A 57,671-nucleotide genomic window follows, 5' to 3' on the forward strand; every position below is an offset into this window, starting at 1 on the left:
ATTTTCGATACGACCAAATACAGAAAAGTTTTCTGTAACATCGTAGCGGGCACTTAAATCTACCAGCGAGTAATCGTCCAGTGGTGCACTGATACCCACTGCATCAGCCACCATGCGAACGGTAGCTTCTGCCGTAACTGCCTCGTAGCGGTAAAGTACTGACAGGTTGGCCAGGTCGCGAGGACGGCGAACGCGCTGTGCGCCATTTACGTCGTCTGCATCGTTATAAGTGTAGTTACCTTTAATGGTCCAGGCGTCGTTAATGGCCCATTGACCAATAAGCTCAATACCTTCAGAGGTGGCGGTACCTAATTCCTGCAGGTAGCCCGAATAAGTCGCCATATCAAACACGATGGCATCTTCAATTTTCTGATCGAAGTAGACAACTTCGACAAAAGTGCCTGCTGAAGGTGTGAACTGAAGACCAATTTCGTAGCCTTTAGATTCTTCTTCTTTCAGCGCTACGTCAGAAGCCGGCGCGTAGCCAAAATCACGGTTATATTGCACTTCGTACAAGCTTGGTGCACGGAAGCCGGTACCGTATGCACCACGAAGTTTCAGTTCGCCCGCTTGCAGTTCCCAGATATACGCCGAGCTCAGTCGGTAACTCAGGTGTTCACCAAAATCTTCATTGTCGTCGTAGCGAACCCCTGCTGTGGTAAACAGGTTTTCTACCCATTCACTTTGCAGCTCACCGTAGTAACCCGTTTGTGTGCGGCTTTCGTTTGAAGAGGTAATCGCTTCTTCTTCCCAATCGATGCCGTAAACCACGGTATGTTGGTCATTAATGGCCGTGTCGCCAATGTACTCAACGCGTTCAACAGTACCTTTGGTAAAGTAACTGGACGCACCTTCCGTATAGTTTTCACGTTCAATTAAGGTTTTGGCGTAGGCCAACTGCTGATTACCCGATTCAAGGGCATAATTGGCACTCACGCGGAAGTTGGTTTGTTCAAACGCGCTATCACAATCGTTACTGATGCTGAAAGCTGCCGTGTAGCAGTTATCAAATTCACCTTCGCCATCGTTATGACGGGCGACGAAACCGAGCGTCAGGGCATCAGTGGCTTTCACGCTTACTTTGGCATGCACCGTCGTGTTGTCGTAACCGTCGTCATCTGCCGGGTCGGTATCGTCAATGCGTGAGTTGAAACCGTCTGTGGAGTAGTCAGATACAGAGAGGTAAGCCTCGACCGTTTCGCTACCGCCACCGACTTCGGCGCTCAGGTTTTGCGTATTATATTCACCCGCTTCCGCACGCACACTGCCGTATACACCCTGTTCCAGTCGGCCGCTTTGAATATTGATAACACCACCGGCATCGGCACCGTATACCAGACCTTGCGGACCGCGCAGAATTTCTACCCGCGATACATTGCTGCTTTGCAGTTGGCCTACTTGGGGCATTATCTGCGTGCCGGTGGGGTCAGACACATCAACACCATCAATGCGGATTAGCGTGCGATAGCCTTCCTCACCACGAATGCGAAGGGCTGATGTTGAGCCGATACCACCGCTGTCGGTGACATGCACAGAAGGTTCGATTCGCAGTACTTCTGCCAGGTTGGCATATCCGCGTAATTCGATTTCTTCTTCAGTCATAACGGATACGGACGTGGCGAGTTCTCTTACCGGTGTAATCACGCGGCTTGAAACAACAACGTGTTCAATGTCTGAACCGGGCGTGGCTTCTTCTGCAATTACAGAAGTAACGGTGCAACCTAAAGCAATGGCAATGGCCAGTTTGCTGATGTGCATGTGTGTTCCTCAATCTAATGGGTGTGTGCTTGTGACTGAAGGAAGGGGAGTGGATCGGCGAATGCGTAATGGCTTTTGACAATTTCCGCACAGGCAATTGATTTACCCGACGCTGACATTGAAAAGGAGACACGAAATATGCAATCCAATGAAGCCCTCCGCTTCATTTGTAATCAACTGTTTTTCAGGCCGGTGTCGGGCTTAGCGCCATAATGCGCTTTTACCGTTGCGGGGGCAGCGGTGGATTAATAAACAATGTTCATTCACCACACTTCCCGTTTACCTTGCCCAGATGCGCCTTAAGTGACGCATCGACAAGCACCTGAAACAGCGGGCGCAACCTTACAAATTGTTCATACTAAAGTCAACGGAAAGGCGGTGTGTATGGCTTATTCTTTCTAGCTTTAAGGCTGTGTCAGGTCACTATCTTGTGCATAGAACTGCCGTGCTTTATCAAGCTGTACGCACATCGCTTCAATTTCATCCAGCATGCGGGTCGTCATGCGATGTACCTTGTCAGCATCAGGATGAAGAATAAACCCATGATTAACCGCAGGTATTTCTGGCCACTGCTGCCAATTAATGGTTTCCGGCTGATTATCACCGTGGGTGGTGGGCTGAATAATCACTTGAGGACGTAAATCGAGCACATTCTCCAGACTCACCTGAGGGTAGCCTTCCTCGATGTCGGCATAGATGTTATCGCCGCCACACAACGCGATTTGCTGCTGCAACCAGGAATTTCCTGCAACAGTGCGTAACGGCCTTGCCCACAGTTCATAAAAAACACTTACTCCCTCGGCTTTGCTGTAGCGCGCTTTCAGTGCGTGCAAGCGGTACAGGTAATCATTGGCGATGTTCTCAGCCTGCTTTTCACGCCCCGTCAATTTGCCCAGCATACGTAACTCCGACGCCACATCCTGAAGGTTATCGGCTTGGGTATACACGACATTTATCTTGTACTTTTCCAACCGCTGCAGATCGTCTGCCGGGTTACCACTACGCCACGCCACGACGGCATCTGGCCGAAGCGCGAGAATTTGCTCGATTTGAAGGCGCGCATAATTGCCCACTCGCGGAATGGAGGATGCCTGAGCGGGAAAATCGGAATGGTCGGTAGTCGCAATGATCTGATCGCCCGCACCAATGGCAAACAGGCTTTCAACCAGGTGCGGCGCCAACACCACCAGACGACGTTGTGTTCGCGGGTCCACATCCGTTTGCGCCGCAGCCGAAAGGCTGAGCAGTAGAGCAGATATAAAAACAGCCAGTTTCATTACCAGTCGATACCTTTACGTGCCATGATCCCTGCATCGAATGCGTGTTTTTGTGAGCGCACTTCACTTACCGTATCGGCTAGATCGGTAATGGCTCTGTGACAAGCGCGGCCCGTCACCACGACACTTTGTTCCTTCGGTCGATTTGCCAGAGCATCGAGCACGTCATCAAGATCGATATACTTATACGTTACCATGTAGGTAATTTCATCCAGCAATACCACGTCGATGGTGTCATCTTTCAACCAGACTTTGGCTTGCTCCCACGCTTTAGTCGCGGCTGCAATATCGGTGTCTTTGTCTTGTGTTTCCCAGGTAAAACCGGTGCCCATAACATGAAAAGGCACACCTACCTGTTGCAGTAAATCGCGTTCACCACAAGGCCATGTTCCTTTCACAAACTGCACCACCGCAGCCTTCTGGCCATGTCCTACCGCGCGGGTAACCGTGCCGAAGCCTGAGGTTGATTTTCCTTTTCCGTTACCGGTAATGACGATCAGAATGCCTCGTTCTTCTGTAGCCTGGGCAATGCGCTCGTCTACCTTGGCCTTTTGTGCTTCCATGCGCTTTTTATGTTTCTGCTTATCGTCTTGGTTACTCATGGTATTACCTGTAAGTCTGTTTACTGTTACTTAATTGCGATGGGGCACATTCTGCCACACCTCTGTTTATCTGAATAAAGGGTCTAACTTCTGCCAGTTGAGGTGATTGTTGCACATCACCGCAAGCCGCTCTATTTCACGCTCTTGTTGCGTTTCATAATTATCGACCAGGGTAGTTTCCAGCCCCGCCCAGCGAATGATTTGCTGCAGCGCCTCGGGAGAATCAAATACACCGTGCAGGTATGTGCCAGCCACTTGGTCATCCTCGCTAATACAGCCGTCAGTCGTGCCATCACTCAAGCGGGCGAACGCATGAACGCCAGGTTTTACTGTGCTTACACCGACATGGATCTGATAGCCACTTAACGGTGCAGGTTCATCGACGCGCAACGTGAGCGTACCTGTATCACGGGTTAACTGTTTTTCCTGCTCCAGTCGGGTGTTCACTGGCAATAATCCGAGACCTGAACTGCTGCCAGGGCTGTCTTCTACACCAAGTGGATCGTCAACCTGTTCACCCAGCATCTGATAGCCACCGCAAATACCCAGCACTTTTCCGCCGTACCGGCAATGGCGCAGAATGTCGTTTTCCCAGCCGCATCGGCGAAGTAAAGCCAGATCGCTACGCACGTTTTTACTGCCGGGCAAAATGATAAGGTCGGCTGCCGGTAAAGCCTGGTTTTGAGCTACAAACTGCAAATTGACCTGAGGATGGGTGCGCAACATATCAAAATCGGTGTGATTACTGATACGACTAAAAACGGGCACCACCACATTTAGAATACGTTCTGCCGAGGCGAGATTTTGTTCGGCTTGAATGGCGTCTTCGGCGGCCAGTTGAAGGTTATGCAAATAGGGAAGCACGCCAAGCACCGGTTTGCCGGTTTCCTTCTCCAACCAATCAAGGCCAGATTGCAATAAACTGATATCGCCGCGAAAGCGGTTTATAACAAACCCTTTGATACGATTGCGTTCCGACTCCGACAGTAACGCCAGGGTGCCAACAAACTGGGCAAAAACACCGCCCTTGTCGATATCGGCGATAAGGATAACCGGGCAATCCACCGCCTCGGCAAAGCCCATGTTGGCAATATCACGGTCGCGTAAGTTAATTTCGGCCGGACTGCCTGCGCCTTCCACCACAACAGCATCGAACTGCTCGCATAATCGCTGGTGAGAACTTAAAACGGCATTCATCGCCACCGTCTTATAATCGTGATAAGGCGCTGCCTGCATATCACCAATCGCTTTACCGTGAACAATCACCTGTGCGCCGGTATCGGAACTGGGTTTCAGTAAAATGGGGTTCAGATCCACATGGGGCGCAATGCCTGCCGCCTGAGCTTGCACAGCCTGTGCCCGGCCTATTTCGCCACCTTGGGCCGTGACGGCACTATTGAGCGCCATATTTTGTGGTTTGAACGGGGCGACGCGAATATGTCTTTGTTTCAAGCAGCGGCACAGAGCAGCAACCAGCATACTTTTACCCGCATCAGAGCTGGTACCCTGAACCATGAGTGTTTTACAGCGAGTCATCTAAGCGGCCCTTGTTCTGGCGGCAAACCAATAAACTGTATAATCGGTATGGCGCTGGGGTAATCTGCAAGCGTGATTCGGGTAAGGCTTGCATGACTAACAGAAAGTTGCTGATACAGCGCCGGTGAAGTCCAGTCGAGACCAAGCACTCTGGCTATAATTTGTCGTATCACGCCACCGTGGGTAACCAAAACCGTGTGATTGCCACCGGGGCGGGCAATAATACGCTCCCAAAAGCCTACGACCCGATTGTGAAAATCGCGCAACGATTCAGCCCCCGGCAAGGTGTGGCTGGAAGGACTTTGCCAGAACGCGTCAAGCAAGGGCCATTGTTCAGTTATGTCATCAAACGGGATACCGTCGAGTTCGCCAAAGTGACACTCTGCCAGTGTTGGCGCGGTACTGAGTTTGAGATCCAGTTCGCTGGCGAGTACTTTGGCACTGTACAAGCAGCGCTGAAGGGGCGAAGAAATAATGCGTGATGCGCCGGCAAGTTGGAGGTGTTGCGACATCAATTGGTCATGACCCGCTTCACTGACTTTAATATCCGTTGAGCCATAGAGCGCAGGCTGGCCATTTACTTTTCCGTGTCGAAGTAAATCAAATACATATGCCATCATTCATTTCCTTTTAAATGCATCGGCAGGCCTGCGGCCATAAAAGTTACCTTGTCGGCGTATTGGGCGGTTTTCTGGTTCAGCCAGCCGGCCAGATCGACAAAGCGGCGGCTGACATCGCCCACAGGGATAACCCCTAATCCCACTTCGTTGGCAACCACGTACGTCACTCCCCGGCGCTGTTGCATGCAGCGTATAAGCGCATCGAATAAGGCTGAAAAGTCTTGCGCTGGCGCTTCGTATAAATGGTTATTCAGCCATAATGTCAGGCAGTCAATCAGCACAATGTCATTGTCTGGAAGGTCGCAGAGTTGCTCAGCCAGTAAAAGTGGCGCTTCCCAGGTAAGCCAGTGCGCCGGGCGGTCATGTTGATGCTTCGCGATGCGTTCTCGCATTTCGTGGTCGAAGGGGGTGGCCGTAGCGATGTAGTGTACGGGGTTGGCCGTTACTGACTCTGCCTGCATAGCCTGTTGCTGGGCATAACGGGATTTTCCTGAGCGGGCGCCGCCGATAATCAGATGCATTACGACACACCGCCTATCAACAGCATCAGGTAAATGGTCAGCTCCTGAATTTGTTGCGCTGCGCCAAGGGTATCGCCGGTAAAGCCTTGAACATGTTTTAGCATCTTGTATTTAAGGAAATGGCGCAAGAGTATGCAGGTCACCAGAATAAGCACTGCTGTGCCAAGTGGAAGTAAAAGCAACGCGAGGCCGCCAGTGATGAACAGAAATGCCATTGCGGAAACGGAATAGGGGGTGGCAAAGGGCATACTCTTGGCAATTTTACCGCTGCTGCTTTCAGTGGCGTAAGGTAAATCCTGCACGTGACTCAGTGCAAAGGCGCGGGAAAGGGGGTAAGCCACGAATAATGACAACACAAGAGATTGCTGCTCAACCAGCGATGTTAGCAACACCCACTTACCAAACAAAGCCCCCACAAGTGCACATACTCCGTAGGTGCCCAGTCGACTGTCTTTCATGATGATCAGTTTGTGATCTTTATCCTGACCGCCACCAAATGCATCAGCCGTGTCTGCCAGACCATCTTCGTGAAAGGCGCCGGTCAGCAATACGCTGGCCAACACAACCAGGAAAATTAGCACGCTAGCCGGTAACAGGGATGAAAGCAGCCAAATCCAAACACTGAGAATGCCAGCCAAGACCCAGCCCACCAACGCAAAGTATTTCCCCGCATGGTGCATGGCATCGTTACTGTAAGTTACACGATGACCCACCGGTATACGGGTAAAAAAGCTTAACGCTAACAATAGGGCATGGGCATGCTGGCGAACACCAGAGAGGACGTTTGTCATTACAAGGTCACACCAGCGCTGTCGAACGTGGCCATGTCATTGTAAAAGGCGGCTGCGGCTTTAAGTAAAGGCATGGCAAGTGCGGCACCGGTGCCTTCCCCTAAGCGAAGTCCCATATCCAGCAATGGCGTTGCTTCGAGGTGTTCCAGTACCCGGCGATGTCCTTTTTCGCCCGAACAGTGACTAAAGACCATGTAATCTCTAATTTCAGGTGCAATTTGCAAGGCCAGAAGGGCGGCACTGGTCACGATAAAGCCATCGACCAGAATCACTTTTCTGGCTTGCGCGGTGGCCAGCATGGCGCCAGCGATTTGGGCAATTTCAAAACCACCTGCTTCTTGCACGGCGAGCTCGGCGTTTATCGGGCTCTCACCAACGCTTTGCGTTACGCGGTTAATGGTTTGCTGCAGTAAAGCGTGTTTTCTGATGTATTGATGTTCTGATATTCCGGTACCCGCACCAACCAGTTCATCTAACGGTATTCCGGTAAGTAAACAGGACAACGCGGCAGCAGCGCTGGTGTTGCCAATGCCCATCTCGCCGAAACCTAAAATGTTCGCGCCTGCTTCAATGGCGGCTTTCGCCACTTCCGCACCCTGTAACAGAGAAAGTTCAGCTTCCGTTGCCGTCATTGCTGCTTGTTTGGACATGTCTTGCGTGCCAGCGGCAATGCGGCTGTTGATGAAATTATCATGACTGCCAGAAATAGGTTCGAGTACGCCGCAGTCGATAACCTGTAACGTGAGTCCAGCAGATGCACAGAAGCTATTTATCGCTGCGCCACCATTGATAAAGCTTAACACCATTTGGTGAGTCACCGCCTGGGGCGCAATGCTAATGTTGTGGGTGGCAATACCGTGATCAGCTGCGAATACCAGCATGGTGGGTTTGGTGAGGTACACCGGTCGTATATCACCTTGCCACTGACAGAGCGCCAATTGTCTGGCCAGCGGTTCTAGCAAACCCAGTGAACCAGGTGGCTTGGTTTTGTTGTCGATTTCTGCCTGAATCAAAGGCAACGCTGTTTTATCTACAGCCTCAATCGACCAGAACTGATTGTTATAGATGGACATGTTTACTTACCTCACGCCTGGCGCTGGCGCATTACAAGTAGGAAGAAAAGACTGCCGATAGCAGATGTAATAATACCGACCGGGATTTCCCGGCCAGTCAGTGCGGTGCGTGCAAACACGTCCACCCACACCATGAAAAAACCACCGAGAAGAGCACAACCGATGAATAAGGTACGGCTGGTGACACCGAGCCAACGGCGAACAATATGAGGAATCATCAGGCCAACAAATCCAATACCGCCACAGTAAGAGACGATAGCGGCGGTGAGGCCGGCGCAAATAAGCAAAGATAGCATGCGCATGTGGGCAACATTGACGCCAAGGGTGCGGGCACTGTCGTCGCCGAGAAGCAGTGCGTCAATACGCGGCCCGAAAAGATAAAGGACGGCTGTACACCCAGCAACTACGGCGAAGAGAACCCAGGCATACTGGCTTTCAACCCGGGCAAGACTGCCCATTAGCCAGAACACCACCTGGTTTGCCGCGAATGGGTCGCCGACAAACAATAAAAACTGACTCAGCGCACTTAGCATAAACGATACCGCCACGCCGGCCAGTAACATGTGCTCGATACGGCCACCAAAAGTAGAGCGCGCAAGTAACTGTACCAAGATGACCGCGAATATCGCCCCAATCAATGCCGATACGGGCAAGGCGATGTCAAAAGCCGCAGTGGGCAAGCCCCATTTGGCAGCTAAAGGACTATTTAACAACAGCGCTGCAACACTGGCGCCGAGTCCTGCACCGGCAACAACACCAAATAAGTAGGGGTCTGCCAGGCCATTGCGAGTGACATTCTGTAATGTGGCGCCGGCCACCGATAAACCCGCGCCAACCAGAAAGCCCACCATGACCCGGGGAAAGCGGATATCCCAGAAAATAGTATTGTCGATGGGGTCGGCGCAACTGCCTGATACACATTGAAAAATGGTATCGGCCGACAACGAGGCCGCGCCAAAGAATAACGACAATAAGGGCGCACTGATCGCTAATAGAAGCAACACAATCCATTTCGCTTTCATGTTAGCTATCATGTTTTACCTGCGTCGACGCTTTTTGAAATTCAGCAAAAGGCGGGTTAAATTCAATCCGCGCTGTTTGTGTTGCCGAGTGATGCACCGTGCAAGGGACTCTGAAAATGTCGCTGAGTAAGGTGGATTCCAGCACTCCAGATGAGGCCCCCGATGCGGCCACCAAGCCATCTTTCATCAGCACCAAATTATCGCAGTAGGCAGCTGCCAGATTAAGGTCGTGCAAACTCACCACCACGGTTTTGCCTTGTTGCTGGCAAAGTGAATGCAGCAAGTGCAGAATTTGATGCTGATAGTACACATCCAGATGGTTCACCGGTTCATCGAGAACCAGTAGCGGCGCACCCTGAACCAATGCCCGGGCGATCAAACAGCGCTGTTGTTCGCCACCAGACAGGGCACTGAAGTGTTGTTCGGCTTTATCTGCCAAACCGACATCATCCAGCGCTTTCAGCACTTGTGTCCGGTCGTCACGGGTGTAACGTGACAACAAATTTTTATGCGGCAACAACCCCATGGTCACAACTTGTTTCGCCGTCAGACTGAACACGGAATCGTTTATTTGGTTCACAACCGCAACATGGCGGGCAAGTTCCTGGGGGGCATAATCTGACAACGGGCGGCCTTGCCAACAGACTTCTCCGGCAGCCTGAAGTTGCCCGGTGATGATTTTCAATAAGGTGGTTTTACCCGCACCGTTCGGCCCAAGCACGCCGTGGAAAAGACCTGCACCGAAGCCCAGCGAAATATCCGTAAGGATTCGCTTTTTGTTGATTGAATAGGTGACATCTTGAAGATGCAGTGCCGCTTGGGTAGACATGATGCCCGTCATACTAAAATTATACTTAGCGGGATAACCGGCAGCCATAGCCGTATGAAAGCAGTTACTCGTTCAGCAATGCCTGAAGTGTGGAGTAAAACTGTATTCGTGTTTTCCCGCACGAAATTAAGTCACTGCATTATGGCTGGTATCTGACTTCGACCTGCTGGGTCATTACAGTTGCGGGTACAGTTTTGGAGTTACACCAAATTCCCATTTAATTTGCGCGACACTAGAGAAAACGCGCAACACCACGTATGCAAACGCGGAGTGTATCAGGGATTTCTCATATTGACGAGGGCAACGGAAGAAGAACGCACGGCAGGATGATCCAAAACAGAAATCCTGTGCTTTATGCTTAAAAACTCGCATCTGGCAATACACCTTAGACTATGATTGGTATTAGCAAAAACACCGCAGTATGCGCACATGGCAAGAAAATGCGCGATTGCGGGATGCAGAATCAGCATTCTGCTGATATATTTTTAATTATCTAGTAAAGAGTTGCCGTCTCGTTTGCTTGCAACGGATAGCCAATCATACTCATACCTCTCTGCCTGCACGCCCCACAGCGTCTGGCGCACGGAAACCAATATAAGGTAGGTATATGTCAACACAAAACGCGCTTCTGACTATTCTGGTCGAAAAGATCAACAACGATACGCTGGTTCTGCCTACGCTGCCTGCCATCGCACTTAAAGTGCGTAAAGCCGCAGATGATCCGAATGTGAACTTGAACGCCATGGGTGATGTTATTGGCAAAGACCCTTCGCTGAGCATGCGAATGATAAAAATTGCCAATAGTGCCTACCTGGGGCGCACGGTAAAAGTGACGTCTATTGGCCAAGCCGTCACCCGCATTGGTTTGCGTCAAATAAAGAATATCTCTACGGCGTTGGCAATGGAGCAGTTATTTGTTTCTAAAAACGACGTGGTAGCCAAGCATCTGAAAAATGAATGGGCTGCAACCGTTAAAGTTGTCGCTTATTCAATGGCGGCATTACAAACCTATATCAACCGTACCCGCAACCGTGAGCTGAGTTTAGATACCATGACGCTCGCAGCGCTGGTTCACGATATCGGCGTGTTGCCAATTCTTACTGAAGCCGAGCGCCATGAAGAAGTTTTCGCCAACCCAACATTTCTGAATGTGGCGATTGATAAGCTGTCTTGCCGTATTGGCGGCAGCATCATGCGAGCGTGGGAGTTTGACGACGATTTTGTGATGGTTGCAGAGCAGTGGAAAGACTTATCTGTGCTACCTGAAAAACTATCTTATGTGGATTTCGTTCGTGTAGGCGCGGCGCTGGCCGGTAAAATGGACGACCAGAAAGACGCAGTGCTTAATCTGGCAATTCAGCGTGGTGTGATTGAAGACATCAAAGAATTCACCACCGATGAGTTTAAAGAAATGGCGGTCAACGCTAAACAGATCTTCTCTTCATAACGACTCCGGGCAGGTATCTGTGCAACGCTGGCAGGTACCTGTTTTCCCGTCAACCCCGATGCTCCCGCGCAGGGGTTATGGGTAAAAAATCATGTCGATAAAGCGCGTTTTTCCGCTTAAATCACGATAACCATGTTCGCCATCGGCTGCTAATAAATACTGTTCACCGGTGGTTACAGGGTGCCACACATCTTGCTGTAAAATTTCAAGTTTCCCTTCTATTACATGAATATGTTCAAGCACGCCGGCTTGGTGTGGTGTTGATAATTGCTGGTGGTGATTTGTCAGGGTAATTTCAAACATTTCTGAACGGGTGATAGGCGAATAGGGGAAGAGCGTTTTCACCTTCATATTGCTGTCACCGGCAAACCCATCGTTTTCAGAAGGCATGCTCGTGGCGGGATCGGCTGCACCGGGTATGAGGAAGGAGGAAAATGAGCATTGCAGACCGGTGGCAATTTTCCACAGTGTGGCAATGGTAGGGCTAGACTCCTGACGCTCTATTTGTCCTAGCATGGCCTTGGAGACCCCAGTTTGCTGTGCTGTTTTGTCTAAAGACCATCCGCGCTCTTTACGACGGGCTTTGAGTGTCCGGGATATTTGTGCGTTAATTGCCTCGTTAGGATTCATCTGTGTTTTGCATCCTGATAAATATTGCATGCCACCATGCTAAGTGCATTGTGCGTTATAGCGCACGATGTTACACTCGCTCGCAATTGTGCGTTATAGCGCACAGGTCTATTGGCAAATGCTAACACCGGAGGCCCGCCTTGTCATCGAAATCTCTTCCTCAACTCAGTCATATTGCTGCGGGTTTTACCGCCGTGGTGGTGGGCTACAGTAGTGCGGTTGTATTGGTTATTGAAGCTGCCAAGGCGTCGGGTGCCACACCTTCGATGATTGTCAGCTGGTTGCTTGTACTGGGGCTAGGCATGGGCATTACCTGTATCGGCTTTTCCTGGTTGTATAAAGTACCTGTGGTGACCGCATGGTCTACACCTGGCGCGGCATTTCTGATTGGTGCGGTTGGCGGCTTTTCGCTGGCAGAAATTATTGGTGCGTTTGTCACTGCAGCCTTACTGGCATTCATTGCGGCGCGGAGTAAAGCACTCACTAGCCAGATAGAGCGCATTCCGCCTGCTGTTTCGTCCGCGATGTTGGCCGGAATTCTGTTGCCCATTTGTTTAGGCGTTTTTACCGATGCCGCCGCACACCCAATCATAGTAGTCAGTTTCATTGCACTGTATTTATTAGGTTCACTCTTTTTCCCTCGTTATCTTATGCTGGTACTGCTTGTTGTGGCTATGGCGGTGGGGTTAGGTAGCACCGGCACGAATCTGGATTTCGCATGGAATTGGCCAGAACTTGAGTGGGTAACACCGACGTTCTCGGTTTCTGCCACCATTAGCCTGGCGATACCCTTGTTTATAATTACGCTGCTATCGCAGAACCTGCCTGGCATTGCCATATTAAAAAGCTATGACTACCACCCCGACGTTAGGCAAATCCTTACAGGTGTCAGTATCGTGAATTTGATTGCGGCTCCTTTCGGTGGCTTTGCTTTTAACTTGGCGGCAATTACCGCGGCTATCTGCATGGGCGAGAACGCGGGAGACGACAGAAACAAGCGCTACAAAGCGGCGATCATGGCCGGCGTCGGGTATTTAATTTTCGGAATCATTGCGTCGCTGGTGGTGTATCTGTTCAGCCAAATGCCACCAGTGGTAGTGCACCTTCTGGCAGGGTTAGCTCTGCTTGCAACGCTGCAGGCATCATTACTTCGCAGCATGGAAAATCATGATCATCGCAAAGCGGCACTACTGACGTTGTTGTGTTCTGCCTCGGGCATCGCCGTGGCGCAGCTTGGTGCACCGGTATGGGGGCTATTCGCGGGGTTATGTGTACTTGGGTTAGATAAGCTTTACCAGAAAATGCATGGGAAAGCGTCAGCATAAACTACCTTCCAGATGCCAAAAGAAACGGGCCTGTTAGTCGTAACAGGCCCGTTTAATTTTGTCTTCCGTGCTAACGATTAACGTTAGTCGTCGTTCAGTTTCAGGGTGGTGCGCATGAAATCAAGGAACTGGCAAAGTTCAGCCGACATCAGTGCAAACTCGGCGTCTAATCGTGCTTCAACTTGATCTTTCGGTACGTCTTCGGTTTCTTCTTTCAGGCGATCAGTAAATTTCACCCGTTTGAAAGAACCGTCTTCTGAAATAGTTGCGGTTAAGACTTCCTGCCAGGCAAAGCCGACCTTTTGCACCAGCTTCCCGTTATCCAGGTGCATGGTGATTTCTTCGCTGTCCAGCGGCTGGTTTTTACAACGAATGACACTTTCTAAATCGTCGGTAGATTTCAGTTCTGCTTCTTCCAGCAGTTCAATACCGTCTGGCGCGCCGTCAGTGAGCCAGTGTGTCAACTCAGATTGTAGGCTGTGGCGGGCCAGAGGTACTACCGGCAGCGAGCCAATTGCCTTACGAACACAAGCCAACCAAGCTTCCGCTTTGCCATCGGCAGAGGCGTCGATAACGACCATTTTTTCCGGAATGGAAATAAAACCATGGGTAAAGGTGTTTCTTACAAATGCCTGTGGCAGCAGTTGAAAGATAATTTCTTGTTTCAGATCCTGTTGCTGCTTTTTGCCTACCGGTGAACCGGTTTCGGCTTCGATATGCGCAACCTTGTCTGCCAGCTCGGCATTGACCACTGAAGATGGCAGAATTTTTTCCTGTTTCTTCAGCGTTATCCAGTAACGTTCCTGTACTTTGTGGAACATCACGCCTTCTTTACCGGCTTGTGCGAACGGCGACGCAAAACCCATGGTGGCCGTGTCTTGTTTGCCACAGGGACGGAAAGCGTTATCCATCAGCATACGGCTGAGATCATCGTCGTCCAGAGAAAGCGGCTGGGTAAGCTGGTAAGCCTTAAGATTTTTGAACCACATAGAAAATATGTCCTGATCCAGATTATTGTTATAAAGGGCGGCAAGCGTACCAATGCGGGGCATCGGCTGCAACGATCATCTAAGTTAATAAAACGGATCAGTCCTGACGATCAGGGATGCGAATAACGTAGCGCAGGCCTTTGTCGGGTTCACTAAATGCCTGAATTGTGCCGTCCAGGGTTTGAGTCACAAGGTTATAAACGATGTGCGTGCCTAAACCGCTGCCGCCCTGATTGCGCCGGGTAGTGAAAAAGGCGTCGAACAGATGTTCTAACGATGCTTTATCCATGCCTTTACCGTCGTCCTGATATTCCATCACGATATCGGTATCGTCGCGGCTGATGGTCAGGGAAATGTGTCCGGCGGGTTTATTTTCAAAGCCGTGCATTAATGAATTAATCATCATGTTGGTGGTGATTTGTGCAATGACACCCGGCGCGCAGGTGATATACAAATCACCAGGACACTGAATTCTCACTTCATGCTGGGTATTTTTAAATGTGGGTTTCAGCGACTGCAGGATTTCGTGTAAATAACTGTTTAAGTTGAATGTGCGCTGCGCTTCACTGGTTTGGTCTACCGCTACCTGTTTAAAGCTTGCCACTAACTCAGACGCCCGATTCAGGTTACCCATTAGCAAACTGGCTGATTGTTCTGCTTCATCCAGAAAGGTTGCCATGGTTTTGTTCGACAAGGTTTTGTCATTGTAGGCAAGGCGCAAGGCATCGATGCGTTCACTGAGGTAACTGGCGGCAGTAACGCCAACGCCCAGCGGCGTATTTACATCGTGGGCGATACCGGCAACCAGGCCACCTAACGAAGCCATACGCTCCGATTCAACCAATTGATCCTTAATGAGGTTCAGCATTTCGTTATTTTTGGCTAATTCCGCATTACGCTTGCGCAACTCATCTTCAATGTACTGTCGGTTTTCGTTTTCTTGTCTTAATTCCCGCTGATTGGCGATGAGTTCGTCTTTCTGCTGCTCGAGGTCGAGCATGATTTGAGACAGTGACGCAGTCTTCTTCGCCACCTCCTGTTCAAGAATGAGATTTTGGTCGTCGAGTTTGCGGTTGGCCTGGGTCAGTGCTTCACGGGCGCTCGTGAGCTTGGCCTGCGACACAATGAAATCATCAATGACCTGATTAAACGAGTGCTGCAACATACGTAACTCGTTGTCATCATTATCAATAACCGTAATTTTGGCTTCTTCAGGGTGCTCAGGGTCGAAAGACGTCATCTGTCTGCTAAGTTCAGACAATGGCTCCGAAAGCATGTGTTTGAAGGCGGTCATGAACAGAAACACCAGGAACGCGGTTTTGATGATGGCATTTCCAAGAAGGAAGAAAATCCCCACTTCGATACGACTGAGAATAATGTCGAAACTGGAGTAAAGGGTGACATCGCCAACATAAGACTGACGGCCAGAAAATTCAAAGATAAGAGGGAAACTGTAACTGAAAACACCACCCGGATGGTCGCGCATTATCCCTGCCTGAACCGTTTGCCCGTCACTGGGGATGGTGCGGCCTTCGTCGGCAATGAGATCGCCATTTTCATCGCGAACCTGTACGCCCTCAACGATGGGTAGCTTAGTTAGCCCTTCAGAAATAATCCGCGCCTGTACTTTGTTCAGTTCCCAGTTGGCCCGGGTAAGGCTTTCGGCAAAGGTGTTCTTCAGCGTGCGAAGCTCGCTTTCGATGTGGTCCTTGGTGCTCAGGTACTCGGTAAAGATCTGGCCTATTGTGACGATAATCGTCAGGATGAAATAAACCGACAATACACGTGTGAGCAGCTTACGTGACAATCCTGTCTTAACCTTGGACATCCAACTCCAACCTTAATGTTTATTCCCGGTACACAGAATAGGCGGAAAAGCCTGAATTAACAAGCGACCCGGCATTACACTTAAGCATAATTCGTCGTAATATCCTTGACACATAAATGTAATCGTTTTAATAAAACTGTCACAGACCACATCAATAATAGCGGCGTTTTGTAATGAGCAGGAAAATATCAATGTCTCGAACTGTTTTGATAGTAGAAGACGAAGCGCCGATCCGCGAAATGCTTAAGTTTGTGCTTGAGCAATCTGGCTATGAAACGATTGAAGCCGAAGATTTCGACGTCGCACAGCAAAAAATCTGTGAGCCGTATCCGGATTTGATATTGCTTGACTGGATGTTGCCGGGTGGTTCTGGCGTTCAGTTAGCGAAAGGATTAAAGCAACACGAATTTACCCGTGACATTCCGGTGATCATGCTAACCGCCCGTGGAGAGGAAGAAGATAAAATCCGTGGGTTGGACGCCGGGGCCGATGACTATGTCACTAAGCCGTTTTCACCGAAAGAGCTGATAGCCCGTATTAAAGCAGTGATGCGTCGGGTAACGCCTACCTCTAACGAAGAGCCTATCGAGTTCAATGGTCTTAAGCTGGAACCGATTTCACATCGGGTAATGGCCAACAACGACCCGCTGGATATGGGACCGACCGAGTTTAAGCTTCTGCATTTCTTTATGACCCACCCCGAACGTGTCTACAGCCGTGAACTGTTGCTGGATAACGTGTGGGGCACGAACGTTTATGTTGAAGACCGTACGGTTGATGTTCACATTCGTCGTTTGCGAAAAGCGATTTCTCGTCATGGCCACGATGCGATGATTCAAACTGTTCGTGGCGCAGGCTATCGTTTCTCCACCAAACTATAATGTTTGTCGACGCGCATTGCGCGCGTCGTCTATCATTGTCACAATAGCCTTTTCCACTCAAATCAAGGCCTTCTGATTCATGTACTATCCCTTTTCATGGCTACGAAGTGCAATTCGCCTGATTGCGTATTTGCTCGTCTTCGCGCTGGTGGGGTTGTATGTCGACGACATGCTATTTGCTATTGCATTAGGGGCGGTGGGCCTGTTGATTGTCAATTACTGGCAGCTGTTCAAGCTGAATCGCTGGCTCTGGCACAGTCGTAAAATGTCGCCACCTACCGTAAGTGGCGTGTGGGAACATATTTACGAAGGCATTTATTACCTGCAGCGGCGAAACCGCAACAAACGCAAAGAATTAGGTGAGTTGGTAAAACGTTTCCGGGAAGGCTCAGAAGCGCTCCCCGATGCCGCCGTTGTGGTGGACTCCAAAGCCAGTATAATTTGGTGTAACCGGCTGGCCCGACTGGAGCTGGGTTTAAAATGGCCCGGTGATGCAGGCACCCGTATCGACAATCTTATCCGTCATCCAGATTTCATCAGCTACTTTCATGAAGGCGATTTTAGTCATCCCATTGAAGTACCTGCGCCTACCAACCCCAACAAAACCTTTGAATACCGGATCATGCCCTATGGCGAAGAGCACTTGCTGCTTATTGCCCGAGACGTAACCCGGGTATCTCAGTTGGAAGAAATGCGGAAAGACTTCGTGGCGAATGTGTCTCACGAGCTACGTACGCCGCTTACCGTGTTATCGGGCTATCTGGAAATCCTGCCAGAAGATGAAGATAACCCGATGGTGCAGAAGGCGATGAAAGAGATGTCTGCGCAGGCCCAGCGAATGCAGAGTTTGATTGAAGATCTGTTGGTGTTATCGCGCATTGAGGCCAGCTCAGAGCGGATTTACGAAAATAAAGTAAATATGCCCGCCATGTTAGCGCAGCTCGAAAAAGAAGCTGCCACACTGAATGTCGACAAAGGGCATAAGATTACTTTCCATATTGATCCCGCGCTCTGGGTATTTGGGGTGGAAACAGAACTGCGCAGTGCCTGTTCGAATCTGGTATTCAACGCTGTGCACTATACGCCACCTGGCGGCGAAATAAACGTTCATTGGCGGCGTGAAGGCCACGATGCCTTATTTGCCGTTATTGATAACGGTGACGGCATTGAACAGAACCATCTGGCGCGGCTCACTGAACGCTTTTACCGGGTGGACAAAGCCCGTTCAAGAAAAACCGGCGGTTCCGGTCTGGGCTTGTCTATTGTGAAACACGTGCTCAGCCATCATAATTCTCAGCTGGATATTACCAGTACCGTAGGAGAGGGCAGTCAGTTTTCGTTCCTGCTGGATGAAGAGTTGATTACGGAGAAGTCATGAGCCGTTGGTGTCAGGTGTTAGTCAGTGCTTTGCTGTGTATGAGTACTTTTCAGGTTTGTGCAGAGGAATCTGTGCCTGAATACACCCGAAGCCCCGGCGTTGCCGGTAAAATAACCTCAGTTGGCTCAGATACCCTGGCAAACCTGATGGCCATGTGGTCGCAGGAATTCATGGAGATGTATCCTCAGGTCAAATTTCAGATCCAGGCTTCAGGCTCCTCTACGGCACCACCCGCACTTACCGAAGGCACTGCAACCATCGGCCCCATGAGTCGTGAATTGAAACCCTCTGAAATCCGCGATTTTGTTCGCGAGCATGGTTATCCGCCCACGGTGGTCAGGGTTGCCATGGATGCCATCGCGATTTTCGTCGAACGGAAGAATCCCATTGAAGGGCTTACGCTGGAGCAAGTCGACGGTATTTTCTCAACCACCCGATTCTGCGGTGCACGGGAAGCCATTACCGACTGGTCACAGCTTTTATCAAATCAGAACGCCACCGTGTCGCCAATACGTATTTTTGGTCGGAACTCGGTTTCCGGTACCTATGGGTTGTTTAAAGTGATGGCGCTTTGCGACGGAGATTTTCGCGCCACGGTGAACGAGCAGCCCGGCTCTGCTTCGGTGGTGTTGTCTGTTGCGTCGAGCAACGATGGTATCGGATACGCCGCCTACGGTTACAAAACCGCTGGCGTTAAAGCCCTGGCTATCGGAGACTCTGCGCAGTCACTGGTACCGTTAACCACGCAAACTGTGCGCAATGAAACCTATCCCTATGCCCGTTTTCTGTATCTGGTCGTGAATAAAGCACCGGGTAAACCATTGCCTACCCTGGAAAGAGAGTTTTTACGCTATGTCCTTTCCCAGCAGGGGCAAGATCAAGTGAGCAAGGACGGCTATTTTCCGGTTCGCGAAGATTTATTGCTTCGCCAACGCCGATATTTAGAAGATACCGCCGTTAAACTGTAGTCTCAGACTGTCATTAAAGCTTCATACTTTAGTTTAATTCGGTGCCTGCCAAACAGGGCTATTTCCCAGTATTCACGGGTTGTCCAGCCGCGTTTTGCATCTCCATAATTAGAGTATATTCAGAAATCTTGTTATTTTTCATGCACTAATTATTTAAACGTGCTGATCCACGCCATTTAGATACTAAAAGTTCATTTTTTCCTGTGAAAGTTTTGTTACAACGCCAGAGTGTAACAAATGTGTCATTTACCTTCGGTAAAGTTCCTGCGTTTTCTAAATCCATAATCATATTCGCACTTGGAGATACGAATGGAACTTAAGCACTTATTTCAAGCTTCCGCGATTGCAACGGCACTCGTGTTAGCTGGCTGTGGCGGCGATATCAACATTTCAGAAGGGAACATCGATAACAGCGTAGAAAATAACTACGGTAACGGTGGTAGTGATTCAGGTTCTGGCGATTCTGGTGATACAGATACCGCGCCTGGTGAAGTAAGTTCAGGCCTGAGCTCTCAGGTTTCTACCGCGTTCGGTAGCGATGTAACGGTTCGTGTTCTATCTGGTCGCTTAACTGCGGATATGGCTGACGACAGCGGTAACATCACGCTGACTAACGACACCGTATGGGCACTGGACGGTGCAGTATTCTTTGGTAACGACAACGCAGACAGCGTGAACCTGGTTATCGAAGAAGGTACAACAATTTTCGGTCGCAGCGGTAACGACTACATGGTAGTAAGCCGTGGTTCAACTATCGAAGCAAACGGTACTGCAGCAGCACCTATCATTCTGACTTCTATCGAAGACGTGGTTGGCGGTGACGCACAGCCTGGTCAGTGGGGTGGTCTGGTAATGCTGGGTAACGCTTCTTCTAACCAGTGTCCTGATACCGGCGCATGTTCTCTGCAAATCGAAGGCGCTGAAGAAGGTGCGGTATTCGGTGGTACAGACGACACTGAAAGCTCTGGTTCTATCAGCTACATGGTAATCAAATACTCAGGTTTCGAAATTGCACCAGATAACGAGCTGCAAGGTCTGACTATGGGTGGCGTAGGTTCTGGTACCTCTATCGACCACATTCAGGTACACGCGTCTTCTGACGACGGTATCGAATTCTTCGGCGGTAGCCCGCAACTGAAATATGTACTGGTTACTGGTGCACAAGATGACTCTTTAGACTGGGATAACGGTTTTACTGGTAAAATCCAGTACGCTTTCCTTGAGCATGCGACAGACGACACTGATGCAAACCGTGGTATCGAAGCTGATAACGACGGTTCAGATCCGGCAAATGAGCCACAGTCTAACCCAATGATTTCTAACCTGACCATCATCGGTAACAACTTCGACGGCGACGACGATTCTGAAGGTGTTTACCTGCGTGAAGGTACCGGTGCACAGATTTACAACATGGTTGTGACGGGTCCTGCAGGCATGGGCGAGTGTTTTGAAGTTGAAAACGTGACTGAGTCTCAGGCTAACCTGGCCGACGGCACTATCACTATTCAAAACTCTGTTATGGCTTGCCGTAACGGTGAAAACTTTAAGAACGATGACGGCGCCGTTGATCTGGAAGACTGGTTCTTAAACACCATGACTGGCAACACCGTTTCTGAAGCGATTGCACTGAATGCAGACGGTTCACCAACGTCTGGTAGCCCACTGTTAGGTGCAGGTGCTGACGCATCGCAAATCGACGGTTTCTTTGATGCGACTGACTACATCGGTGCACTGGATGGCGTAACTGACTGGCGTGATGGCTGGGCATTCGGTTTCGGCGGCGGTGAAGTTACTGGCGTTGTTGAATCGGTTGACGGTTGTCCTGCAAGCACTACTGAAATTGATTCTGTAGACGGCACCACCACTACCTGTCAGTTAACTGGCCGCATCACTTCTGATGTAACCCTGACTGAAGGCAACATGTATGCCCTGTCTGGCGCAGTATTCATCGGTGGCGACAACACTGACAGCGCAACACTGACTATTGAAGAAGGTGTCACTCTGTACGGTGCAAGCGGTAACGATTACCTGGTAATCAGCCGTGGTTCACAAATTGATGCGCAAGGTACTGCTGCTAACCCAATCACCTTTACTTCACAAGCTGACGTAGCGTCTGATGCCGGTGAGCCGGGTCAATGGGGTGGTCTGGTAATGCTGGGTAACGCGCCATCTAACCAGTGTCCTGAAACCGGTGCATGTTCACTGCAAATCGAAGGTGCAGAAGAAGGTGCGGTATTCGGCGGAACCGATACTGCTGATAACTCAGGTACTATCCGCTACGTTCGCATCATGCACTCAGGTTTCGAGATTGCACCTGATAACGAACTGCAAGGTCTGACTATGGGTGGCGTAGGTTCTGGTACTGATATCAGCTACGTACAAATCCACAAGTCTTCAGACGATGGTGTTGAATTCTTTGGCGGTAACGTTGACATGAAGTACGTAGTACTGACTGACAACCAAGATGACAGCATCGATTGGGATAACGGCTTCCAGGGTCGTATGCAGTATGTACTGGTTCGCCAGGCAACTGACGATTCAGATGCGAACCGCGGTATCGAAGCCGACAACGACGGTTCTGACCCGGCTAACCAGCCACAGTCTAACCCGACTCTGTCTAACGTAACCATCATTGGTAACAACTTCGACGGCGACGACGATTCAGAAGGTGTTTACCTGCGCGAAGGTACCGGCGCTCAGCTGTCTAACTTCATCGTAACTGGCCCTGCTGGCATGGGTGAGTGTTTCGAAATCGAAAACGTTGTTGAGTCTCAGGCTAACCTGACTGACGGCACCACCACTTTCACAAACTCTGTGATTGCTTGTGAAAACGACGAGAACTTCAAGTTCGACGCGGGTGCGACTGACCTGGAAAACTGGTTCCTGAACACCATGACTGGCAACGCAGTAGTCGCTACTCAAGCAGAAGTCGTTAGCGGCATCTACAGCATCACTGATGCGGTAACGCCTAAAGACTGGACGGGTGATACTTTCTTCGACAACGTGGACTTTGTTGGTGCCGTGTCTGAAGACGACGACTGGACTGCTGGCTGGACCGTTGGTCTGGAGTAATCACTCCTAATCCCTCCATCAAGGCAGGCACGTTGCAGCAAAAGTAGCGTGCTTGCTTTTTAAGTATTAAAAGCAACGTTTTTAAACGTTGATGTGTAAGAACGCTTTTCCACGAGGTTTACAATGAAAAAGCCTGCAATCAGATTTCCTGTCAAGCCATTGAGTCTGGCGATACTGGCAACATTCGCAGCGGCTACCGTGCCTGCAGTTGCTCAGGAAGCTGACGATGAGGAAGTCATCGAAGAAGTGGTTGCCACTGGTACCCGTCTGAAAGGTACGGCAACAGCAGTAATGGAAGAACGGAAAAACCAGGCATTCGTTGCTGACATCATGGGTGCGGAACAAATCTCTCGTACCGGTGACTCCGATGCGGCTTCTGCCCTGCGTCGTGTAACGGGTTTGACACTGGTTGACGGTAAATTCATTTATGTACGTGGCTTGGGTGAACGTTATTCATCTACCCAGCTGAACGGCCTGGCTGTGCCTAGTCCAGACCCAACCCGTAACGTTATTCCGCTGGATTTATTCCCATCTACGATTATCGAAAGCTTGTCGGTACAAAAAGCCTACTCGCCTTCTATGCCTGCGTCTTTCGGTGGTGGTAACGTTGATATTCGTCTGAAAACCATTCCTTCAGATTACGTATTCAGTGTTCAGGGCCAGTTAGGTTCAAACACCAATAACTTTGACGACGCTTACCAGTACAATGGTGGCGGTGATGACTGGTTTGGTGAAGATGACGGCACCCGTGCGGCGCCAGCAGCCATTGTTGATCAGTGGGAGAGCAAACAGTTCCTCGATGGCATTAGCCAGGAAGAGTCTGTTGCCTTGTTCAAAGGTTTGAACCGTGACTACGATCCACGTTTGGAAAGCGTAGACCCGGATTACAAAGCCAACCTGTCGATTGGTAACAGCTTTGATTATGACGACGACTGGCGTTTTGGTTTCCTGCTTGCCAGTGGTTACGACCGTTCTACCGATGTAAGCGAAGAGTATGTGGGCGAACAGCCACTGCGTAACGGTGAAGAAATCCGTATGATTCGCTTTTATGACGAAGTAAACACCACTGAGAAATCGGTGAAGTGGTCGACCCTGTTTAACGTAGGTGTCGATTACAATCGTCAGCATCGTGTGGACTATAGCTTTATCGTGTTGAGCGATACCCGCGACCAGATCCGCGACATGATTGGTAACACTGCCAACATCACGTTATCTGATAACCAGCGTGTTCGTAAGTACGAAGTGCAATACGAAGAACGGAAAATGTTCACCAACCAGTTACGTGGTACACACACGTTCCCTGAGTTAGGTTTCCTTGGTTTTGACTGGAAATATTCTGAAGGCCGTTCTTCCCGTGATGCCCCAGGTAACATGGAAGCCCGCTTCCTGCTGGAAGACGATAATTTAGATGGCATTTACGATCGCGAAACAGAAAGCAGCCTGAGTAACTCTACAACGGCTGGCCGCTATTCATTCCAAACGTTGCATGACCGCGTAGAAAACTTCGCCTACAACGTAAACTACCCGTTGATGATTGATAACTGGGAAATGGAATTTAAAGCAGGTGGTAACTTCCTGAGCAAGACACGTGTTGCAGACAACCGTCGTCTGGACATCAGTACCCGTGCGTTTACCGATACGTCTATTCTGGAAGGCTACAACTTTAACGACATCCTTACCGATGAAGTTCTGGATAGCGCTAGCTACAGCACACAAAACCTGCTGCGTGATACCACAGTTGCTGGTGACGACTATGCTGCTGGTCAGAAAGTGGATGCTTACTACTTTGAAGCCGACCTGTTCTGGAACAACCTGTGGCGTTTCAGTGGTGGTGTGCGTTACGAAGACTTCCGCCAGGCGGTTGTCCCGTTCGATCCACGTACCAACCAGTTCGACTTAACTGACGAAGCAGACCGTTCACAGCTGGCTTTCCAGGAAGACGCGTTCTATCCGTCGCTGGCGGTAACATACTTCCTGCAGGAAGACATGCAGCTGCGTTTCAGCTACGGTAAAACGGTAGTGCGTCCAGACCTGCGTGAAGTCTCGTCTTCAACGTATATCGACCCGCTCACCGAAAACCCGGTAGGCGGTACACCAGGACTGCGTACCACGTCTATCAATAACTTTGATATTCGCTGGGAATGGTACCGTGAAGCCGGTAACAACCTGTCACTGGGCCTGTTCTACAAAGACATGGATTCACCCATTGAATCGGTTCAGTCGCCTGCACAGGATGGTCCGCCGCTTATTCGTATCGCTAATGCCGAAACCGGTAAGATGTACGGTATGGAAGTGGAGTTCCTGCAAGGTCTTGAAGTGATTGGCGACGGTATCTGGGACAACCTGTTTGTGTCCGGTAACCTCACCTTAAGTGACTCAGAGATTGAGCTGGACCCGGCTAACATTGAAGAGCAAACCGGTGTTTCGACCTCGATCACTAACCCGACACGGGCGATGACCGGTCACTCGAAATGGGTAGTGAATACGCAATTCGGTTATGACTCAGATAACGGTGAACACTCTGCATCTTTAGTCTATAACGTGTTTGGTCCGCGTATCCTGATCCCGGGCATCGATGGCTTCGATGACAGCTTCGAACAACCGTTCCATTCTCTCGATGTGGTGTACAAGTGGTACCCGGATTTTAATACCACTGTCACATTGAAAGTTCAGAATATGCTTGATCAGGAAAAGAAAATTGAGTTTGAAGACACCTTACTGCGGTCTGAAACCCGCGGCACGTCATTTAGTTTAGCGTATCGCTACGACTTCTAATCAACTCATCAAGAGCCGCATCAGCGGCTCTTTTTTTATCACGTCATTGTTCAATTGTGACAATAGAAATATGACAGTCATGTAATAAAACTGTCATAGAAAGTTCCTATCCTACGCCCAGAAATTTAAGCTCGGCGAAAGCCGTATCCTTTAACTGTAAGGTTTGAATGTATGAAGCTTTTCAACTCTTTGCTACTGGCGAGCGCCATGACGGCCACCTTCGCCATGGCACAAGACGATAGCGTCTTGAAACCCGCTGTAGATGAAGCCGCTAAGATCAACGAAAGTGCCGCTAAGTCTCAGGACAAAATCAACAACATCGCTGATCAAATCGATAGCAAACTTCAAGCGTTCAAAACGCTGAACAAAGAAATTGAAGGGCTGAACGTTTATAACAATCAGCTGAGCAAGCAGATCGCCAACCAGGAACAGGAAATGGCGGATCTGAACGCATCTATCGACGAAGTTTCGGTTATCGAGCGTCAAATCACGCCACTGATGATTCGCATGATTGACGGTCTTGAGCAGTTCGTTGCTCTGGACGTGCCTTTCCTGGAAGAAGAGCGTGCTAAGCGTATTGCTGACTTAAAAGACATGATGGACCGCGCAGACGTTTCTGCTTCTGAGAAATTCCGTCGTGTAATGGAAGCCTATCAGGTAGAGATGGATTACGGCCGTACTATGGAAGCGTACAGCGGTATTCATTCAATCGACGGCACTGAGCGCGATGTAGAGTTCCTTCGCCTTGGCCGTACCGCACTGATTTATCAAACCCGTGACGCCAGCAAGCAAGGCGTATGGAATAAACAAACCCGTCAGTGGGAAGAACTGGACAGCAGCTACCGCACACAGATCACCAAAGGTCTGCGTATGGCGAAGAAACAGCTGGCACCAGATTTGTTAATGCTGCCTGTTGCAATCACGGACTAAGAGGTACTGACCATGTTAAAGCAGATTAAATTCGTCGCAGCTGGTCTTGCCGCTGCCACATTAAGCTTCGGTGCAATGGCGGAAAACGAACGCGCACTGGACTTAGACGCACTGTTAAAGCAACTGGAAGAAGGCCAGTTTGCACAGTCTCAACAAAACAAACAGCGCGAGCAGGATTTCGTTGCACAGCGTGCACAGCAGGATCAAATCCTGGCTGATACCCGCAAGCAACGCGATAACGCGCTGAAAACGTCTGAAAACCTGGAAACCCAGTTCGAAGAAAACGAATTCAAACTGGCTGACCTGAATCAGGCGCTGGATACCCGTTTAGGTTCATTAAAAGAACTGTTCGGTGTGCTGCAACAAGTTGCTGGCGACACTAAGAGCAAGTTCCAGAACTCTGTGGTTTCTGCACAAATCCCTGGCCGTGCCGAGTTCCTCGACAATATGGCGCAGGCAATGGGCAAGAGCTCTAAGCTGGCTTCTATCGAAGAAATCGAGCGCGTATGGTTCGAAATGCAGCGTGAGATGACTGAATCTGGCAAAGTCACCAAGTTCGAAACCTCTGTGGTTGAAGCGGGTGGCGAGAAAGTCAATAAAGAAATCGTTCGCGTAGGTCCGTTCGCTCTGGTTGCTGACGGTAAATACCTCGACTTCAACGGTATTACTGGCACCGTAGCTGAACTGGTTCGTCAACCTGCTGACCGTTACGGCGACTCTGCACAGGCACTGCAAAACTCAAACGGTGAACTGGTTGAGTTTGGTATCGACCCAACTGGCGGTTCTATTCTTGGCCTGCTGGTTCAGGCACCTGACCTGAAAGAACGTGTAGAGCAGGGCGGTGAAGTTGGTTACATTATCCTTATCGTAGGTGCGATTGGTCTGCTGCTGGCGCTTGAGCGTCTGATTAGCCTGACACTCATCAACGGTAAAGTGCAGAAGCAGCTGAAACGCAAAGAAATCAAAACAGATAACCCGCTGGGCCGCGTACTGAAAGTACGTGAAGACCACCCTGATGCAGACGTTGAGGCGCTGGAACTGCACCTGACAGAAGCGATTCTGGGCGAAGTACCGAAGCTGGGCCGTAACCTGACAATCATCAAGATTATCTCTGTTGTTGCACCGCTGATGGGTCTTCTGGGTACAGTAACCGGTATGATCAACACCTTCCAGGCAATTACCCTGTTTGGTACTGGCGACCCGAAACTGATGGCCGGTGGTATTTCTACCGCGTTGGTAACCACGGTACTGGGTCTGGTAGTGGCCATACCTATGACACTGCTGTACGCCATGCTGAATACCCGTAGCAAGAACATCGTTTACGTACTGCAGGAACAGGCGTCAGGTGTAATCGCTGAGCGCGCAGAGCGAGGCTAAGCCGATGATCGCATTCCTCGAAGCAATACGCGATTTTACAGAGACTGGGGGCCAGGTTCTGCTGGTCATCGGTCTGCTGATATTCATCATGTGGTTGCTGATCCTCGAGCGTGCGATGTACCTGCTGATTTGGCACAAAAACTACAAGAATCAAGCGGTAGCTGACTGGAAAGCCCGTCAGGACCGCTCCTCCTGGTTCGCTGAGCAAGTCCGTGCAAAAACGGTTTCAGCGTTAACCATTCAGTTACGGGGCAGTATCCCGATTATTCAGTCGCTGGTAGCACTTTGTCCGCTACTGGGTCTGATGGGAACCGTAACCGGTATGATTGAAGTTTTTGACGTAATGGCCATTTCCGGCTCGGGTAACGCCCGCTCTATGGCATCAGGTGTCTCCAAAGCTACTATCCCCACAATGGCGGGCATGGTAGGCGCACTGTCAGGCGTATTCGCCTCGACCTGGTTGAACCGTATGGTGAAAACCGAGCGCATGAAACTGGAAGATGCACTAATTATTGACCGCAAAGGCTAAGGCCTTAGGCCAGGAACAAAATTATGAAGCAGCATTTTCAAAATCTGATTGACGAAGAAGAAGCCACCATTGATATGACGCCCATGCTGGACGTTGTTTTCATCATGCTTATCTTCTTCATTGTAACCGCGTCTTTCGTAAAAGAAGCCGGTATCGATGTTAACCGTCCTGAAGCGGCGACTGCGGTAAAACAGGATCGCGCCAATATTCTTATCGCGATTTCTGATACCGGTGAAATCTGGATCAACAAGCGTCGTGTTGATGTGCGTGCCGTACAGGCCAACATCGAGCGTCTGCATGCCGAGAACCCGCAGGGTACGGTAGTGATCCAGGCAGATCAGAAAGCCACTACGGATACCCTGATCAAGGTGATGGATGCCTCCCGTGCGGCAGGCGTTTACGAAGTTTCAATCGCAGCACAAGAGCCTTAAGCCATGCCACGATTTATCATCGCATTTGTCATTTCGCTGGCGATCACGCTCGGCCTGTTCTTCCTGATGCAATCACTCATCAAGATGGGCGGCAGTGCGCTGACAGAGCCACCAAAAGGCAGTGTGCTTGACTTTGTGCGGGTGAAGAAAGAGGAAACGGTTGAACAAAAAGACCGTAAACCTCGGAAGCCACCACCGCCAAAAGAGCCACCGCCGCAAATGAGTTCACCACAAATGGACTCACCGTCTCCAGACGCCAATGGTACTTCAATGGACTTTGGCGGTGATATGGCGGCTGACGTTGCCCTTGATGGCGGTCTGGCGCTGGAATCCGGTGACGGTGAATACCTGCCAATCGTTAAGGTTGCGCCTGTGTATCCACGCCGGGCACTGCAACGTGGTATCGAAGGTTTTGTTATCGTGGAATTTATGGTAACCAAACAAGGTACAGTGCGCGATCCGATTGTGGTTGAAGCCAATCCATCCGGCATTTTTGAACAGGCTGCTATGGACGCCGCTATGAAGTTCAAATATAAGCCGCGGGTAGTTAACGGTGAAGCCACGGAAGTATCTGGCGTGCAAAACCGTATTACCTTCCAGATTGACGGGTAAGTATTATGAGTAAGCATTTATCCAAACGATTTGCGTGTGTACTGTCGCTGGCCATGATGGCGGTGACAGTGGTACCGGCTGCATTGATAAGCGGCGAGGCACAAGCACAGGAAACCAAAGCCAGCGACAAGAAAACCCGTCGGGTACCTACGTTGCGTGGCAAGGTGTACGAGCAGCTTGCGCGTGCACAGGCAGCAGGTGACGCCGGTAATATCGACGAAGCTATTGCTATCCTTGATGAAGTTAAGGATAAAGATAGTTCAATGAACAGCTACGAACAGGCCATGATGTATAACTTCTATGGCTTTATTTACTACAACAACGAAGATTACGACAAAGCGTTGGAAAACTTCGCCCAGGTAGTAGAGCAACAACCCATCCCGGAGAAATTCGAGATGACCACGCTGTTCAGTTTGTCACAGCTGAATCTGATGCAGGGTAATTACCAGGCCAGTATCGATTATCTTGAGCGCTGGGAAGCGCTGAACGATGGTCCGGTGCCGGTAAAAAATCTGGTACTGAAAGCCCAGGCTTATTATCAGGCTAAGGAATACGCCAAAGCGGAACCGTTTATCGTGCAAGCGATAAAAGACCACGAAGCGGAAGGCATGATCCCTGATGAGAACTGGTTAATCCTGCAGCGCGCGATTTATTACGAGCTCAAGCAACCTGAGAAAGTAAAGAACGTGCTAATCAAACTGGTAAAACTGTTTGATGAGCCAAAATACTGGATTCAGCTTGCCGGTATGTACGGTGAACTGGGCGAAGAGCGCAAGCAACTCGCGATCATGGAATCTGCCTACCAAATGGGTTACGTGGAATCGGCTGCCGATGTCTTTAACCTGGCGCAACTGTATTACTATCACAAGGTACCTTACAAAGGCGCACTGCTGATGGAACAGGCCATGAAAGACGGCACGCTGGAGAGAAACCTGCGTAATATGCGTTTCCTGGGCCAAAGCTGGACGTTAGCAAAAGAACAGGGTAAAGCCATTCCAGTAATGCAGTCGGCGGCAGAAATGTCGGAAGACGGTGAGCTGGATGCGCAGCTAGCGCAAATTCTGCTTAACGCAGAGCGCTGGGACGACGCCATTGTTTCTGCTGACCACGCCATCGAAAAGGGTCAACTGCGTAATCCGGGTCTGGTTTATCTGATTAAAGGCATGGCGCTGTACAACAAAAAGCAGTATGCCGCAGCCTTAAATCAACTGGCTGAAGCCGAGAAGCATCAGCGCAGCAAAGCCATGGCGCAACAGTGGAAACGCTTTGTTGAGTCTGAAAAGACCCAACAGGAAGCCATCTCCGCTGAGCTTTCTATCTAGATTCAAAAATACGTTACGAGGCCGGTTTTACACCGGCCTTTTTTATTACTTTCATTTACAGTGTCATATTCACCGTCTATCCTCACTAGCCTAACGACAACGCTTTACTGTTAACGCATGAGCTAACGTTTCTTGAAATTCATTCCTATGTATAGCTTTGGTAGCCATAGTTTTTCTCAAAGTCATGTATAGTTTTGTAAAGCGTATTATTTATGCCTGATACAATAATAAAACCAGGCCCGCTGAAAGTGGCGTATAAAGCTTTCAGCGACATAAAAAGGGGCATGCCTATGTCTGACAACAGTATCATTAACGAGAACAGTTATAATCTGACACCGATGCTATATGACATCCGTGGCTTTTTTATTCTCACCTTTGCCTATCGCAACACGCTATCCTCACAGGTTAAATTTTTCGCCGAAAATCTCAAAGGCAAGCATTTGGAATGTGCCATTGGCACCGGTACCTTCACGCAAATTTGCATGAAGCACGCCCGCAAAAAATTAAAAGGTCAGGAATTCTCGCTGGTCGGGGTGGATTACTCCAAAGCACTCATGGGTGGAGCGAAGAAAAAGCTCAAGGGGGCGGAACTGGCCATTGAAGATCTTCGCAATATGACCTACGAAGATGAAACCTTCGATACCGCTAACCTGCCTAATGGCTATCACACCATTGGTGGCATAGATGAAGCCATGCACGAAATCGTGCGGGTACTTAAAACTGGCGGAACCCTGTACATGAATGTGCTGTTGTATCCCGGCGAGGGCTTCATGAACAGCCTAAGCGCAAAAGTGAATGATTACGGGCAAAGCATCGGTATTTTGAATCGCCCGTATACTCGGGAAGAAGTGCTGGAAAGCCTGCCGAAATTTGGCTTGCGTCTCGATGATGAAAAGACCATTCAGAACTGCATTTTTCTGAAGACCACTAAAATATAAAATCAGTCATCCACAAACCGCATTGTTAGGGCAGACGAGTCGTGTTGTTCAGATACCTCGTCCGCTTTATGCTTTATCGCCAGTATTTGGCTACGAATATTTAAAAACGTGCTCACCATGTCAGGGTCGAAGTGCGAACCGGCCTGAGACTGAATATAATCAAACGCATCCTCTTCGCTCCAGGCTTTCTTATAAGGCCGCACCATGGTGAGTGCATCGAAAACATCGGCAATGGCCACAATTCTGCCAGACTCTGGAATGGCGTCGCCTTTCAAACCTGAAGGGTAGCCCGAGCCATCCCACTTCTCATGATGTGTCAGCGCCACTTCGGCGGCGAGTTTGAATAATACCGCATCACTGTTATTGAGGATCTCATAGCCAATGCGGGCGTGGGTTCGCATTACCACCATCTCTTCTTCGGTAAGACGGCGAGGTGCTTTTAAAATAGCATCGGGAATACCTATTTTACCGGTATCGTGCATAGGGGCTGCAAACTCCAGCAGCTTGGCCCGTTCGGCAGACCAGCCAATGGCTTGCGCCAGTTCACGTGCATACGCTGCCATTCGCCAGATATGCAGGCCGGTATCATTGTCGTTGTAGTGGCCTGCTGCTGCTAACATGCTAATGGCACTTAGTTGGCTTTGTGCCAGCTCCCGGGTACGCATTTCCACTTCCCGTTCGGTCTGTCGCTGCTGGTGTGCCAGGGCGATATGGGTTTTAACCCGGGCCAGTACCAAGGCGGGTACGATGGGTTTGGCAATATAATCCACGGCGCCCACTTCAAAACCCCGCTCTTCGTCTTCACCTTGTCCGAGTGCGGTGACGAAAATTACCGGAATCCCCGCCGTTTTAGGATTGGCTTTGAGCTGCCTGCACACTTCCAGACCATCGAGATCTGGCATCATGATATCTAGCAGGATGAGATCCGGTGTGGCTTTGGCCACAATTTTCAGTGCAATTTCACCGGACGGTGCCACTTTCACCTGATAGTGCTGGATCAGAATGTCTTTGAGGATATCAATGTTTGCTGGTTCATCATCCACTACCAGCACGCTAAATTCTTTCACTGTAAGCTCGTCATTTCTGGTTGCGTCATCAGCGGCCGTAGAAGGTCGCCCGCTGCTTCAAAATCATACTGAGATACTTTCTGTATGGCCTGCTTGAGTACCCAGCGATGCGCTGACTGTTGATAATTATTGTACAATTGCTGCAACGCGTCACCTGCATTAGCGTCGTAATCTTCCAGCAGATGAATAATTTTGCCTAGCTCTGCTGAAATAGGTTGCTCGGGGGCCGTGGTCGTTGTCTCCGGCGACATGACGGTTAAGCTGGCCACCGCTTTTTTCACGGTTGTGTCTAACTCCCGGGCGAGCTCTGCTGCCCCGGTGAGTTTGTCCTGACTGTCTGTGAGCTCACTGAATTTTCTAAACTGTGTCAGTAGTCGGCTGGCACCAATATTACTGGCATGCTGCTTAAGCGTATCGAGTTCTGCATGGGGTAAATCATCATGAAAGGCGCTGACGAGTGCAGACACGTGACTGCCGTAGTGCTGATAAGTTTGGCAGAACGCCAGCAGTGCCAAATCAAAATCATCATGTTTCGATGGTAAGGTGAAATCTTCCGGGAGTACCGACGGGTAACTAACGAAATCATCAAGCGCAGTCAGTAGCTCATCATAGTTAATGGGTTTCGATAACAGGGCGCACATACCGGAATCATGCACTAAGTCTGTGATCAGGGCGGGATCTTCGGTAGACATACAGATAATGGGCACAGTAAGCCCGCTCCCCAGGATCAGGCTGTCTGCGACTTCCCAACCGGGTAAATCAGGCAGTTTATTGCTGATAATAAGGGCGTCGAAATGTTCCTGCTTACACAACGAAATACAGTCTGCTCCTTGTTTTACTGAGTGGGGCTTGATGCCGGAGGCAGAAAGCTGTTGAGTGAGTACGGTTTGGCTAATATCGTCATCATCAACAATAAGGATGCGCTTGCCAGACAACCGGTGCTCAATCATGGCGGTTTCTTCCAATGAACGGTATCCCGCCTGATTCATCCCTGAACCCGTGTGTTCGCTGAGAAAATTGTGCAGCGAACTCTGGGTGAAGGGTAACTGCATCACCACAGCCTGATGCAGTCCGTGGGCCGCAAGCAGTTGTCGCATGTCTTGCTGATTACCCGATGTCAGAATACGCAATCGGGAATAATCGAGGCTACGTTGTTTAAACGCCTCAGATAACGCTGCCATGCTTTGCGCAGAAATGTTGTCTGCAAGAATTAACAAATGGGTGGTTTGTTCCGGCAGCGAGTCGGCCTGATGGGTATGACAAAAGGCATGAGGTACTGCCAGGGTTGCCAAAGTGCCGTTCAGATAATCCACTGCGGCAACGAGTTTGTCATCTAAACAACAGATGGTAAGAAACTGGTGGGCGCCCAGCGATGGTAATGGGGCAATATTCGCATTACCTGCGCGTAGCAGCTCCAGCTTGATCACAAATGTGCTGCCTTTATCGGTTTCGCTGTCTACCGCGATACTGCCGTGCATCAGTTCAACCAGGTGACGGGTTATACTCATACCAAGACCCGTACCGCCGTATTTACGGGATATCGACGCGTCGGCCTGGGTAAATGGGTCGAACAGATGTTGTAACTGTTCTTCGCTTAAACCAATGCCCGTATCACTGACGCGCAGTTCAGTGAAGATACGGTTGCCGGGCAAGGTTTCCAGTTTTACCGACACCACAATTTCACCATGGTGGGTAAATTTCACCGCATTGCTTACCAGGTTGTTGAAGATTTGCATGAGTCGACTTTCGTCGCCAAGCAGCGGTACAGACATATCACCATGCATATCGAACAGTAAGAGTAATCCTTTACTGTGGGCTCTGTCCTGAAACATGACCGCCACTTTTTCTAACAGGTCATTAAAACAAAATGGCTGTATGTCTAAATCCGTTTTACCCGCTTCAATTTTGGAATAATCGAGTATGTCAGAAATGATACTGAGCAGGGTGTTGGCGCTGTGCGTGGCTTTTTCAAGATAGTCTCGCTGCAGCACCGTTAACGGCGTTTTCAGCACCAGGTGGGTAAGGCCAATAATGGCATTCAAGGGCGTTCTTATCTCGTGACTCATGTTCGCCAGAAACTCACCTTTGGCGTTGTTCGCCCGTTCAGCCTGGGCATAGGCATCCCGCATGGCTTCTTCAATATTTTTACGTTCACTGATATTGCGAAACACGCCCACGTAACCCCTTGGCGTATCGTATTCGTCAACCAAAGGCACCGCGGTAACCGATACCGGGAATATGCGTCCATCTTTATGGGTAAAATAGGTTTCTTCAGAGAAGTAAATCTCGCCGTTTTTGATGGTTTTAAGTAAAGGACTTTGCTGCACAGGAATAAACGCCCGCTGTGGAGACTGAAACTGAATGGTGTCGTGAAAACGACGGGTTTGTAGCTCTTCCAGAGTCCAGCCTAGTAACCTCGATGCTTCTGGATTCAGAAAGCGCGTATGACCGATGAGATCTACCGAGAAAATACCCTCACCAATAGAATCCGTTATGCTCTGATAAAACCGCTGACTGTCTGACAGGCGCGTTTCCAGCAGTTTCTGGTGGGTAATGTCGGTCATGATCACCACATATCGAACTGGCTTATCTGTGGTATCGCACACTGGCACTACCGTGGATGACACCCAAAATACGTCACCGTTTTTAGTATGGTTATGTATTTCGCCGTGCCACACTTTGCCACTTCCGGCGGTGTCCCAAATGGACTTGTAGGTTTCTTCGCGGTGATAGCCACTGCGAAGCAGGTCAAGCCGGTTGCCGATCAGCTCTCCTTCACTGAACCCTGATATTTCACACAACTTGCTGTTGGCGTAAAGAATTTCCCGGTTGCTATCGACCACGGCAATGATGGCATGTTGATCGATGGCTTGCCGTTGGATCTCAACTTCACGTAAGGCTTCGTGACGCTCACGGCTCAATTGCGTCATAAGCTCTGCAAGACCACTAAGGTCGCCGCTGTCTTCGCTAAGGGGCGGCTTATCGAGATCCCGGAGCAAGGTGTTGGCCGTATGTTGTAAGGCGCTCAACGCTTGTTGTTGGGTGACGGCGTCCTGCCGCGCTTGTTCTAATGCTTCGGTAAGTTCTTGCGAGCTCAGGCGGATACTGCGGTCGCGGATTTCCACATCCCGTTGCTGTTGTTGATAACTTCCATCAACCCGTTTTACAAAGGGGATCATGCCGTTAAGCAAGGTGAGAATAGCGGGAGGTAAGGTGTTGTCTTTTGCGTAACCGGCTAGCTCATCCAGCCAGAGTTGCGCTTCCTCAACGGTACCAAAGCCCATGGTTTTCTTTAGTTGCCTGAACAGTAACCTATGCATCGGCAGTCACTCCAAATAACGTGACTATCATGGTTTGATTGTGCAGTTTGCACGAGGTGTTAGGACTGAGCGGCGCAAATTCGCCGTTCGAGTAAAATCCGCATAGCGGCAACTGGTTTGCGAATGCACTGCTGAAGGCTTCCACTTCCTCTTCTACCTGATCGCCCATGACAACCTTTCTGGCCACACAGCTAACAATCAGCGCAAAGCCGGGTATCACCTCATCACCCAATTGCTTTTTAAACAGTGCAGCGGCATCTTCGGCGTCGCTGATTAAATCGTTCGCTGAGGCGTGGCTCAAGCGTAAGTATGCGTCTTGCATTATTTTACCGCCCAGTACCAGGCTTCCTTCTGTCTCGTCGATACTGTATAGCGCTCGCAGCAATCCAGAGGTTTCGTCGTAGGAGTTCATCATCTCCAGCGGAAACAGCAGACCGGACACGGGTAACTGGCTCGCGTAATCGCCAAGGTATGTCTTGTAGATATCCAAGGCCGGTTTGCCGTCAAGTTCATAAAGAATATTGTTATCGCTGCGGGTAACCTGGCGAATAGGGCCGAAAGGTTGCCATCCCCGGATAATGGCTTGCTGAACGCGCAGCGTCGGCCCGTAAAAGCCCACAGCCACCACTTTGTCATCACTAATGCCGTGAGGCGTGAGCACGAAAGTTCGGGTGTAGCGGGCGTAATCGCCGGCCATTCCTCCGCACACCAATACTTCATCACCCAGCACTTCATGGATGCCGTTAAACAGTCCGGTAGGCAGGAATTCTGTTCCCCGTGTGAGCAACATGACGGCGCGAAGGTTATCGCCATTTAACGCGGACCCTACTCGTTGCCCGCAGTCGTGGTAATGATTGTTGTCTACGCTATCTATAAAAACCCGTGTTATTCCGGCCCCCTGAAGATCTATGACGGTAATGACAGCGGTACCCTCAAGGGCATCGGCACCGGCAATCTCACCACTGGCGCTACAGCCCACCACGGGAACGTGATGCTGTGAAAGTGCATTTAAGAAAGTCGAGTGTGAGAAAAAGGTCGGGCTGGCAAAAACAAGAATGATGTCGGCAGGCTGCGCGAGCAAGCTTTCGATGACATCGATATCGGTATCGACACTATGAATAATCCGTTGAGTCACTTCCATGAAATAGCACCAGACTAAATGCGTTCGGGGTTACGCTTAAATTTAGTGTCAGAATCCGCTTTATGCCATTAATTTTATTAAATATACGGCTATATTCTATCAGTTTGCGAACAGGTTAGCGGTGAACGCTGGGACGGAAGATCCGCAAAAAGAGGGCACCGCCGCAGGCGCCGGCAATGATCTGCAAAGCCAGGCCTAAAACAGAGCGGGTTCCAGCAATAAGATGAAACTGCAGAAGATGCTCCATGAGCAGTAACATAACTAACATGGCAACACCGGTTGCCACAGGAACGAGGACTCGGCGAGCAGAAAACCTGGCGGTCATAAAGCCCGTTACCGAAAGAGAAACAAACAAAGCCGCAGCAATCAAGCTTCCGTAAATGGGCAGCAAGCCGACAATATCATGCAGCGTTGACGATGCTAACGTTGATAAATCGATGCTCACGCCCAGCTCTGCCAACGACAGCAGTACCATCTGAGTGTGAGATACACTGGCGAGAATGTAGGTTACCAGCCAGGCAGGAATGAATGCCCGGGTAAATGAGGTTGCGGTAGCTAAAGGCATGCGTTGATTCGTTGTGTGTTTCACGTCATAGTGCTGCTTTTCTGGTCGGCATCTTTTCACGACAGCGCGTAGATCTCAAGAAGGAGTTGAATACACATCATGACATTCCGGGCATTTCACCGTTTATTATTGCTTTTGGGGGTACTGGTTTCGTTTGCATCGACGGCACAATCTAACACCTATCAAGCAAAGAAAATGTCAGTGTGGTCACTTAATCAGCCGTGGGCGCTAACGCAACTACCCGACAACAATTGGTTAGTGACAGAACGTGATGGCCAGGTAGTGATAACGGGGGGCGTAGAAAGCCTTGTTCGCATACCGTTGGCGCTGCCAGACCTGTATGTTGCCGGGCAGGGCGGATTACTGGATTTGGCGCTGTTTGCTGATTTTGCCGTATCCGGAAAAGTAATGCTGACTTTCTCCCAAGGCACCGAAGAGGCTAATCATCTGGCGGTGGCTACCGCCGTGTTTAACGGCGAAAGCTTTTCCGACATTTCCGTTATTCTTACCGTTTCACCAGACAAAGACACGCCGGTTCACTATGGCGGTAGATTGGCATTATTGCCAGATGGCACCTGGCTGGTAACAACGGGTGACGGTTTTGATTACCGTGAAGAGGCGCAGCGGCTGAACAGTATGCTGGGTAAAACCCTGCGTTTTAACGCCGACGGTTCAGCACCTGAAGACAACCCGTTTGCTGAGCAGGCACCTTATGTCTTTACCTACGGGCACCGGAACCCGCAAGGTCTGGTTGTAGATGCCGCAAGTGGCGCTATTTATGAACACGAGCATGGCCCTGACGGTGGTGACGAAATCAATCTTCTGACACCGGGCAATAACTATGGGTGGCCGGTGGCGACTTTCGGCACGGATTACTCCGGAGCACAAATATCGCCATTCACCCGTTATGCAAATATGCAGTCGCCCCAAGTAAACTGGACGCCGTCTGTTGCCCCTTCTGCAATGGCGATTTATCGTGGCCAAATGTTCCCGGAACTTAACGGACAATTGCTGGTAACAACCTTAAAAGCACAACAATTGTTGGCGGTAGATCTTTCAGCTACGCCTGTTCAGCAAACCGCCCCGTTTGCTACCATAAATCAACGTTTGCGCGATGTGGCGATAGGTCAAGACGGGGCAATTTATGTGCTCACAGATGGCAAGGAAGCGAATATTTTGCGTATTGCGCCGCGTTAGCAAAATACACCTTGATTGCCCAACCCGAGATCGTCCGCGGTTGCCTTTCCGGCACTGGCGAAGTGGAAGTTTACCCTATTGATCATTCCAACATTGAATGTTGCCTGACATGCCGTATAAACTAGCAGGCCGGACACCTCAGGGGCCCGGTTTTTTATGCGTATTTTTCTACCCCACGTTTTCACAAGGAAGACAGAATGAAACCATTAATGGTTCTGCGAAATCTGATGCTGGTGTCTTGTCTGGCGCTGGCTGCTTGTCAGAGTGCTGCCGACGAGCCCGTTACCTTCGAACAGGCAACCATTGTTGCTGGTGGTAAAAGCCTAAGCGTTGAATATGCCAAAACGTTTGAGCAACGGGCGCAGGGATTAATGTTCCGCAAATCACTGTGTGATGATTGTGGTATGTTGTTCCGCTTTAACCCGGCACGTATGGCCAGCATGTGGATGAAAAATACGTTTGTACCTCTGGATGTAGCATTTATCGACGGGAACGGCGTAATTACCGATATAAAACCGCTGGAGCCACATGACTTAACGTCTGTGGGATCGTCAAAAGCGGTAGAATTTGCGCTGGAAATGAATCAAGGGTGGTTTGCTGCGAATAACATCAGCGTAGGCGACCAAATCAAAATCAATTACTAAACCAACCAGTCGTTGGTTAAAGCTCGGAGAAAATCGTGTCGAATTCTCTTAATATCGCCAAGTTTGGCGGTACCAGTGTAGCCACTTATCTGGCTATGAAAAATTGTGCTCGCATTGTGGCGGGTAATCAGGCAACCCGTATTGTTGTTGTAAGTGCGCAGGCCGGTGTGACTAATCACCTGGTAAGTATTGCGCATACGCCGCTAACCAGCGAGCAAATTAAGGACACTTGTCAGGCGATCATAGATATTGAAATGGCCGTGCTGAACGAAATTAAAGATAAGGCCAGCGTAGCTGACAAACTGGAAGATTTGTTCGAAGAGTTACGTGGTCTGGCAAATCATGAAGAAATTCTTCATCGTGACGACCTCAAAGACCAACTGCAGTCTATGGGCGAACGCATGTCGTCGCTGCTGTTCAGTGCAGTATTGGCAGAAGAAGGTGTAGACACCTTAAACTTCGACGTACGTAAAGTGCTGCGTACCGACAGCGAGTTTGGTGAAGCTGCACCACAGGTAGATGCCATTGGCGAGCTTTCAGAACAATTGTTACGCCCTGAAATTAGTAACGCCATCGTGGTTACCCAAGGTTTCGTGGGTGCCAATGAAGAAGGAAAAACCACGACGTTAGGTCGCGGTGGTTCTGACTTCACGGCGGCACTGCTGGCAGAAGCTTTGAATGCCGATAGCTGCGAGATCTGGACTGACGTTACGGGTGTTTACACCACAGACCCGCGCATTGTACCTGCTGCTTATCCGTTACCGGAGCTGAGCTTCGAAGAAGCCGCGGAAATGGCCACGTTCGGTGCCAAAGTACTGCACCCGGCCACCATGGAACCAGCACTGCGTAAAGACATTAAAGTGTTTGTAGGCTCCAGCAAAGAGCCAGAAAAAGGCGGTACCTGGATCATGCGCGACTGCGACAATGAGCCACCACACCGCGCGATTACCCGCCGTAAAGAGCAGGTTATGGTAACCGTGAAAACACCGAAGATGATGTACGCACAAGGCTTCCTGCAACAAGTATTTGGTATTATTGCCAAGCACAAGCTCAGTGTTGATTTGGTCACCACGTCTGAAATTTCAGTATCGTTCACACTGGATAATCCGGCGAACTCTGTGGCACAGCGTTTGAACAAAGAAACCATTGCCGAGCTGGAAACCATCTGTGATGTGAAAGTGGAGAAAGGCTTCGATCTCATCACGGTTGTGGGTAACAACATGCAAACCGCAAAAGGGGTGGCAAGCCGTATTCTTGGTGCGGTGGACGACTTCAACCTGCGCATGATTTGTTTCGGTGCAAACCCGCACAATCTGTCCTTCCTGGTAAGCGAAGAAGACAGTTCTGCCATTGTGCAGCATCTGCATAAAGAGCTGTTCGAGTAAGAACAATTAACGGGTAGCCTTGGCTACCCGTTTTTATTTCCTATGTCAGATTCCCTCTCCATTCGTTCTTACAGCAAACAAAAAGTGGGTCACACCCACGACTTTCATCAGTTGGTGCTACCGCTGCGTGGTGTCATAAACATTGATCTGGCGGGGTTCAGCGGTAAAGTGGCGCCGGGAGAATGTGTGGTGATCCAGGCCGGTGAGTTACATCATTTCACGTCAGAAACTGAAGCGCGTTTTGTGGTGGCAGACATGTTTTCGCTGCCGGAAAATCTTTGTGCAGCGTCATGGCTGGTATTTACCATCAGTCAGCCGCTTAATCGCTATTTACAGTTTATCGAGACCCAACTTGAATATCAGGTAGACTCGTCATTAGAAAAGCTCACCTTCGATACCTTCACCAGTTTATTGGCGGCACAGCGAGTAGCGCAAACCCGTGATCGGCGGATCAGTGCTGTGGTCAGTTTTATCGATGACAATATTGGCAGTGAGTTGGATATTGGCACGCTGGCTCGCATCGCCTGTTTAAGCGCAACCCAGTTTAAGAAGCTATTCAGAGAACAAATGGGCGTTTCCGCCGGACATCATGTAACCGCCATGCGCATGGAAAAAGCCAGGGCACTGCTGATCCACACAGATTTGCCCGTTCAACGGGTAGCAGAAACGGTAGGCTACCACGACTTATCTGCATTCAGCCGCCGCTTCTCAGCCCATTTCGGATTACCGCCTTCGAAGCTGTTTAGCTGAAAGTACTTTTAGAATTGTTGCAAATAAGTGCGTCTTTTTAACCTTAGAAAGCGTCTTATTAGCAAAGATGTTGATTCGCGATAGCGATACTATGTTAACTCTTTAAAGGGATTCAGGAATTATCGTGACTAATCAGCATAATCATGCGCTTGGACTTTTCGCCATTATCATCGCCAGTTTTATGTGGGGCACAACAGGCACGGCGGCCAGCTTTGCACCCGACGTGAGCCCGTTAGCCATAGGCGCAATCGCCACCGGCGGAGGCGGTTTGCTCATGTGCCTAAAAGCTTTGCCTCAATTGCTGAAGCAACGACACATACTTCTCCAATATAGCAAAATTGTTCTACTGGGGAGCCTGAGTGTTGCCATTTATCCGCTGGCATTTTATTCCTCCATGCATTTGGCCGGTGTGGCAATTGGCACCGTGGTTTCTATTGCCAGTGCGCCCTGTTTTGCGGTTTTACTTGAGTGGGTACTAAACCGTAAACCCATAACGGCAAAATGGATTGTCAGCTTTATTCTGGGGGCAACAGGTATTCTGCTGCTGGCAATGGGTAAACCTGAAAGTGCCGAGCTTGCTGCAACCGCTGAGCAGCGAGAGTGGGGCATTGTTTTAGGACTTATCGCGGGCCTCACATACGCCGCCTATTCCTGGGCGGGCAGAGCCCTTATTACCCGCGGCGCGTCATCTGGGGTATCCATGGCAAGTCAATTTGGTGTGTCAGCCTGTTTATTGCTGCCTTCGCTGTTATTTACCGGTGACAACGTATTCGCGTCTGCTAACAATGTTTCGGTAGCTTTGTATATGGCAATACTACCTATCTTCGTCGGCTATCTGCTATTTGGTTTTGGGCTGAAATCGGTTGATGCCAGCACAGCAACACTGATTACACTGCTCGAACCTGTGGTTGCCACTATTCTTGCCGTACTTGTTCTCAATGAACGCTTTTCGCTATTGGGTTGGGGCGGAATTGTGTTAATTGCGGCCTGCATTGCCGTACAAATAGTCAATCGGCCACCGGCTTTATTCCGTCGCCGATACGCTTTCAGGAATGTTCGCTGAATAAGATAAGTCACTCAGCATGTAGCAGTCCCGCCCCGATGATTTTGCTTTATACAGTGCGTCATCGGCTCGCTTTAGCAAGAAATCGGGGTGCAAAGGTTCGCCACTGCGTTGACAGGCAACGCCAATCGACAAGGTGAGAATTTGCTTCGAATCGTCTCTGCCTTTATGGGGAATAGCAAGGCGACGAATTTCGCCCAGTAACGTTTCTGCTACTTTACTGGCTGCAAGGATAGAGGCTTCTTGTAAGACAATCAGAAACTCTTCTCCGCCGTACCGCACCACAAGATCAGAGTTTGCCCGGGTATTGTTGCGCAGTACCGTCGCCACATTCACCAGTACCTTATCGCCTTCTGCATGGCCGTAAACGTCGTTATATCGCTTGAAAAAGTCCACATCGGCAATAAGCACTGCCATTGGTAATTTACCAGACCGCAGTGGAAGGGGGAGGTTGTCAAAGTATTTGTCTAAATGACGCCGATTCGACAAGCCGGTGAGAGGATCGGTATTACTCATTTTTTCCAGCTGTTTATTGTGCATCAATACTTCGGTGCGCTGATGATCGATGAGGGCGAACATCTCATTGAGTTTACGACCCAACCGGAATGCTTCATTGCGACCGGTATACACTTCCTGACAAGAGAAGTCGCGATTACGCATGGCATAACTCACACTGTCGTGAATATGAGAGATGGGCCTGATCAGCTGGTGGTTAATCCAAATATAAAACAGCGCGATCACAGAAAGCGTGATCACCAATCCCACCAATAAGCTGGGGTCGAATAAGGAGTCGCTGTATTGCCGTTGTCTTGGCTCTATGGATAACGCGAACAGCGGAACATTCTGTTTACTGTTTACCGACATATAGAGCCGGCCAAAAAAGGGTTGGGTGTGGGTTACGGTAGGCTGGCCGTATCGCATGGCAACCGCATCGGCGCTGGTGGGCATCTGTAAAATGGTATGAAACGCGATGTCGTTGCTAATGCCAAGAGTGAGGGCGTCGACAAACGATTGGTTGATGTACCGCCAGATAAGTAGCGTGCCTGCTGATTGCCCTTCGTTCTCAGACTGCAGCACATCGTGATACACCACTACGGCAGGCTTGTCGTCGATTTGCGTGAATACGCTGTTCTCGCTGGCCGGGAAAGTCACCAGATCCCGGCCTAGTAATTTTGTCAGTGTGTCTAGCTCTTCAGGCACTATTACGTCGCCATTTTCATTGTAGCTACGACCACTTATGATGTTGCCATCGGTGTTGTACAGATACCAACCGTTCACCCCTATGCGCCGGTAAGACTCGTAGATAACAAAATTGGTGCTAAACCACTCAGCATCGTTATTCGAGGCCGCGTCGTACATGGCATCCCATACGGCGCTGTCATAAACCAGCTTGTGTAGCGACTCGAGCTCCTGATTTACTTGCGATGCAACGCGTTCAAGATCCTGCTTGTCACCATCTTCCGCCATGGCTTCAAAAGTGGGGAGGATCCAATAATATCTGATCAGCGTTTGCGCAGTAAGAATGGCCAGACATGCCAGGATTATCCCCAGCATGAGCTGCATTCTCAAAGTATTGGATTTATGATTCAAAGCAAACGTAATCTCGTCAGGCGCATGCTTTGAGTATAATAAAGGTTTGTAGAATTGCCCGAGAATTGAGCAGGGAATGCGAGCGCCACCCCGTTAAAGGTGGCGCCGGATAGACATTTTTAAACTTTAAACTGACGGATAGATTGTTGCAGTTCTTCTGCCAAACGAGCCACTTCTGAACTCGACTGAGACGTCTGTTGTGCGCCAGCAGTGGTTTCTTCAGCAATACCTACGATACTTTCAAGCTTCTCACTGATTTCTGCTGAAACCGTGTTTTGCTCGCGGGCAGATTGTTCAATTTGCGTACTTACATCGTAAGCTTTGCGGACTGCGTCAGAGATAACATCCAGTGCTCTGGTGGCGTTATCCGTTTGCTCAACACAGATTGCCGTTTGTTCTTTACCCTGATTCATTACTGCCACCGCTTTTTCAGCACCGGCTTGCAGCACTTCGATCATGGCGTTAATTTCTTGGGTCGATTGCTGCGTACGTGATGCCAGTGTGCGCACCTCGTCTGCAACTACCGCAAAGCCTCGACCTTGCTCACCGGCACGCGCTGCTTCAATGGCTGCGTTCAATGCCAGCAAGTTTGTTTGATCGGCAACGCCGCGAATAACATCGAGAATACCACCAATGCTGGCGCTGTCTTGATGCAGTTTATTAATCACTTCGGCGGCTTGCTCAACATCCCGGGCCAGTACTTCAATAGTGCGTTTGTTCTCAAGAGAAATTGAACGTACATTTTCCGCTTCACTGTCTGCATGACGAATTTCGTTAAGCGTGTCTTCGGCGCTCTGACTTACCACAATAGAGGTGCTATGCATTTCGGTTGTTGCGGTTGCAACCTGAGCAATCTGCGACTTCTGATCTTGTATAGAGTGCGTTGTTTGGGTGGTAACAGTCGATGTTTGTTCAGAGGCTGCGGCGAGCTGTTCAGCACGAGTATTAATGCCAGTGATTAGGCTTTTAAGATTGCCAATCAGCTTGTTACAGTTTTTCGCCAGTTGACCGAATTCGTCTTCAGCAGAGTCATCCAAACGGCGGGTAAGGTCGCCAGAAGAGGCTACATTCAGTAATTCGTTAACGCGATTCAGCGGGCGAGTGATAGCAATGACGGTCCAGTAACCGATGACCAGTGCTGCAGCCAGTGATGCCAGCGCCACCACAATCACGATGGTGTTGCCTGAGGTCACTTTAAACGATACCTGCTCGTCAATTTCTGCGGCTTTCTTATCTGCTTGTGTAAGCAGGTTTTCGAGGGCGCTAATGCCTTCCTGACTATTTGCATCGGAGCGAGACAGGGCTTGTTCAGCCGCATCGCGGTATTCTAAACGTGAACGTTGCAATGCCAACGCACCGTCAGAACCGGTAATGGCGTCAATGGCATCGTCAACCAGCGTCGAAATCTCATCCAGTGTACCCGTGGTATCTGCACCTGCTGCGGTACCTTGGATTTCGTTCATCATTTCACGCACACTGGTAACAATAAGCTCTACTTCATTACCGATAACGTCGGCGCGAACGAGAGTTTGGGTTTTTGCATATTCGTTAGCAACGGTAATGAGTTCAAGCAGGCGGCTTTCTAACTCACTACCGATTTCAGCTGATTTTTGTAGCGCAGCACTACGTGCTACTTCATCGGATTCGGAGAAATCCAGTAGATAGGTAGAAGCGTCGTCGGCATTGTCTTCTAAGTCACCAATCTTATCGCTTATGGCATTACGCATTTCCATAAACTGTCGATGGCTGGTGTACATTGCTTCTACATTTTGAATGTATTGCTCATAAGCGCCGTTTACCTGCTTAAGGCTGGCAAGCATGGCAGAGTCATCCGCCAGTACGGTTTCCAGCTTTTTCAATTCTGTACTGAAATTGGCTTTACTGTTCGTGAAGTTATCGTACTTGCTTTCAAGGCCATCCACGCTTTCTTCAATGTAAGCCTCGAAGGTAACGCGGCCCATATTCAGGAAGCTGGCTTTTAATGCATTACTGCTGGTAAGGGTGGGAACCGCTACCTTATTCACTTCATCAACCGCCGATCCCACTGAATTGAGGTTAATGAAAGAAGATGCACTGATTATGACTAATAGCAGGCTTATTGTGGCGAAGCCGCCGATAATGCGCTTGGCTACCGTGATTTTCATATGAACTCCTGAAACACAGTTTTATTTATAGTTTTAAGTAATCAGTTGTGTTCATGGTGACTGATACCTGAGGTGCTATGCGCTAATAGCTATAGCGCATTATTCTTATCGGCCGAACATTCCGCTTGTTTAGTCGAAATACCGATTAGTAAGTTTAATTGTAAACAAAAATTAGACTAAAGACCTATAGGAATCAGTTTTTTACGTTGTTTGTTTTGATACTGAGGTATTTACGGTGTCACATTGATAAGTGTGTTCGACGGAATTCTCATCGCAGTCAGGCTGTTGCCCCAAACGTAACCGGTATCCAGTGCAACAAATTGATTGTTCCCCGTTACGCCCTCGAGCGCAGCCCAGTGGCCGAATACAATGCGCTCACTGGCAGCGAGTGATGCATTCTCAACTTCAAACCAGGGAGTCACCGACGAAGGAGCATCTTCAGGGTGACTTTTGCAGGCAAATTCGAGGTGGGATTGCTTTTGCAAAAAACGCATACGCGTACAGGCATTAATGATAAAGCGCAGTCGCGGCGTGCCTTTCAACGCTTCTTTCCATTCGGTGGGAGAATTGCCATACATCTCTTCTAACAATGCACGCCACTTATCACCTTTTAATACGGTACTGACTTCGTTGCTCAATGAAAGTAAGGTTTTCGGTGACCACATGGGGTAAAGGCCGGCATGTACAATTGTGGTGGTTTCATCGAGGGCTAGCGCCAAGGGAAACTGGCGATACCAATCGATGATATCTTTTAGTTTTTTACTGTCTAGAAGAGGCCCGAGACGGTCACTTTTTTTCGCAGACTTTATGCCCTGAGACACTGCCAGAAAGTGCAGGTCGTGATTGCCAAGCACAGTGTTGAATCTGTCGCCTAAGTCCATCAGATACTTGATTGTCGCGTAGGAGTCTTCGCCGCGAGCAATTAAGTCGCCTACTGCAATTAATCTATCGCGCTTTTCGTCGAAGTGGGCTTTTTCAAGCAACGCCATCAGGCCGCCATAGCAACCTTGAATATCACCCACAATCAACGTTTGCGAGTCTGACATGCTGGCATCCTTATCCGTTGGAAGCGGTGCCAAAGTTTGACACCGTTTTTAGTTGATCGCGTTTGGTACGCTTAGACTGAAAATATTGATCGGCACGCGAAAGCGTTCACCGTCTTCATTTTCCATTTCGTAGTGGCCCTGCATGCTGCCCACGGGAGTATCAATAAGTGCACCGCTGGTGTACTGATATTCACTGGCTGGGTCGATAAGCGGTTGTTTACCCACAACGCCTTCACCCTGCACTTCGGTATTTTTACCATTGCCATCGGTGATTAACCAGTAGCGACTGAGCAATTGTACCCGCTCATCACTCTGGTTGCGGATAGTGATGTGGTAGGCAAATGCATATTTATCCGGCCCATTTGCCGGATGATCAGGGATGTGTTTCGCAGAAACTGAAACCAGAATACCGGGAGAAGCCGACATCTCAGCTCTCTCCGTCCCGGTCTGCTACCAAGTTTGCCACTGCCGCAAAATCAGCCAGTGACAAGGTTTCAGCGCGGGCAGTTGGCGATAAACTCAGTGATTCCAGTTCAGCTTCAGTCACCCAGTCACCCAAACTATTACGAATAGTTTTGCGGCGTTGGTTGAATGCTGCTGCACACACCTTTTCCAGCAAGGTAACGGATTTCACCGCGACTGGTGGCGTGGCATGTGGCACTAAACGTACCACGGCTGAATCAACCTTCGGGGGCGGCTTAAATGCACCAGGCGGCACATGCAGCACGGGAATCACCGCACAGTAATACTGCGCCATTACCGATAAACGCCCATAGCTTTTAGAGCCTGGTCCAGCGGCAAGTCGGTTCACTACTTCTTTTTGCAACATAAAGTGCATGTCTTGCACTTTGCCACTAAAGCTAAAGAGGTGGAACATCAAGGGGGTAGAGATGTTGTAAGGCAGGTTGCCGAATACCCGTAATTTGCCTTCAGGGTTCGGCATCGCCGGTAACAAATCGGCAAAATTGAGTTTCAGGGCATCCTGCTCAACAATGGTCAGTTTACTGCCGTGAAAAGGATGATGACGCAGACGTTCTGCCAGGTCGCGGTCGAGTTCAACCACGGTAAGGCGTGAAACCTCTTCACACACCGGATCAGTTAACGCACCAAGGCCGGGGCCGATTTCTACCAGGTTCTCACCATCAACGGGATTAATTGCACTAACGATATTGCCAATAACATAGTCGTCATGCAGGAAGTTCTGGCCAAAACGCTTACGCGCGGTGTGGCCTAAATGTGTTTTACTCATTGCTGCCTGTTCGCTAATTCAATAGCTTTATGCATTGCTTTTGTGAAACTGCCCGCATCTGCTTTTCCGGTACCCGCGAGGTCGCAAGCAGTACCATGATCGACAGAAGTACGGATGAATGGCAGGCCAAGGGTGATATTCACCGAGGCGCCAAATCCTTTAAACTTAAGTACCGGCAGTCCCTGATCGTGGTACATCGCTAACACGACGTCGGCGTCGTCGAGATATTTAGGCTGAAAAATAGTGTCTGCGGGAAGCGGACCTACCAAATCTAAACCTTCCTCACGCAAGTCATCTAAAGCCGGGATAATCGTGATCAGTTCTTCTGATCCCAAATGCCCGCCTTCACCCGCATGAGGATTTAGCCCACATACGTAAATGCGCGGTTTAGTAATGCCAAACTTCAGTTTCAAATCGGTGTTAATGATATGAATGACTTTGTGCAGGCGCTCTTTCGTTATCGCCTTAGACACATATTCAAGTGGAATATGTGTGGTGGCTAGCGCTACATTAAGGCCTTCAGTCGATAACAGCATCACCACATCAATGGTGTTTGACTGGTAAGCGAAGTATTCGGTATGTCCGCTGAAAGACACACCGGCTTTGTTAATAATGCCTTTGTGAACGGGGCCTGTTACTACCGCATCAAACCCTTGCTCCATATTGGCGTGACACGCCTGACGCAGGGTTTCCACTACATAGTGCCCATTATCGCTGTCTAGCTCGCCGGGTACCACATTCACTGCAGTATCGATTTGCTGCAAGTACAGCGAACCGGGCGCCTGAATTGCGTTGTTCTCGGCGTCGAAAGGAATCAGCTTCAGTGGCAGACCCAGAAGGTCTGCCCGGGCTTTCAGCATGGTGCCGTCGCAAAATACCACAAGCTGCGCATCCCATTGCTGCTGTGCTAGCTGAATGATGAGGTCAGGACCAATGCCCGCTGGCTCACCTGGCGTTACTGCTATTCTTATTGGCGTCATCGTTTATCTCGCCGTTATATTATTCAACAACTTCAATGTAAGCAGTATCGCGCATTTCACGCAACCAGGCTTCAGACTCTTCTTTAAACTTACGATTGAACAGAAGTTGATAAGCTTTATCTTCTTTACGTTTGTCTGTGGCATCGTCAATACGGCGATCGATAAGCTGCATTAAGTGCCAACCGAATTGTGAACGAACAGGTTCACTGTACTCGCCAGGCTCAAGGCCAGCAAGGGCTTCACGGAAAGCCGGTACATAGTTGTTCGGATCAGACCAGCCAAGCTCACCGCCTTTTAACGCTGAACCCGGATCTTCAGAGTGTTCTTTAGCCAGTTCTGCGAAGTCTGCGTCGCCGTCGATAACTTGCTGGCGGAATTTCTCAAGCATTTCTTTGGCTTTCTCATCACTTAAAATAATAGAAGGTTTAATGAGAATGTGACGGGCATTCACTTCTTCGATGGTGATTTTCTCGATACCACGGGTATCTTTAATTTTCAGAATGTGAAAACCCGCACCACTACGAATAGGACCAATCAATTCGCCTTTCTCTTTACCCTGAACCGCTTCAGCAAAAAGGGTAGGCATAGAGTTAACGTTCATCCAACCCATATCACCCCCTTCCAGTGCGTTTGAACCAGACGATGAGGTGATGGCGATTTTGGTGAAGTCAGAACCGTTATTCAGTAGTTCAATAACTTTATCTGCACGGCTACGGGCGCTAGCAACGTCTTCATCTGTGGGGCTTGATGGCAGGCCAATCAGAATGTGGCCTAAGTTATATTCGGCTTGTTCTGCGCCTTGTTGGTCCATCAGTTTAACCAGGTTACTGATTTCCTGAGGCGTCACGTATACACGACGGCGAACGTTGGCACGGGTGACTTCACCAACAATCAGTTCTTCACGAACGTCTTCGCGGTAATCGTCGTAAGCGATGCCTTGTTGCTCTAATTCATTGCGCAGGTCATCGATGGTTGCGCCCTGTTGCTGGGCGATGTTTGTAATGGTTTGCTCCAGTTGCGGGTCGCTAACCTGAACACCCATACGCTCGGCCATTTGCATCTGTAAGCTTTTGGTGATCAAACGCTCGATGGCCTGGGTACGAAGCACGCGGTCGGAAGGCAGGGCCTGGCCCTGTGCTTCAGCGTTGCGCTTTACTTCATTGACCAGAGATTCGATTTCACTTTCCAATACCACGCCTTGATCGACGATGACGGCCACTTTATCTAATGAAACAGATTGAGCCAAACTCATAAATGAGCACAGGGCACTGATACAAATCGCGCGAATAATGAACTTCATAATTACTCTTTTTATCGGTTTATTCTTTGCTAACAGCAGACATATCTGTCAACTGGCGCATTAATTTAAACTATATGGCTGTCGGTAGCCAAATAATCCGTTCGACAACATGTTATTGCTGGTACCACTGGAACCCATTCCTTTGAAAATGAAATTCAGCGATATGCCGGAGTCAAATTCATCAATTGACTGTGCACCATCTACAGCGTAACGGTTACTCAGCTGACGTTGGGCAACAATTTGAATAGCCCAACAACAGGATTCATATTGAAAGCCAACGTAGTTTTCCACACTGCGGTTGCGATCAAGATCACGGTAAGTCCGACCAACCAATTGCCATCTGTCAGACAACGGCCAGGCAGCAGACAGTCCCACTTGGTCAATTCTTTCGCTTGAGAGTTCCCTGACATAGCGGTGGGTTAACTGAATTAATTTGTTGCTGCTCTCGCGATACTCAAACGTTGTGCTGGCACGTTCGACTTTATCGGTTTCCGTCGCGATTTGAAAATCGGTGTGGAAGAACCAGTCGTCAGTCATTCGCCAGTCAAACTCGGCAGCCAGCGCTGAACGGTTGCCTTCACGAATAGCAGAGGTTACCCGGTTGTCATCGAGATAGAATATCTGACCCACACTGAGAACAAATTGTTCCCGGTTGGTTTCATCCAGTAAGCGACTGGTTAATGCAACGGTGACTTCGTTGTTATCGCTAATTCTGTCGAGACCGGTGAAATCCTGTCCGCGGAACAGGCCTTCCACGTCGGTTAACCACAATGTGGTATCGTAAAAACCAATGCCGCTTTGATCTTCATAACTGGTGTAAAGATACTGCACGCGAGGTTCTAGCGTCATCGTGTGATTATCGCCAAACCAGCTGTCTTCGTTTTCAAAATACAGCGCGCCGTACAGCTTACCTTGGGTTAGGGTGCGGTTTACTGTTTCTTCCAGATCAGTATTTTCGACGTGATCTTGCTCGTAGTAGGTGTTTAGTACACTGGCTTCTGCTGAGAACTCACCCCATTGGCGTTGAAACGGTACTCGAATGGTAGGCGCCGTGTGAAAACGCATGGCGGTGGGCGCAGTGGCTGACTTACTGTCGAACCAGGCCAACTCAGAGTTCAGTTCTAATTCCAGGTACTTTGCCAGTGGCAACTCATAATTCAGTTTGGCTTCGGGTAACGCCCGGTAGGTGGTTGGGTAGTCACCGATAATTTCGAAATCACGCACATGAACAGAGAACAGCAGTTCATCGGAGAAGTAATTAATACTGCCGGTGCGGAACAGGTGCGTATCTGCCCGGTTGTAGAAGTCACTGCCTAAATCCACAATGTAGTTGTCGTCGCTGATACCATTAACGTTAACCGACGCCATCCAGTTATCTGCGAAGAATCCTTCATGAGAAATGCGATAGAAATAGCGATCAGGGTTGCCGGCCATATCGTTGTCTTGCGGCAGATATTCCAGATTCAACTGGCTGTAGCTGTCTGCTGACATATGACGAAATTCTGTTTTCAGCTGCACACCGCGCTTCGACATTACCCGAGGCGATAATGTGAGGTCGTAGTTCGGTGCCATGTTCCAGTAGAACGGTTGCTCGTAATCTACCCCAGTGTTGCTGGAGTTAGAGATTTTCGGGAACAGGAAACCGGTTTGACGCTGGTTACTGATGGGGAAAGCGAAATACGGCATGTAAAATACCGGCACATTGCCTAAATAAAACCGGGTGTGCTTGGCTTCGCCCCATGGTCTGCCACGACGAATATTAATTTCAGACGCTCTGATCATCCATTCTTCACCGCCTTCCGGGCAGGTGGTGAAGCTCACGTCTTTTAACACCAGACCGTCTTGCGCGTTTAATGCAATGGTGCTGGCATCGCCACGACCGGTAGAGTTATTCAGGTGGTAAATGGTGTTCGACATGGTCAGGCTTTCATCGGTGGAATCCACATCGACACTGTCTGAAGCTACATGTACCTGACTGTCTTCATATACCACATCGCCCTTGGCGAATAATTGTTGGCCGTTGTTATTGATCTGCGCCTGGTCTGCACGAATGGTGGCAGAGTCGGAAATAATATCCACGTTGCCAGAAAACAGCGCCACTTCTCGCTCTATAATTTCTGTTCGATTGGCTTCCACTTTTACCTGGCCGGCAGGCATGAGCTTGCTGCTGGAAAACGTGACAGCAGGTACCGGACAAAAAGCGGGCTGCTCTTGGCTATCCTGAGAGGATGACTGCGATTGCTGCGCCAGCGCAGAGGAGCTGCTGATTGCCGCTAGCAGAAAAGAGGCACAGGTTTTTTTCATGTGTTGATGGAGGGCCTGTTTCTTATTTCACAACGGATTGTGAGGGTGTCCTGAAATTCGGCAAAGTCCGTAATCGGGCATAGTGCCATAAAGTGACCAATTCTAAGCACTTCTGTGCGCTGAGCCAACCGCCAGAAGCAAAAAAGATGAAAGTTTCTGCGAGTTTGCCCGTATATCTTCTTTGACTGGTTTAATAATGGCAATTCGACGCCATATATCATGGCTCATCAAGGTAATAATGCACCCAGAGTATCTACTTGTCTTAGCGCGGCCTTTTCTGCGCGGGGACAGATGCGGCTATTAACTTACCAGCCAATCTTATACAGTGTTCTGGTACTTTGCGGGATTAATTCAGGAGAACGGTAGTATGTCATTTTGGGGAAAAATCCTCGGTTTTGTGTTCGGGTTTATGTTCCTGAAAATTCCCGGCGCAATCATTGGCCTTATTGTGGGGCACTTTTTTGATAAAGCCTACAGCCAGGATTTTAATCAACTGGGCGGGTTCGGCCGTTTCTTCACCGACCAGTCTGGGGTAAAACAACAAGCGGTATTTTTCCACGCGCTGTTTTCGTCTTTAGGTCATCTGGCTAAATCAGACGGTCACGTAACCGAGCGCGAGATTAAAATTGCCACGCTGCTCATGGATGACATGAAGCTTGCGGGTGATGCTCGCCGGGAAGCGCAGCAAGCATTCCGGGAAGGGAAGTCCTCCTCTTTTCCTTTGGCGGACACCTTAAAAGGGCTGGTTGAATCCTGCCATGGTCGCCGCGACATATTACAGGTGTTCCTGGAAATTCTTATTCAGGCCGCCTTTGCCGACGGCACGCTTTCTACACCCGAATACAAAGTGCTGGAGAAAGTCGCGTCGATTCTGAATTTCAAACGCCAGGAACTCGACTTCCTGATTTCTGCTTACGAGGCCGAAATTCGTTTCCGTCAACGTGGCGGACAGGGCGGAGCCGGTGGTCAGCAAGGCGGCCACCGTGCACAACCTTACTCCGATACTCAAAGCCTGGAAGACGCCTACAAAATTATTGGTGTGAGCGAGTCAGACGACGAGAAAACCATCAAGCGGGCGTATCGTAAGCGTATGGCGGAACACCATCCTGACAAACTGGCGTCCAAAGGATTGCCGCAACAAGCGTTAGACATTGCTAAAGCGAAAACCCAGGATATCCAGGCCGCTTACGAACTGATTAAAGATAAGCGCGGGTTCTAAGGTATGGCCAAGGCGGTACTGAGTGACGTAAACCTGCGGCTCATCGATGAATTCATCGAAATGCTCTGGTTGGAAAAAGGACTCAGCGAACATACTCAACAGAGCTATCGGACCGATCTCACTAAACTGGCACTGTACTGTCAGTCAGAAGAAAAAACCGATGATATTAGCCTGTTGATGATGGAGTCGGTGCAGTCGTATTTGTTGCACCGCCGCGATATGGGATTATCTGCTCGCAGCACCCAGCGTGCCATGTCAGCCATGCGGGCTTTTTATATTTATCTTATTGGTAAACACGTGCGCACCGACAATCCGGTCACGCAGATCCCCAACCCTAAATTACCGAAAAAATTGCCAGCGTCGTTAAGCGAACAACAGGTTGACGACCTGCTTAATGCGCCCAATCCAGCCGAGCCGGTAGAGTGCCGCGATAAGTGCATGTTGGAAGTGTTGTATGCCACTGGCTTGCGGGTGTCTGAACTGATTGGTCTGCGTCTTGATCAGGTAAGTTTGCAGCAGGGCGTGGTGCGGGTAACCGGTAAAGGCAACAAAGAAAGATTGGTGCCGTTAGGTGAAGATGCCATTGACTGGATTGAAACCTACATGAAAACGGCCCGACCGGAACTGCTGAAACATCAAACCGATGTGCTTTTTGTTAGTTTGCGTGGCGTGCAGATGACCCGCCAGACATTCTGGCACCGGATAAAATACTATGCCCAGGTGGCTGGTATCGATCAGCATTTGTCACCACACACATTGCGCCATGCGTTCGCGACCCATTTGCTAAACCATGGCGCCGATTTACGCGTGGTACAAATGTTATTAGGCCATAGCGATTTATCCACCACCCAAATTTATACCCATGTGGCAACCGAACGGTTACAGAATTTAATTCATACCCATCATCCTCGGGGGTAATGCGGTGAACGTCGTGGGTATTCTTTCAGATGCCTTTCCGGCGTTTAACTTTATGCTAATATTGCGCTAACTAAGCATAATAATCAGTTTCAGATGGGCCAGCTAGCCTGTTCAGCAAGGAGTTTTCATGAGATTTAGCCATCACGCAGTGATGCTCGCCCTTGGTATTGTATTATCAAGTGGTTGCTCGGCAGATGCCGAAACCAAGCAAGCCAGCGAAACAAAAACCGCCACACCAGTAAATGAAACAGCAGAACAGGCCGTTTACGACACAGTAACGGGCGTGGTGGGTGTGGAACCCGATGCGATTGCCAATTCACAAATCGACGGTTTGTTGCAGGTAACTGCCGCTAATCAGGTGTTTTACGTTACTGAGAAAGGTGACTACATCATGTTTGGTCACCTGTTCGATGTGAATGCCGGCATGAAGGACGTAACGGAAGTAGCGCTGGGTCAAGTGCGTCTGGACGTGATTGCGCCATTCGCTGATCAAGGCATCGAATTTAAAGCGGAAAACGAAAAGCACGTAATGACCGTGTTTACCGATTATTCCTGCGGTTATTGCCAGAAACTGCATCGTGAAGTCGAGGAGCTTAACGATGCCGGTATCACCGTGCGTTACCTGGCATGGCCTCGTCAGGGGCTGAACACGCCAAATTACGACAATATGGTAGCCATCTGGTGCTCGGACGATCCGCAACAAGCGTTGAACCGCGCAAAATCGATTTCGAATCCTACGTTCCCTAAAGCCGATTGTGATAACACAGTGGCAGAGCAGTTTGTTGCCGGACGCCAGTTAGGTATTCGTGGTACGCCAGCGATTATTTTTGATGACGGTACCATGTTACCGGGCTATAAACCTGCCGCAGAGCTTATTGCTCAGTTTGCCCGTTCAGAGTAAGTCATGTCGTTACCCATCGTCAGACGCCAGCTTTGCTCGGCGTCGCGTTTAAGTGCTGAGTTACACCCTGTGCTCGACAGGGTGTATCGCGGTCGGGCGGTTGAAACGGTTGATGAACTCGACAACGCCCTAAAACAACTTTCCCACTTTAATCTGCTAAAAGGCATCGATGATGCCACGCACTGCCTGATCAATGCCATTCGCCAACAAAAGCGGGTTACCATTATTGGCGACTTCGACGCCGATGGCGCCACCTCTACGGCCGTGTGCATGCTGGCGCTAAAACAGCTTGGCCTGCAGTCGGTGAATTATCTGGTACCGAACCGCTTTGATTTTGGCTACGGCCTCAGTGAGCAAATTGTGGAAGTGGCTTACCAGCAGGGCACAGATATTCTGCTTACGGTAGATAACGGCATTGCTTGCTTAGCTGGGGTGACAAAGGCGAAGTCTTTAGGGCTTGAAGTGATAGTGACCGATCACCATCTACCCGGAAATACACTGCCTGATGCAGACGCCATTGTGAATCCGAACCAGCCTGGATGTCACTTCCCATCGAAGAACCTGGCCGGGGTAGGCGTCGCGTTTTACCTTATGCTGTCTTTGCGATCTGAAATGCAAAAAGCCGGTATGTTTAATGACATACCCGCGCCGAATCTGGCCAACTTGCTGGATATCGTGGCGGTGGGCACGGTGGCCGATGTGGTGGCGCTGGATAAAAACAACCGCGTGTTGGTGTATCAAGGCTTACAGCGTATTCGCAGTGGGCATTGTCGACCGGGCATAAAAGCCCTGTTCGAAGTGGCCAACCGCAATAAACCGTTGGGTTACCTCACTTCCACAGATTTAGGCTTTGTGATTGGCCCCCGTTTAAATGCGGCAGGGCGGCTGGATGACATGGCACTGGGTATAGAGTGTTTGTTATGCGACGACGCAATTCAGGCCCGTCATATGGCGGCAGAGCTAGATAGACTCAACCTGCAGCGCCGCGCCATCGAAACAGAAATGAAAGAAGAGGCGGAAGCCGCGCTGGAATCAATTTCGTTAGGCGACGCCTTGCCGCCAGCGTTGGTGCTGTATCAGCCTCATTTTCATCAGGGCGTGATCGGTATCGTAGCGGGCCGACTTAAAGAAAAGCATCATCGACCTGTGATTGTGTTTGCCAAGCAAGATGAAACCACGCTGAAAGGTTCTGCTCGTTCCATTCCTGGTCTGCATATTCGCGATATTCTTGATGAAGTGAATACCGGCTGGCCCGGCGTAATCGATAAATTTGGTGGTCACGCCATGGCGGCAGGACTGAGCTTACCCGCCGACGCCTTGCCTGCGTTCGAAAAAGCGCTGCAAACGGTGGTGTTACGGCACCTTGAGAATATCGACTGCGAAAAACAAATTTTGTCTGATGGCGAACTGGCCGCTGATGAAATGGA

48 protein-coding genes and 2 riboswitches (2 of these 50 cut by a window edge) are annotated in these 57,671 nt (G+C 49.7%); of the genes, 23 read left to right on the plus strand and 25 right to left on the minus strand.

Features of this window, described 5'->3' with window-relative positions:
* The 10 genes from BFC18_RS03665 to BFC18_RS03710 form a co-directional block, all read right to left on the minus strand.
* On the minus strand, positions 1–1,758 hold the 5' portion of the coding sequence (locus tag BFC18_RS03665; RefSeq protein WP_070123839.1) for a TonB-dependent receptor plug domain-containing protein. The gene continues 84 nt to the left of window position 1, outside the view; only the first 1,758 of its 1,842 coding nucleotides appear in the window; the start codon lies at positions 1,756–1,758; its stop codon lies beyond the left edge, outside the window.
* A 170-nt stretch (positions 1,759–1,928) separates the two neighbouring features.
* Positions 1,929–2,099: riboswitch (cobalamin riboswitch) on the minus strand.
* 63 nt (positions 2,100–2,162) lie between these two features.
* On the minus strand, positions 2,163–3,035 hold the full coding sequence (locus BFC18_RS03670) for a cobalamin-binding protein (RefSeq protein ID WP_070123840.1): 873 nt from the start codon (positions 3,033–3,035) through the stop codon (positions 2,163–2,165).
* A complete protein-coding gene (gene cobO / locus BFC18_RS03675; protein WP_070123841.1) occupies positions 3,035–3,637 on the minus strand; it encodes a cob(I)yrinic acid a,c-diamide adenosyltransferase in 603 nt (200 codons plus the stop codon). The genes BFC18_RS03670 and cobO overlap by 1 nt, the downstream gene beginning before the upstream one ends.
* A gap of 66 nt (positions 3,638–3,703) precedes the next feature.
* Positions 3,704–5,173: a cobyric acid synthase gene (locus BFC18_RS03680; RefSeq protein WP_070123842.1), complete on the minus strand. Its 1,470-nt coding sequence runs from the start codon at positions 5,171–5,173 to the stop codon at positions 3,704–3,706.
* On the minus strand, positions 5,170–5,793 hold the full coding sequence (locus BFC18_RS03685; protein WP_070123843.1) for a histidine phosphatase family protein: 624 nt from the start codon (positions 5,791–5,793) through the stop codon (positions 5,170–5,172). Before BFC18_RS03685 ends, BFC18_RS03680 begins: the two co-directional genes overlap by 4 nt.
* Positions 5,790–6,314 carry a bifunctional adenosylcobinamide kinase/adenosylcobinamide-phosphate guanylyltransferase gene (cobU, locus tag BFC18_RS03690; RefSeq protein ID WP_070123844.1) on the minus strand — a complete coding sequence of 175 codons (525 nt, stop codon included), beginning with the start codon at positions 6,312–6,314 and terminating at the stop codon, positions 5,790–5,792. The genes BFC18_RS03685 and cobU overlap by 4 nt, the downstream gene beginning before the upstream one ends.
* A complete protein-coding gene (locus BFC18_RS03695; RefSeq protein WP_070123845.1) occupies positions 6,314–7,105 on the minus strand; it encodes an adenosylcobinamide-GDP ribazoletransferase in 792 nt (263 codons plus the stop codon). Before BFC18_RS03695 ends, cobU begins: the two co-directional genes overlap by 1 nt.
* The gene (cobT, locus tag BFC18_RS03700) at positions 7,105–8,178 is read right to left on the minus strand and encodes a nicotinate-nucleotide--dimethylbenzimidazole phosphoribosyltransferase (RefSeq protein WP_070123846.1); all 1,074 of its coding nucleotides are present in this window, start codon (positions 8,176–8,178) and stop codon (positions 7,105–7,107) included. The genes BFC18_RS03695 and cobT overlap by 1 nt, the downstream gene beginning before the upstream one ends.
* Positions 8,179–8,189: 11 nt before the next feature.
* Positions 8,190–9,200: a FecCD family ABC transporter permease gene (locus BFC18_RS03705; RefSeq protein ID WP_070123944.1), complete on the minus strand. Its 1,011-nt coding sequence runs from the start codon at positions 9,198–9,200 to the stop codon at positions 8,190–8,192.
* A gap of 1 nt (position 9,201) precedes the next feature.
* The gene (locus BFC18_RS03710; RefSeq protein ID WP_070123945.1) at positions 9,202–10,029 is read right to left on the minus strand and encodes an ABC transporter ATP-binding protein; all 828 of its coding nucleotides are present in this window, start codon (positions 10,027–10,029) and stop codon (positions 9,202–9,204) included.
* Positions 10,030–10,155: 126 nt separating this feature from the next.
* Positions 10,156–10,301, minus strand: a riboswitch (cobalamin riboswitch).
* 335 nt (positions 10,302–10,636) lie between these two features.
* Between BFC18_RS03710 and BFC18_RS03715 the strand changes: the two genes are divergently transcribed.
* Positions 10,637–11,476 (plus strand): HDOD domain-containing protein, encoded by an 840-nt coding sequence (locus BFC18_RS03715; protein ID WP_070123847.1) that lies wholly within the window; start codon positions 10,637–10,639, stop codon positions 11,474–11,476.
* Positions 11,477–11,551: 75 nt separating this feature from the next.
* Here the strand turns inward: BFC18_RS03715 and BFC18_RS03720 are convergent, their stop codons facing one another.
* Entirely contained in the window at positions 11,552–12,106 is a 555-nt protein-coding gene (locus BFC18_RS03720; protein WP_070123848.1) for an XRE family transcriptional regulator, read from the minus strand.
* 140 nt (positions 12,107–12,246) lie between these two features.
* On the opposite strand from BFC18_RS03720, the gene BFC18_RS03725 reads away from it, so the two are divergent.
* Positions 12,247–13,431, plus strand: a complete 1,185-nt coding sequence (locus BFC18_RS03725) for a benzoate/H(+) symporter BenE family transporter (RefSeq protein ID WP_070123849.1) — start codon at positions 12,247–12,249, stop codon at positions 13,429–13,431.
* Between the two features lie 83 nt (positions 13,432–13,514).
* On the opposite strand, the gene rdgC is transcribed toward BFC18_RS03725, so the two are convergent.
* Together rdgC and BFC18_RS03735 are read right to left on the minus strand one after the other, a co-directional pair.
* A complete protein-coding gene (gene rdgC / locus BFC18_RS03730; RefSeq protein ID WP_070123946.1) occupies positions 13,515–14,420 on the minus strand; it encodes a recombination-associated protein RdgC in 906 nt (301 codons plus the stop codon).
* Positions 14,421–14,517: 97 nt separating this feature from the next.
* Positions 14,518–16,248, minus strand: coding sequence for a sensor histidine kinase (locus tag BFC18_RS03735; RefSeq protein ID WP_070123850.1), 1,731 nt, complete (start codon positions 16,246–16,248; stop codon positions 14,518–14,520).
* Between the two features lie 191 nt (positions 16,249–16,439).
* Here BFC18_RS03735 and phoB point away from each other — a divergent pair, with 191 nt between their 5' ends.
* The 12 genes from phoB to BFC18_RS03795 all read left to right on the plus strand — a co-directional run bounded on the left by phoB (position 16,440) and on the right by BFC18_RS03795 (position 31,461).
* A complete protein-coding gene (phoB, locus tag BFC18_RS03740; protein WP_070123851.1) occupies positions 16,440–17,129 on the plus strand; it encodes a phosphate regulon transcriptional regulator PhoB in 690 nt (229 codons plus the stop codon).
* Positions 17,130–17,208: 79 nt separating this feature from the next.
* Positions 17,209–18,507, plus strand: coding sequence for a phosphate regulon sensor histidine kinase PhoR (gene phoR, locus BFC18_RS03745; RefSeq protein ID WP_070123852.1), 1,299 nt, complete (start codon positions 17,209–17,211; stop codon positions 18,505–18,507).
* 38 nt (positions 18,508–18,545) lie between these two features.
* A complete protein-coding gene (locus BFC18_RS03750; protein ID WP_245680334.1) occupies positions 18,546–19,475 on the plus strand; it encodes a PstS family phosphate ABC transporter substrate-binding protein in 930 nt (309 codons plus the stop codon).
* Positions 19,476–19,784: 309 nt separating this feature from the next.
* Positions 19,785–22,547, plus strand: a complete 2,763-nt coding sequence (locus BFC18_RS03755; protein ID WP_070123854.1) for a hypothetical protein — start codon at positions 19,785–19,787, stop codon at positions 22,545–22,547.
* Positions 22,548–22,670: 123 nt separating this feature from the next.
* Positions 22,671–25,322, plus strand: a complete 2,652-nt coding sequence (locus BFC18_RS03760) for a TonB-dependent receptor domain-containing protein (RefSeq protein ID WP_070123855.1) — start codon at positions 22,671–22,673, stop codon at positions 25,320–25,322.
* 171 nt (positions 25,323–25,493) lie between these two features.
* Positions 25,494–26,252 (plus strand): DUF3450 domain-containing protein, encoded by a 759-nt coding sequence (locus BFC18_RS03765; RefSeq protein ID WP_070123856.1) that lies wholly within the window; start codon positions 25,494–25,496, stop codon positions 26,250–26,252.
* A 12-nt stretch (positions 26,253–26,264) separates the two neighbouring features.
* Positions 26,265–27,629 (plus strand): MotA/TolQ/ExbB proton channel family protein, encoded by a 1,365-nt coding sequence (locus BFC18_RS03770; protein WP_070123857.1) that lies wholly within the window; start codon positions 26,265–26,267, stop codon positions 27,627–27,629.
* 4 nt (positions 27,630–27,633) lie between these two features.
* The gene (locus BFC18_RS03775; protein WP_070123858.1) at positions 27,634–28,158 is read left to right on the plus strand and encodes a MotA/TolQ/ExbB proton channel family protein; all 525 of its coding nucleotides are present in this window, start codon (positions 27,634–27,636) and stop codon (positions 28,156–28,158) included.
* Positions 28,159–28,181: 23 nt separating this feature from the next.
* Entirely contained in the window at positions 28,182–28,589 is a 408-nt protein-coding gene (locus BFC18_RS03780) for an ExbD/TolR family protein (RefSeq protein ID WP_070123859.1), read from the plus strand.
* 3 nt (positions 28,590–28,592) lie between these two features.
* Positions 28,593–29,201, plus strand: a complete 609-nt coding sequence (locus tag BFC18_RS03785; RefSeq protein WP_070123860.1) for an energy transducer TonB — start codon at positions 28,593–28,595, stop codon at positions 29,199–29,201.
* A 5-nt stretch (positions 29,202–29,206) separates the two neighbouring features.
* Positions 29,207–30,523: a tetratricopeptide repeat protein gene (locus BFC18_RS03790; protein ID WP_070123861.1), complete on the plus strand. Its 1,317-nt coding sequence runs from the start codon at positions 29,207–29,209 to the stop codon at positions 30,521–30,523.
* A gap of 290 nt (positions 30,524–30,813) precedes the next feature.
* Positions 30,814–31,461, plus strand: a complete 648-nt coding sequence (locus tag BFC18_RS03795) for a class I SAM-dependent methyltransferase (RefSeq protein WP_170826558.1) — start codon at positions 30,814–30,816, stop codon at positions 31,459–31,461.
* 2 nt (positions 31,462–31,463) lie between these two features.
* Here BFC18_RS03795 and BFC18_RS03800 read toward each other — a convergent pair whose 3' ends face one another.
* From BFC18_RS03800 to BFC18_RS03815, 4 genes are all read right to left on the minus strand, one after another.
* Complete coding sequence (locus BFC18_RS03800; RefSeq protein ID WP_070123862.1) at positions 31,464–32,528, minus strand: HD domain-containing phosphohydrolase; 1,065 nt, start codon at positions 32,526–32,528, stop codon at positions 31,464–31,466.
* A complete protein-coding gene (locus BFC18_RS03805) occupies positions 32,525–35,848 on the minus strand; it encodes a PAS domain-containing hybrid sensor histidine kinase/response regulator (protein ID WP_083272899.1) in 3,324 nt (1,107 codons plus the stop codon). Before BFC18_RS03805 ends, BFC18_RS03800 begins: the two co-directional genes overlap by 4 nt.
* Entirely contained in the window at positions 35,841–36,989 is a 1,149-nt protein-coding gene (locus BFC18_RS03810; protein WP_070123864.1) for an FIST signal transduction protein, read from the minus strand. Before BFC18_RS03810 ends, BFC18_RS03805 begins: the two co-directional genes overlap by 8 nt.
* A 115-nt stretch (positions 36,990–37,104) precedes the next feature.
* A complete protein-coding gene (locus BFC18_RS03815) occupies positions 37,105–37,554 on the minus strand; it encodes a hypothetical protein (RefSeq protein WP_070123865.1) in 450 nt (149 codons plus the stop codon).
* Positions 37,555–37,749: 195 nt separating this feature from the next.
* Between BFC18_RS03815 and BFC18_RS03820 the strand changes: the two genes are divergently transcribed.
* From BFC18_RS03820 to BFC18_RS03840, 5 genes are all read left to right on the plus strand, one after another.
* Positions 37,750–38,751: a PQQ-dependent sugar dehydrogenase gene (locus tag BFC18_RS03820; protein ID WP_170826559.1), complete on the plus strand. Its 1,002-nt coding sequence runs from the start codon at positions 37,750–37,752 to the stop codon at positions 38,749–38,751.
* Between the two features lie 197 nt (positions 38,752–38,948).
* Positions 38,949–39,395, plus strand: a complete 447-nt coding sequence (locus tag BFC18_RS03825; RefSeq protein WP_070123867.1) for a DUF192 domain-containing protein — start codon at positions 38,949–38,951, stop codon at positions 39,393–39,395.
* A 35-nt stretch (positions 39,396–39,430) separates the two neighbouring features.
* Entirely contained in the window at positions 39,431–40,780 is a 1,350-nt protein-coding gene (gene lysC, locus BFC18_RS03830) for a lysine-sensitive aspartokinase 3 (RefSeq protein WP_070123868.1), read from the plus strand.
* Between the two features lie 42 nt (positions 40,781–40,822).
* On the plus strand, positions 40,823–41,530 hold the full coding sequence (locus tag BFC18_RS03835; RefSeq protein ID WP_070123869.1) for an AraC family transcriptional regulator: 708 nt from the start codon (positions 40,823–40,825) through the stop codon (positions 41,528–41,530).
* Between the two features lie 124 nt (positions 41,531–41,654).
* The gene (locus BFC18_RS03840) at positions 41,655–42,593 is read left to right on the plus strand and encodes a DMT family transporter (protein WP_070123870.1); all 939 of its coding nucleotides are present in this window, start codon (positions 41,655–41,657) and stop codon (positions 42,591–42,593) included.
* Here BFC18_RS03840 and BFC18_RS03845 read toward each other — a convergent pair.
* From BFC18_RS03845 to BFC18_RS03880, 8 genes are all read right to left on the minus strand, one after another.
* Positions 42,555–44,147 (minus strand): sensor domain-containing diguanylate cyclase, encoded by a 1,593-nt coding sequence (locus tag BFC18_RS03845; RefSeq protein WP_070123871.1) that lies wholly within the window; start codon positions 44,145–44,147, stop codon positions 42,555–42,557. The two genes, BFC18_RS03840 and BFC18_RS03845, sit on opposite strands and share 39 nt — an antisense overlap.
* A 155-nt stretch (positions 44,148–44,302) precedes the next feature.
* Complete coding sequence (locus BFC18_RS03850; protein WP_070123872.1) at positions 44,303–46,327, minus strand: HAMP domain-containing methyl-accepting chemotaxis protein; 2,025 nt, start codon at positions 46,325–46,327, stop codon at positions 44,303–44,305.
* A gap of 230 nt (positions 46,328–46,557) precedes the next feature.
* On the minus strand, positions 46,558–47,373 hold the full coding sequence (locus tag BFC18_RS03855; protein ID WP_070123873.1) for a symmetrical bis(5'-nucleosyl)-tetraphosphatase: 816 nt from the start codon (positions 47,371–47,373) through the stop codon (positions 46,558–46,560).
* A gap of 48 nt (positions 47,374–47,421) precedes the next feature.
* Entirely contained in the window at positions 47,422–47,799 is a 378-nt protein-coding gene (gene apaG, locus BFC18_RS03860) for a Co2+/Mg2+ efflux protein ApaG (RefSeq protein ID WP_070123874.1), read from the minus strand.
* 1 nt (position 47,800) lies between these two features.
* A complete protein-coding gene (rsmA, locus tag BFC18_RS03865) occupies positions 47,801–48,622 on the minus strand; it encodes a 16S rRNA (adenine(1518)-N(6)/adenine(1519)-N(6))-dimethyltransferase RsmA (RefSeq protein ID WP_070123875.1) in 822 nt (273 codons plus the stop codon).
* Positions 48,619–49,602, minus strand: a complete 984-nt coding sequence (pdxA, locus tag BFC18_RS03870; protein WP_070123876.1) for a 4-hydroxythreonine-4-phosphate dehydrogenase PdxA — start codon at positions 49,600–49,602, stop codon at positions 48,619–48,621. Before pdxA ends, rsmA begins: the two co-directional genes overlap by 4 nt.
* Before the next feature lie 19 nt (positions 49,603–49,621).
* Positions 49,622–50,902 (minus strand): peptidylprolyl isomerase SurA, encoded by a 1,281-nt coding sequence (surA, locus tag BFC18_RS03875; protein WP_070123877.1) that lies wholly within the window; start codon positions 50,900–50,902, stop codon positions 49,622–49,624.
* Positions 50,903–50,962: 60 nt separating this feature from the next.
* Positions 50,963–53,206: an LPS-assembly protein LptD gene (locus BFC18_RS03880; RefSeq protein ID WP_070123878.1), complete on the minus strand. Its 2,244-nt coding sequence runs from the start codon at positions 53,204–53,206 to the stop codon at positions 50,963–50,965.
* Positions 53,207–53,573: 367 nt separating this feature from the next.
* Between BFC18_RS03880 and djlA the strand changes: the two genes are divergently transcribed.
* The 4 genes from djlA to recJ all read left to right on the plus strand — a co-directional run.
* The gene (djlA, locus tag BFC18_RS03885) at positions 53,574–54,425 is read left to right on the plus strand and encodes a co-chaperone DjlA (protein ID WP_070123879.1); all 852 of its coding nucleotides are present in this window, start codon (positions 53,574–53,576) and stop codon (positions 54,423–54,425) included.
* Between the two features lie 3 nt (positions 54,426–54,428).
* Positions 54,429–55,343: a site-specific tyrosine recombinase XerD gene (gene xerD / locus BFC18_RS03890; protein ID WP_070123880.1), complete on the plus strand. Its 915-nt coding sequence runs from the start codon at positions 54,429–54,431 to the stop codon at positions 55,341–55,343.
* 127 nt (positions 55,344–55,470) lie between these two features.
* A complete protein-coding gene (locus BFC18_RS03895) occupies positions 55,471–56,244 on the plus strand; it encodes a DsbC family protein (RefSeq protein WP_070123881.1) in 774 nt (257 codons plus the stop codon).
* Positions 56,245–56,247: 3 nt separating this feature from the next.
* Positions 56,248–57,671: the 5' portion of a single-stranded-DNA-specific exonuclease RecJ gene (recJ, locus tag BFC18_RS03900; protein ID WP_070123882.1), read on the plus strand. It continues 307 nt past the right edge of the window; only the first 1,424 of its 1,731 coding nucleotides appear in the window; the start codon lies at positions 56,248–56,250; its stop codon lies off the right edge, out of view.

Source organism: Alteromonas confluentis, assembly GCF_001757105.1.
GTDB lineage: Bacteria > Pseudomonadota > Gammaproteobacteria > Enterobacterales > Alteromonadaceae > Alteromonas > Alteromonas confluentis.

Coding starts and splice junctions, on each gene's coding strand:
- BFC18_RS03670 (WP_070123840.1), bottom strand. CDS start 3,035: ATGAAACTGGCTGTTTTTATATCTGCTCTACTGCTCAGCCTTTCGGCT.
- cobO (WP_070123841.1), bottom strand. CDS start 3,637: ATGAGTAACCAAGACGATAAGCAGAAACATAAAAAGCGCATGGAAGCA.
- BFC18_RS03680 (WP_070123842.1), bottom strand. CDS start 5,173: ATGACTCGCTGTAAAACACTCATGGTTCAGGGTACCAGCTCTGATGCG.
- BFC18_RS03685 (WP_070123843.1), bottom strand. CDS start 5,793: ATGATGGCATATGTATTTGATTTACTTCGACACGGAAAAGTAAATGGC.
- cobU (WP_070123844.1), bottom strand. CDS start 6,314: ATGCATCTGATTATCGGCGGCGCCCGCTCAGGAAAATCCCGTTATGCC.
- BFC18_RS03695 (WP_070123845.1), bottom strand. CDS start 7,105: ATGACAAACGTCCTCTCTGGTGTTCGCCAGCATGCCCATGCCCTATTG.
- cobT (WP_070123846.1), bottom strand. CDS start 8,178: ATGTCCATCTATAACAATCAGTTCTGGTCGATTGAGGCTGTAGATAAA.
- BFC18_RS03705 (WP_070123944.1), bottom strand. CDS start 9,200: ATGAAAGCGAAATGGATTGTGTTGCTTCTATTAGCGATCAGTGCGCCC.
- BFC18_RS03710 (WP_070123945.1), bottom strand. CDS start 10,029: ATGTCTACCCAAGCGGCACTGCATCTTCAAGATGTCACCTATTCAATC.
- BFC18_RS03715 (WP_070123847.1), top strand. CDS start 10,637: ATGTCAACACAAAACGCGCTTCTGACTATTCTGGTCGAAAAGATCAAC.
- BFC18_RS03720 (WP_070123848.1), bottom strand. CDS start 12,106: ATGAATCCTAACGAGGCAATTAACGCACAAATATCCCGGACACTCAAA.
- rdgC (WP_070123946.1), bottom strand. CDS start 14,420: ATGTGGTTCAAAAATCTTAAGGCTTACCAGCTTACCCAGCCGCTTTCT.
- BFC18_RS03735 (WP_070123850.1), bottom strand. CDS start 16,248: ATGTCCAAGGTTAAGACAGGATTGTCACGTAAGCTGCTCACACGTGTA.
- phoB (WP_070123851.1), top strand. CDS start 16,440: ATGTCTCGAACTGTTTTGATAGTAGAAGACGAAGCGCCGATCCGCGAA.
- phoR (WP_070123852.1), top strand. CDS start 17,209: ATGTACTATCCCTTTTCATGGCTACGAAGTGCAATTCGCCTGATTGCG.
- BFC18_RS03750 (WP_245680334.1), top strand. CDS start 18,546: ATGAGTACTTTTCAGGTTTGTGCAGAGGAATCTGTGCCTGAATACACC.
- BFC18_RS03755 (WP_070123854.1), top strand. CDS start 19,785: ATGGAACTTAAGCACTTATTTCAAGCTTCCGCGATTGCAACGGCACTC.
- BFC18_RS03760 (WP_070123855.1), top strand. CDS start 22,671: ATGAAAAAGCCTGCAATCAGATTTCCTGTCAAGCCATTGAGTCTGGCG.
- BFC18_RS03765 (WP_070123856.1), top strand. CDS start 25,494: ATGAAGCTTTTCAACTCTTTGCTACTGGCGAGCGCCATGACGGCCACC.
- BFC18_RS03770 (WP_070123857.1), top strand. CDS start 26,265: ATGTTAAAGCAGATTAAATTCGTCGCAGCTGGTCTTGCCGCTGCCACA.
- BFC18_RS03775 (WP_070123858.1), top strand. CDS start 27,634: ATGATCGCATTCCTCGAAGCAATACGCGATTTTACAGAGACTGGGGGC.
- BFC18_RS03780 (WP_070123859.1), top strand. CDS start 28,182: ATGAAGCAGCATTTTCAAAATCTGATTGACGAAGAAGAAGCCACCATT.
- BFC18_RS03785 (WP_070123860.1), top strand. CDS start 28,593: ATGCCACGATTTATCATCGCATTTGTCATTTCGCTGGCGATCACGCTC.
- BFC18_RS03790 (WP_070123861.1), top strand. CDS start 29,207: ATGAGTAAGCATTTATCCAAACGATTTGCGTGTGTACTGTCGCTGGCC.
- BFC18_RS03795 (WP_170826558.1), top strand. CDS start 30,814: ATGTCTGACAACAGTATCATTAACGAGAACAGTTATAATCTGACACCG.
- BFC18_RS03805 (WP_083272899.1), bottom strand. CDS start 35,848: ATGCATAGGTTACTGTTCAGGCAACTAAAGAAAACCATGGGCTTTGGT.
- BFC18_RS03810 (WP_070123864.1), bottom strand. CDS start 36,989: ATGGAAGTGACTCAACGGATTATTCATAGTGTCGATACCGATATCGAT.
- BFC18_RS03815 (WP_070123865.1), bottom strand. CDS start 37,554: ATGCCTTTAGCTACCGCAACCTCATTTACCCGGGCATTCATTCCTGCC.
- BFC18_RS03820 (WP_170826559.1), top strand. CDS start 37,750: ATGTCAGTGTGGTCACTTAATCAGCCGTGGGCGCTAACGCAACTACCC.
- BFC18_RS03825 (WP_070123867.1), top strand. CDS start 38,949: ATGAAACCATTAATGGTTCTGCGAAATCTGATGCTGGTGTCTTGTCTG.
- BFC18_RS03835 (WP_070123869.1), top strand. CDS start 40,823: ATGTCAGATTCCCTCTCCATTCGTTCTTACAGCAAACAAAAAGTGGGT.
- BFC18_RS03845 (WP_070123871.1), bottom strand. CDS start 44,147: ATGCTGGGGATAATCCTGGCATGTCTGGCCATTCTTACTGCGCAAACG.
- BFC18_RS03850 (WP_070123872.1), bottom strand. CDS start 46,327: ATGAAAATCACGGTAGCCAAGCGCATTATCGGCGGCTTCGCCACAATA.
- BFC18_RS03855 (WP_070123873.1), bottom strand. CDS start 47,373: ATGTCAGACTCGCAAACGTTGATTGTGGGTGATATTCAAGGTTGCTAT.
- apaG (WP_070123874.1), bottom strand. CDS start 47,799: ATGTCGGCTTCTCCCGGTATTCTGGTTTCAGTTTCTGCGAAACACATC.
- rsmA (WP_070123875.1), bottom strand. CDS start 48,622: ATGAGTAAAACACATTTAGGCCACACCGCGCGTAAGCGTTTTGGCCAG.
- pdxA (WP_070123876.1), bottom strand. CDS start 49,602: ATGACGCCAATAAGAATAGCAGTAACGCCAGGTGAGCCAGCGGGCATT.
- surA (WP_070123877.1), bottom strand. CDS start 50,902: ATGAAGTTCATTATTCGCGCGATTTGTATCAGTGCCCTGTGCTCATTT.
- BFC18_RS03880 (WP_070123878.1), bottom strand. CDS start 53,206: ATGAAAAAAACCTGTGCCTCTTTTCTGCTAGCGGCAATCAGCAGCTCC.
- djlA (WP_070123879.1), top strand. CDS start 53,574: ATGTCATTTTGGGGAAAAATCCTCGGTTTTGTGTTCGGGTTTATGTTC.
- xerD (WP_070123880.1), top strand. CDS start 54,429: ATGGCCAAGGCGGTACTGAGTGACGTAAACCTGCGGCTCATCGATGAA.
- BFC18_RS03895 (WP_070123881.1), top strand. CDS start 55,471: ATGAGATTTAGCCATCACGCAGTGATGCTCGCCCTTGGTATTGTATTA.